This window comes from Hominiventricola filiformis (genome assembly GCF_020686965.1).
Lineage (GTDB): Bacteria > Bacillota > Clostridia > Lachnospirales > Lachnospiraceae > Hominiventricola > Hominiventricola filiformis.
The window spans coordinates 57672-115342 of record NZ_JAJEPS010000004.1 but is presented as its reverse complement, the minus strand read 5'-3'; the positions used below and the strand labels follow the sequence as shown (position 1 = coordinate 115342).

Genomic DNA, 57671 nt, shown 5'->3' with positions numbered 1-57671 from the left:
TGGATGATACAGGAAAAAGTCTTGCCCGATATCTGATCTTTTACAGTCAGATCAGGGTAAAACTGGAAAATCCGGATGAACAGTGCATTTTAAAAATGGTGAATTTTATGAATCGCACAAGTCGTGTGGGACATTATTTTTATGGTTCGGCAGAAGAAGGGCAGGAGCCGCTGGTGCAGTATCGGGCGACCGTGATAGGGGTATCCGGAGAACCTTTTGATGCTGGAGTCGTAGCAGATACCATTCTGGAGATGGGGATGGGATATGACCTGATGAAGGAAATGCTGTTGAAAGAGTGTACAAAATAACCGGACTGTAAGGAGAGCTATATGAATTACGCAGAGATTCTGAGCCGCAGATTAAAAAAAGCAGGAAGAGATTTTGCAAAGGGACAGGCAGTTGATAAAAAAGAGCAGCTGCAGGCCGTTTTACGTGAAATCATGCAGGAAGGGCAGGATACAGGAACGTTCTTTCCATGGACCGAGGCGGTCCGTCGATTGAATATGGAAGAAATGGAGCAGTTACTTCTATGTGCTTCCTGGGGACTTTGTGCGGTGGAGGGAAGCATCTCTGCGGAAACCTTCCGGAAACTTTATATGGAAATCTATGAGGAGGAGCCGGAAAATACGGCTTCTCTTCCGACATGGTATCGACCGGCGGATGGCCGGATCGTACTGGCGGAGGTTATGTTTTCCTTCCTTGAAGGAAAGAGTCCGGAGCTGCCGTCAGGCGTGAAGCTGGTGCTGCCACGGGAAGAGCATTCTTATGGAACAGAATCGATTCTGGAGGATGGGAAAAAGATCTTCCGTCTGGCAGAAAAAAGGGGAGGATCGTTGATCTTTTGTCTCACAGGAGAAAAAGGAAGCGGAAGGACTTTTCTGATGGAACAGTTGGCGGCGGAAGAAGGAATGACGCTTTTGCTGATGGATGGTGACCGGTTTCAGGGAGGAAGACGGGAATTAAATGACTGTATTCTCTGCACGGCACTGTATGACAGCTTTTTCTGTATCCGAATGGGAAAAGAAGAAAGAGAAGGACTGCTGCAGGATCTGGCAGACTGCTTTACCTTTTTCGGGATGATCCGGGATGCGGACCGGCCTTTGACGGAGAGGACAGAAGGAGCAGTACTGACCAGGAGTACCGAACGTCCGGACCGGCAGTTAAAAGAACAGATGGCGGAAGATATATTGGGAGAGATCTGGCATACCCTCCCGGAGACGATGAAGAAAGCCCAGATTGCAGGGAGACAGCTTCCGACAGGAACCTATCTTCAGTATCTGAAAAATATCCGGGCAGAAGCAGAATCCGGCATGACCATTGAAAATACGGTGCTTCTTCCGGCAGCAGGCACGAGACTTCAGCTGCTTCCGGCAACGAGAAGCTTTGCGGAACTGAAACTTCCGGCTGCGCAGTATCAGAAGCTTCAGCAGATCTGCAGGATGATTTCCGCAAAGGAGCAGGTGCTGGAGCAGTGGGGATTCGGACAGAAATTTTCCTATGGAAACGGAATCTCCATTCTGTTCTACGGAGCACCTGGAACGGGAAAGACCATGGCGGCGCAGGTCATGGCGAATGAACTGGGAATGCCCCTTTACCGGGTGGATCTCTCCCAGCTGATCAGTAAATATATCGGGGAAACCCAGAAAAACATCGGACGGATCTTCGAGGAAGCAGATAAATGCGACTGCATTCTTCTCTTTGACGAGGCGGATGCCATTTTCACGAAGAGAAGCGACGTGTCGGATGCCCAGGACCGGTATTCCAACGCGGAGACGGCGTATCTCTTACAGAGAATAGAGCAGTATAGCGGCGTATCGATTCTGGCGACCAATCTTTTACAGAATTTTGATGATGCGTTCCGCAGAAGAATTTCCTACATGGTGCATTTTCCGATGCCGGATGCGGCACTCAGAAAAGAACTGTGGGAGAGCATTTTCCCGAAAGATACACCGGTAGCCGGAGAGGTGGATGCGCTGATGCTGGCCCAGGCCTTTGAGCTGTCCGGTGCATCCATTAAAAATGCGGCACTGCATGGTGCATTGCTGGCAGCGTCGGAAGGGGTGCCGGTGGGGATGAAGCATCTCCTGGGTGGTATCGAAAATGAATATGGCAAACAGGGTAAAAATTTCAGCACATCCCAGCGGGAGCTGCTGGAAGCCTTTCTATAGAGCAGTACGGGACGGAGGCAAAACAAATGAAAAACAAAGAACCTAAGAAAAAATGGACGGGAAAGAAACAGATCTGGTATGGAGCAGCCGGATTATTCTGTCTTGTGGCAGCCGTGCTGATACTGATACTGGGAAATGGAATGGGGGCGCAGGCGGAGCCTCTGCATATGGGAGACAAAACCCTGGATTTCACCCTGGATAGTACGGATCATTATTATGAAATCAAGAATAGTGCCCAGTTGTCTGCACTTGGAAATGCAACAGCAGACCAGACAAAGGACAAGAATTTTAAGCTGGTCAAGGATTTGAAGATTTCTTCTATCACGGCAGCATCTACAGGTACTTTTGCGGGAACGTTTGATGGAAAGGGTTATGTGATTACCATTGAAAAACTGGGGATCAGTGATGCTACACCAGGTACATCATCACAGGGTGTTTTATTTGGAACGGTTACAGGCACCGTCAGGAATGTGATTGTGAATATCACAGATGATGAAGCGACGTATAAAAGAACATCGGATGCAGGCGTGACGTCTTCCGAACAGACACCAGTGGAGAGGGTGGTATCCGGTGGGAAAACATTGGATCAGCCTCCGAAACCTTACGTAAGTTCAGATCTGGTCAGTGAATTGGATACAAAGAATGAATATAGGACTGCATATAATCAGATCAAAAATTATAAGGATACGGTAGATGGGACTGGCAAGGAACTGGAATGGCAGGTGATAAGTGAAACCGTTACAACTAAGACGCCCAATTCAGCCGGAGAAGACAGTTTTGGTATTATCTGTGGTGAGCTTTCTGGAAGCGGAACGGTTGAGCAGGTTCTGGTGGATGGAAAAGACCTTACAGTAACGCAGGAAGGCACAGAACATAAAGATCAGGTTGTGACTACTACTACGACTACTACAGAGTCTGTTTTCTATAAGAAAGAAGAGAATTATAAATTTAACGGGCTTAATAATATAGAAGTTTCTCTTCCTACACCGGCATTTTATGAGAAAGATGTGTCGGAAACAGGAACGAATGCGGAAGTAGGACAGCGCTTCAGCATTACAGCATCAGCTCCTGTCTATGAGGTGGCAGCGTACAGTGAAAATGAATATAAATATTCGATTACGTATGACGTTACGGTAACTTCTCTTAATGATTTGCAGCACACAGTACAGGTAACACCAGCGTTAAGCAGTACGACAGGCGGTACATGGAATCAGAGTAATGCTACTCTGACAACGGATGTAACGACTAAAAAAGCAACGACGACGTTTATTTATAAAGGTCCCTGTACGGCGGATTCTACAACTGTCAAGGCGCATTTTAAGGCTTCTGAGATGGTGGGGGAACAGACGGTTACGGCAACGACGTCAGACCTTGCGACAACCGTAAACAAACAGGCAGAGGTGAGCAGCACGGACAGTATACCTGCAGTTGGGACGAATGAACTGCAGGTAACGGTTACGGGACGGGACGAAATTGGGACAGCAGAGAGTTCCCTTTCTTATACGGTAACAGTAAAAAATAACAGTGGGGCAACTCTTAAGGATGTGAAGCTGAATTATGAAGGAACCGAATGGACGGTAGCAGATAGTTCTGGCTCAACGAATCCGATTTCTGTGGGAACATTGAATGCGGATGTGAGTAAAGAGTATACCTTTACCAGAACTGACAGTTTTTCTGTCGGAACGAATCCTTCTCTGTCGGTGTCAGCAAGTGGGACAAAGGTAACTGGGAATGGTGAGCAGAAACTGGTTACGGGGAATGCGACAAAAACAACAGAAGTAAAGAAGTCTCCAGATGGAACCCCATCAACAGTGACATCTTATGGAAAGGTGAATGGAACAACAGGTAATGTTCTGCAAGTCACAATTGAAGGGCAGAAAGAAGCTGTAACGGGAACGAAGGCGGGCAGTCTTACCTATACTGCAACCATAACGAATCTTACAGAGCAGGCGATGTCGAACTTAGTACTGAATTGGTATGGTCCTCTTATGGAAAGAACAGGAACACTTCCACCAGGGGCAACGGAAACAAAGGGAATGATTACAGTAAAGAGCTTAGAAGCAGGTGCTTCCATAACGATTTCCTTTACGAATGCTTCAGCACTTACGAAAGGAAATGATCCGTTGCTATCCATTACTGCAACTGCAAACCTATTGAATTCAACTTCTGGTACCAGTGAAGATGGAACAACTCCTGGCGGAACAATTACTTCGACTCCTGTTAAAACAGATGCATGTACAAAAACGACAAATGTACTTGCATCTATTGCATCAACCCCGAGCACAGTGGAGGCTGGAAATACAGCAATTTTATCCGGAAATCTTTCATTAAAGGTTACAGCACCAAAGTACACAGCGAAAAATACGGCGGTTATTTATACGATTGAAGTAAGAAGCAAAAAAGCACAGACCGTGACTTTAAGTACTCCTGATATTTTTTTAAATGGAACCTGGTATGATGGAAATACTGCTCTTTCAGGTGCACCTACAATTACTTTTACAGAAAGCGGGACAAAGACATACACCTATCAGGTTACCCCAACTGCATCTGCAGGAGATCTGGTGAATGCATGGAATTTAACTGCCGCAACATCAGAGAATGCAGAGACCTTATCCCTATCGGTGCCTGAAGTATCTGTCTATAATAATGGGAAAAAAGGGACATCTCCGGTAACAAATAAGACTATTGCAGCAAATGAACTGCAATTTACAGTATCGGCACCGGCGGTGGCAGCAGCATCCAACGGAACAGCGGAGATTGTATATAGGCTTGCTAATGTTCCAAAGGGGACAGTGCTTACTGCGTTTCCATCTGGCGGAACCTGGAAGCAGGGAAGTCAGACATCGACAGATGCTGCTTTTACAGCATCAGGTTCAGAAGAGGTATCCTATACACTGTCAGTATCGGAGTTGCCATCCGGAACGAAGCATAGGACTGTGAAGACTTCTTTTACAGCCAGCCAGACAAAAATTGCAACAACGCTCTATGCTGCAACGAAGGAACTTTCGACGGATATTTATGCTGAAAATGCCATGTTGAAAGGGGAGTCCCAAACTACAAATGGAGAGTTAAAAGCTACCGTGACCACCCAGGCCTGGACGACAAGTGACAGTACGGAATATACCCTGACATTACAGAACACAATAACTGGCAAGCGGATTTACATAGAAGCTATATCGGACGATTGGACATTAAAGACCGGAACATGGGATAAGGGATCCTATACGAGTATAAAGGATAACGCCCCGTTAGGTACTTTGAAAGGAAAGATCCTTGCGGATAATGCTGCCGTAGTTCTGAAGAAGTCTATAGCAAAGAACTCTGTAAACGGGCAGAAAGTTACGCTGTCTGGTATCCAGACAATCCGGGAAGCGGATGCCTATCGTTATACAAAAAGAAAAACTAAAAATCCACCTTCCGAAGACAGCAAGAATAATCCGTCTATTTTAGTAGCGAACAGTTTATCTGTCGGTATGATAGCCGGAAAGAGCAATGGTGGAAAGATTCAGGAGATCTCCGGGCAGCTGAATCTGAAGGCAGTTGCAGCAACCGGACTGGCATCCAATGGAGCTTCCCTGCGTGCAGGTGGAATTGTGGGGCATGCAGAGAAAACGGAGCTTCACGATCTGTATGTCCGGGGCAGTGTGAGTGGTGGCAATTATCTGCTCGGCACAGGATCCGTGGAAAATCTTCAGCATGTGATTGTAACAGGTACTTCGGATGTGGCCAATCTTGGAGTATCTAATCCGGGCGATACGGTTCTGGCTGGCATGGCAGCAGAGCCTGCAGATGGATGGGAAAAATGGAAACGCTACAGTTATTATCAGTCCGAATCTGATCAGGCAGGAGGCTTTGACCTTGGATGGCTGGTAAAAAAGGATGCATTTTCCATTACGCCACCGGTCACGAACGCTCAGACAGTTGTACAGACGAAGATCAAAGATGCAGCATCTGGCCGTAATTATAGTTACTATATGGCATACAGTGCGAGAAGGGAACAGACAGATCAGGATCATCAGATCTACTATTGCACGGAGCCGAATCTCAATCTGGGGAGCAGTGGATATTATAAGATCATAAAACTCTATGCTACAGATGGATATTATCATTATCTGAAAGAAGAGGATACATCCTACAGTTATCCATTCATGACGGACAACCAGAAACCTCAGTTTTTTGAAGCAGGCGGCTGGAAAGTAGTGCGTAAGAATAAAACTTCTCTGGAAGATGAGATCCAGCTGACGATTTTTGACAATGTAAAGGATTTAACGCTTTATTATTATAATGAAAAACAGTCAGGATGGACCGAATCCAGTGCAGAAACTATTGAAGGAAAAACAGTAAAGACATTTCCATTTCAAACAGCAGAGGTATCGATCCGTACATTACCTCAATATGAACAGAAATTCTATGAGGAGGAGACAAAGAAATTTGCAGTAACAGATCATCTTCCGCTTCCTGCACCAGGGGTTCAGGTATCTGATTTTTATCAGGAAGGTGGTAAGGAAAATATTGTTGATTTTAAGAATGGCAATATTTATGGAAATCAGGCGAAAATGAGTCTGACGGAAGAAAATACAAAATGCAGCTATCAGTACTATATTGCGAAAGAGGAGATTAAGGAGAACTGGCGGGCAGGACAGTCCATGCAGAATGCGTTGGGATATGTGATGGATCTGGGTTCATTTTCTTCTGTGGAATGGACAGATATTACATCAGGTTTTCAGATGCCGGAGAATGCAGGAACATGGTATTTGTATCTGAAGGTGAGTGCAGATGGATATGCACCGATTGTTTACCAATACGGTTCTTTCCAGACAGCTCCGGCGGCAACAGCGGAGATTACAGTGTATCTTGATGATGGCACGAAACTGGAAGAAAATGACAGAGTGGCATCTGGTGACAGATTCCGGTTTGCGTTTACAATGACTGAATCAGAAGCACTGGGGATGACACATCTTCAATATCTGACTTCCGTTTCTTCATTGACCGGAGATAACCTGCATATGGCAGATGAATGGAAAGCGTATACGGATACACCTGTAACAATCAATCGACCTGCTGGTGCGGATGAATATTATATCTATGCCCGGATCAATAACGGAAATGGAAAATATCAGGAAATAAAAACGTATCATTATACTTTTGAAGATGCAGCTGGAACGGTTACCATTTCTCCGCGAACAGTAAGTGTGGAAAGTATCGAAGATACATCTGCGGCATCCACGATTTCTTCCAGTGCGCCGATCTATTTGAATGCCCAGGAAGAGGGAGCGAGAATCCTGTACCTGATCAGTGACCGTCTGGAGGATAAATTTTCCTTTACCCGTGTGACAGAGAATCTTTCCGGATTGACTGACGGAGAAAATGGTTACTTTAAAGTAGGAAGCCGTTGGTACCGGACAGATGAAAATGTTCAGGTATATACGGATTCTATCAGCTTATATAATGATAGATCCAGTACGAAGGCACAGTATATTCATACGGCTGTTCTTGGAAGTGGAGGAGAACCTGGAGAAACCATTACATATGCATATCAGGTATCACCCATGGGACAGACTCCTGCACCGGAAGCAACTATGGATACGCTTCATTTCCCGGGAGGAGAAGACAAAGACAGTACGAAAGTCCAGAAAGGGGCAAGTCTTTCTTTCCAGTCACTGACATCAGGTGCGGAGCTCTATTACATTATCGGTGACGGAAGCACGGAAGTGCTGGATCATGAAGAAGGAGAAACCCGCCGCTATGATGATAAAAATGGAATTGAAGTAACAGGAGATTATGGCAATCAGTTTGTGATCCGGATGAAAGCTGTGAAATGGAGTACGGACGGAACCGGACGAAAAGAGCTGAAAGACAGCGAAACGGTAAGGTTTATTTATACCATTGCGGATCAGGAGCAGACAGTGGCACCGACAGCTACACCATCTACCTCTGATCAAGAACCAACCGTGATTAGACCGGGAGATAAGATTCTTTTATCCACACCGACAAAGGCTGCTTCCATTTACTATACCGCTGATGGATCAGTACCGTCGGTGACAAAGTCAGAGGATGGTACATTTGCACCGGAGGGCAGTACGCTTCTCTATGATGCAGGACAGGGAATCATGGCACCGCCTTCCGGAAATGGCTACTTTACCGTGAGGGCAATTGCAGTACATCCGGAGCTGGCCAACAGTCCGGAAGCAAAATATACCTACAGTTTTCCTTCTGATGTGGGGATACCTTATGCCAATATTCCATCCGGTGATGTGGATATGGGAACAGCGGTCATCCTGAAGAACAAAACGGAAGGTGCGGAAATTTACTACACAGTATCCAGAGATGGAACCACACCTGAAGATCCGACGATCTCCAGTTCCGTCTTTGATGCGACCCAGCCGATTATCATTAATGGAGCGACGGTGATCAAGGCAATCGCGGTAAAGGATGGGGTGAAGAGCGGTATTCTGACACTGACTTATAATTCCAGAGAGCAGCTGTCCGCACCGACGGCATCCATCGACAGCGGTGCCATGGTATCAAGAGGAACCAGACTGAAACTGAAAGCAGCTGACAGGGCATCCATTTATTACACCATGGATGGAAGTGATCCTTCGGACCAGAGCAATGCATCTGTCATATCCGGAAGTGAACTGATTCTGGACGGTGCTGCAGGAAGTACGGTTACTGTAAAAGCCTGTGCGCGAAAAGATGGAAAATCGGTCAGCGAGGTAGTGACATTTACTTATCAGATCAGTCAGAGCGCAGGAGGCGTGACGGCAGATGTGCCGAATGGAACACTGGTGTCCATCGGTTCCAAGATCAATCTGATGACAGATGTAACAGATGCTGAGATCCGCTATACGACGGATGGCTCTTCTCCGGCAGACAACGGAATCAAAGGTACTGTTGTGACAGTGGATGGAACATCCGGAAGCAGCTTTATGATTAAGGCGGTGGCTGTTGTGGACGGAGATGCAGGAACCGTATGTACATTTACCTACAAGATTAAGGAGAAGCCGTCTGCACCGACAGCATCACCATCCGGCGGTACGCTGACAGTGGCGACAAGAGTGGAACTGAATTCTTCTGCGGAGAAAATCTATTATACGACGGATGGCGTGACGCCGACGGAGGGTTCCAGTCTTTATAAGGAGCCGATCCTGATCAATAAGACCACCAATCTGAAAGCGATTGCGGTATCTGCAGACGGCGAGGTCAGTGAGGTGGCATCCTTCCAGTACACGGCGGCGCTGAAGGCAGAGAAGCCGACGGCATCCCATGATACCGGCACCGTGCTGGAGCCGGGAACGGTTGTGGCGCTCCATACGGATACGTCCGGTGCGGAGATTTATTATTCCACCGATGGAACGGAACCCACCCGGGACAATCTGGATTCCATGACGTTATATACAGAAGATGGGATTACCGTGAACCGGACTGTCACGATTCTGGCGGCAGCATACCGGGAAGATATGCAGCTTTCTGCTGTAACCGAACTGTACTACCAGGTCGATACGATACCTGCAGTGGAACAGAAAAAAGCGGAAGAGGCGCTTCTGGAAGAGCAGCAGCTGAAGGATACCGACAGCAGCGGACTGACAAGAACAGAGGAACAGCAGCAGAGCACTTCCTATCAGAGCAGGGTGCTCAGGGAACGGGACTGCAATACGGTGGTTTCTTCTACCTGGGAATCCATCCCCAGTGATGCGGTTCTGGTAACGGAAAAACAGGAGTATGGACAGGAAGCCCTTGCCAATGTGCGGCAGCTGTTCGGAGATGATTATACGATTATCAGTTCCTATAATATGTATCTGATGCGGGGCAGTACCATTGCACAGCCCCAGGGCGAGGTGGAGATTGGAATGCCAATACCGGAAGCTTATGAAAATGCAGCAGTGACCATTGTTTATATTGATAAAAATAATAAGATCACGAAGAAAGAGACCCGCAGACAGGATGGCATGGCCTATGCGAAGACCGATCATTTCAGCCACTATGCACTGGTAGGTCTGGAAGAAGTGGCATCCGACGGCTGGACAGTTTCTTATCTGCTTATACTGGAAGCGGCAGCAGCGGTGACTGTGATCGCAGGACTTGGTTATTATATTTCAAGAAAATGGAAAAAAATGAAAAGGGACAGGTAAAGACTACCCGAACGAGTAATGAGCACTGCCCGAAAGTATGATACTCTTTTTTACAAGAAGGAGCATGTGTATGAAAAGACAGAACCATCACAGATACAATTTCATATGGCGAAGAATCCTTTTCAGCGCAGTGCTGACGGCAGTGCTGCTCGTGAATATCTGGGCGGTATTTCCACAGGAGACTTTGGCAGACAATCCATCCGGAAAAAAAGGAATGGTCTACTGGGATGAGGACGACTTTTGGAACGGTATCCATATTGCAGGATATCGGGTAGAGCAGAAGGTGGATGCAGAAAAAATCAGCATCGATGATCATTCATACACGCTGAAGAAAAAAGCGGATGAAAACGGTGTGCAGGCTTATACCGTAGATGGGCTGTATCATACAGACTCTACGGTAACCATGAAGGAATTAAATCCGCATGCGGATTATGAAAGAGGAACGATTACATATCCCTCTGATAGAACATACACCGAATATTCCCATTATATCAGCAGAAAATCAGCAGTTACCTATTATAAACTGATCACAGAAAAATCCGAGCCCTATGCATTTACAGATTTTGAATCAGAAGTCCGGAAGGCTTATAAAGCTGCTCATGCAAAGGAAACTGTTTCAGACAAGATGCTTGCTACATCGGAAGACGGATTCGGAAGTGCGTTTAATACATATATTGCTGAATATATGAATCAGCAGGGGGCGGAAGAATATTCTTCGGATGAGAAAATTCCATTACGGAAGGACGGCCATGACATTGTGAGAATTGATGTACTGACACTGACTCCGATTGACCATTATTTCAGACTTTACTCATCGAAGGAAGATAAATATCTGCGTCGTGACTATGATGAAGTTACTTACTGTTGTTACAGTTACAATTTTTCCGGTCCAGCCCTTCAGCTGAAAGCTCCATCATTGACTCTGGAGAGTGGAACCGAGCTGCAGACTACGGGTGCGACAGAGCTTTATAAAGATGATGTGCTTGTGAGTATGACGGCTCAGAATCCGAAACCGGATGATAAAGATGCAGTATCAGATTATGGATCTATAAAAAATAATATTAAGTATCAGTATTATCTCTCTGATAGTGAACTGCTTTCTTATGCGAATGTACAGTGGAAGGGATGGGAGCAGGATACTCCTGTTTCCCTGAATGGAAAAAAATATCTTTACGTAAAAGCAGTTGTGCCGGAAAAGCAGAATACAACAGTGTATCATTTTTCAAGCAGTGAGCCGGTATGCTATGAGTTGAATTATAAGACAGAAACAGCCGGAAAAGTGACAGCAGAAATCGAAAATGTCCCAGTCACAGAGGGGGCAACTTTGGCAGATACGTTGACGCTTTCGGGAGAAAAGGGTGAAACACTGCTCTATACGATGGATGAAACAGCACCGATCACGGGAAAGGCAATGCTTACGACCAGTAAGCGCACAGAACTTGAACAGGCTGCTGCAGATTCAACCGGAACAATTACAGAATATCAGCAAAAGAAGTATATCCGCATCAACAAACTCTGGTATGAGTGCAGTGACAGCGTGCAGGAATATAATTCTCTTTCACCGATTTCAGTTTCCTATAAAGAGGATGGAACTGTAACGATTTCTGTACAGGCGGTGGCAGAGGGAAAACTTCCGGGAGAGAACCAGCTCATTCGTTTTCAGAAACTGACTGCTCCGAAAGCATATCTTGAGAATGGAGAGAGCCTGTCAGCAGATAAGGTGATTTCCAGTGAAGATATGATTACGTTAAAAGATGGCAGTAAAAACGTAGAATGGCAGTATTACCTTTCGGGAAGTGCCATTACCAATTTTTCCGGTGTGAAGTGGGAAACCTGGAAAAAACCATTCTCACCGAGACAAAACTATTATCTGTATGTCAGGGCAAATTCAGGTAAAAGTGATTCCACAAAAGTGGCAAGTGCTGTCCGGGGTTACCATATCAGTTATATTGCAGAAAAACCGACTCCGGTGGCTGCATCGGTAGAGACCGATACGAATGTAAAAGGAGCAAAACTTTTCGATACGGTAAAACTGAAAGGAATTGGTGATCATGCGTTAGCATTTTACTCCTTTACAGAAGTGGCAGAGCCCTTCATTGCGGGGCAGAGTTCCGGGATGATAGCAAAGCTGAACAGTCTGGCAGGTGAAAAAATACCTGCAAGTGTGGAATATGAAGGAAAAAGATATGTGCGCGTAAATAAAGTATGGTATCAGTGCAATGATACGGTAAAACTTTATGAGGACGGTATAGAGATTTCCCATGACAAGCTTATAAAAACAGGGGAAACCGTATATGCCTGGAAGCTGGAAGAGGGGAAAATCGTAAATAAGGATGCGGTTTCTTTCTCATATAAGAAACTGAATCCGCCTTCTGTTACGCTGGAAAGCGGTAAAACAGTGGATCAGAAAGTAGAAAAGGCAGATCAGATTGTTGACCTGATACTTGCAGAACAGGTGGAGACAGGATCAGTTACACTTCAATATTATCTCAGTGATAAAAAGCTGGTGTCTGTAGATCGATGGATGACCTGGACAGGCAGTCCGGTATCTCTGGAGGGAAAGAAATATCTGTATGTTCGGGTAATTCCGAAGGATGAGGACGGGACGAAAGGATATACAGGAAGTATCCCGCAGGAATATGAACTGCAGTACATAGAAGATACTTCAGGGAGAGTAAAGGCAACTGCATATGCCGGAGATCAGGAAGTGGAAGGCGGAGTTGATTATGGTGATAAAATTGAGCTGATTAAACTAACAACAGAAGAAGAAGATGCACTGATTTTTTATACAGTTAATCAATCAGAACCGACATTCACAAAAGTATCTTATGAAGCCCGACAGACGTTGGAAGGAAAATATAAAGGGACGGAGTTAAAAAGTATTACCTATGATGGCAAGCGCTATGTGAAGCTGAACGGACTCTGGTATGAATGCGGGGAGGATACCCGACTTTACGAAGACAAGATTACGGTAGATGAGAGCATCTATACATCCAACTACCTGATTATCAATGCACAGGCATTGACGAATGGAAAAACGATCGGATCAGCTGACCGTTTTACCTATTCTTTCTCTTTGAGAAGTCAGGTGAAAATACCGACGGCGAATCCGAAGGATGGAGAGAGTATTTCCATGGGGGATTCCATCAGCCTGTACTGCAGCACAGAGGGGAGCCGGATTTTCTACACGGTCAATGGAAGTGCTCCGGTAGTGTCTCTGAATGGTACGGAAGTGGTGATGGGAAAAGATACCTATGAGTTCAAAGATGCACCCATAGAGATTACAGATGATATTGCGGACTATGGAAGTTCTCTTACGATCACGGCCATTGCATGCAGCCTGACCAGTCAGTATGGTGAGCTGGTGCGGACCATGAAAGACAGTGAACTGACCAGATTTGTATATAAGGTAACAGATCAGCCGGTAGTGGAATCGGTCACTTCTGTTCCATCTACGGATTCGGAAAACCGTACCATCGTAGAGATTGGTACAAAGATTCGGCTATATTCCGCAACGGAAGGTGTGACGATTTTCTATACGACGGATGGCTCTGAACCGGTATTTGATGAGACAGCACTGGAGCCAAAGAACAGTGCGACCAGAAAGTATAATGGCTCAGAAGGCATTACGGTACCGGCAATCGGTGACTCTTCCCTGTTTACGATCACAGCAGTGGCTTATAAAGAAGGACTGGCAAGCAGTGCGATTTCCAGGCTGGTGTTCGCATATCCGTCAGCAGTTTCTTCTCCTTACGCAACTCCGTCAGGAGGTGCGGTGACAGAGAATACGCAGGTGACTCTGAAGACTGCAACGAAAGATGCGGTGATCTACTATGAGATTGCTTACGGAGGAGATACACCGAAAGATCCGACAGAAGAAAGCAATGTATTTGACAGCGACAACCCGTTTACGATTACAAAGAAGACGACCATCAAAGCTTATGCGGTAAAAGATGGCATGGAGAGTCAGATTGTTACTTTAACCTATGAAGTATCAGAAAAACTTTCCACACCGACACCATCCATTGATACAGGATCGGTAGTAGCGTCTGGAACGGTGATCGGTCTGGAGGCGGAGAAGGATGCGACGATCTACTACACGGTAGACGGAAGCGATCCCAAGAAAACGGATAACCAGAAAGTACTGGTAGGTGACCGTGTGATCATCAGCGGTAAGGCCGGAGATGTAGTGAGTGTCCGTGCCTATGCGGCAAAGACCGGATACAGTGACAGTGAGGTTGGTTATTACAGTTACAGTATCAGTAGTTATGAGGGCGGTATCTTCGCAGATAAAGAGACTGGAAGCATTGTAAAGAACGGAGAGATCATTCACTTAAGTTCCGACGTGTCAGGGGCAGCGATCCATTACACGACAGATGGTTCAACTCCCAGCGAGAGCAGTTCCGCAGGAAGCGCAGTGACGATCACCGGAACACCGGGTGAAAATGTGATTGTCAAAGCCATTGCCATAGCAGACGGCACTGACAAAGCAGTATCAGCAGCTACCTTTACTTACACAATTATGGACAGGCTGGCAGCACCGTCCGCATCCGTACCGGATGGAGCAATTTTCACGGAAGAAGGTGCGGTGGAGCTTACCGCAGAGACCGGAAGAATCTTCTATACGACAGATGGAACGGATCCGACAACGGCAAGCAATCTTTATAAGAAAGCAATTTCCATCAAAGAATCCGTGATAATTAAAGCAGTAGCGGTTGCAGATGACTATGAACAGTCCGAAATCAGCACGTTTACCTATGGCTTTGCCGATCAGGTGGCAGCTCCGACTGCGAATTTCGCCAGCGGGGAACTGGAGATGGGAACGGAGATCACCTTCAGCACGGAGACAGATGGTGCTTCCATCTATTACCGGACAGACGGAATGGATCCCAATCCGGATGAAAAGACAGGTCTTACTCTTTATACAGGTCCGATCAGCGTGGAAAAGGCAGTGACGTTCAAGGTCATTGCAGTAAAAAATCAGATGGCGGACAGTAAGGTTCTGACTGCCGGCTATACGGTGAGGGAGCCGGTTGTAGTAGAAGAAATCGAGGAAGAAGAGACCCCGCAGGATAACAGCGGAACGGGAAGACTTCAGAGCAGACGGAATTTTTCCAATGCACAGGCAGGTCCCAGCTTTACAGATGTAGTATTGAAGAATGCTGTTTATGGAGTGGTGGTCTCAACAGATGAAGAGGTACTTCCGGAAAATGTACAGCTTCTGGTGGAACAGACGGGAACGACAGATGCTTCCGAGCGTATGGTAAAGCAGATCATCAATGAAAATTACGGACTGGTGGCAGCTTACAATGTAACGCTTCTTTCGGATGGACAGGAGATTCAGCCGGATGGAGAGATAGAGATCGGACTTCCCATTCCGGCAGCCTATGAGAACAGTATTGTTCAGGTAGTCTGTTTACAGGAAGATGGTTCTGTGGAAACGTTTGAGACCAGAAGATCCGGAGGAGAGGCCTACATTAAAACAAACCATTTAAGTGTATATGCCATTGCGGCACCTACAGAGTACAGCGAAGGAAAGAAAGCATTCCCGTGGCTTGCGGTTGCCTATAGTACAGCAGTCGTGCTGGCCGGGATCGGAATCCTGCTGCTGCGCAGATCCAGAAAGAAAAGAGAGGACGAAAGAGCAGAATGATGAACCGAAAGTATTATTCCTTTGAACGGAACAATTATTATTATGGAAAACTGCTGACATCAAAGGATTTTCAGAATGAGCAGGATTACATAAATAACAAAAGAAGACTGATCAACCGGGTTCTGCATGGAGTCGGCATCGTCTATGGACTGGATGTGGTGGCAGCTGATGACTCTTCCATCATTCTGCAGTCCGGTATGGCCCTTGATGCAGCGGGAAGGGAGATTGTGGTTCCAAGGACGCAGGTGCTGAAATTATCCACGATTGAAGGATACAGCAGTCTAAAGACCGATACGATCTGTCTGGGAATTGCCTATGAGGAAAAGGGAACCGAACCGGTCTATGCAGTGATGGATACAGAAGAAGACGGAAGAAAGTACAACAGTACGAAAGAGCAGTACCGTTTGTATCTGCTTGACAGAAAAGACTGTATCAGAGATACGAAGACGGAGGACCGTTATCTGACTTCAGCGGTGCTCTATCAGGATCAGGACATTCAGGTGATCCAGTATCTGCCTGCTTTTATCACTCCGCAGACCGTGTTGAAGGGCAGGACAGAGATCAGGAAAATCAGTCATACGCCTTCTGTATTTTCTTTTTCCTGCAAGGTAACGGCAGACCGGATGAAACCGGAACAGACAGTGATCCGGGCAGAAAATGTCAGCCTGGAATATGGAAAGAAAGTCATTCTGGAACAGTCCTTCCGGCCGGAAGATTACATTTTCAGTGGAGAGGAACTGCTGCTTGATTTTCAGGATATCCAGGTTGTGGGAACCGGATCGGAGGAATCGGCGGAAGCTCAAAGCATGAAAGTGACTCCGGTGCAGGATTCGGTTCTGGAACATGTAAGAAAGACCAGTTATCAGGGAACCCTGGATGTGGATCTGGATCGTACCTATGATGAAAAGCTGTTCATTGCGGAGATTCATCTGATTCGGTCTGATCATCATTCCATGATTGATGAGGTGGGAAGACCGCCCTTTGACCAGTATGTGAGCAGCGCTGAGCAGCTGATGATTCTTGAGCAGCTTCATGAATATCTGGTTCCGGAATCTTCCTGTCAGGGACAGCTTCCGGTATCGGAAGTCCGGATACAGGAACAGGGAAGCTATCATTCAGAGAAAGAACGGCGTGTCAATTCCAGCGGCGTCTTCGAGATGTCTCTTGGAAATGGCGGAGAGATGGGAAAAGTATATTTTTCCGATGAGATTATGCATGGACTGGGAAACGGTCCTGTATGTGTGGAGATCGGTGTGGAATATATCAGCCGGGACAATATCAGCAGCAGTGACCGGGAGTCTATTATTCTGGGAGACGGAAGTATCTTTGCTTCAGACAGTACGGTGACGGATGAAAAGGTATTTGAACTGGATCAGGCAATCAAGATTTTGCCGGAGAGAGGAACCTTTATCGTAGGTGTGCGGCCCAGAAGCAAAATGGGAAAGATCGGACTTCGGATCCGCTGGTATGCGTATAAGCCGGAGGACCTGGAGCAGAGAGTTTACAGTCAGAAAGACCAGAAGGGCTGCATTATGATACAGCCGGATACCATGGTTCTTTCACCGAAGAGCAGTGTTCACATCAATCCGGTATTTATCAATATGCCGGAGGAGACCTTAACTTATACGCTGCTTGATCCGGAAGGCGGCAAGATAGACAACAACGGTGTCTATACCGCTCCCGCCCAGGAAGGTGTCTATGAGATCAAAGTGGAAGCACTGGCACATCCGGAGATATTTACACATGCATTTATGATTGTGTCGCAGAAGAAGACGGAAGAATAACGAAAGAAGCAGGTGAGAACAGATGATTCCAGCATTGGGTATGGAGCTGGAGACGGTGAGAACCGTTCTTCAGAATCAGGTGAATGATATCTACGTATGTACGGACCTTTCCGGAGAGACGGGAGTGTTCTATACCGTGATTGCCATTCGCGATGCAGCTGTCAGAAAGACGGTGACGGAAAAACTGAATACAGGACGTCTGTTCTTCTCCAATCAGGATTTTTTAGGATCCTTTGTCTATGAGAGCAGGCTGAATCTGGTGTTCCGCTATTATCACGAAAATCTCCTGTCCCTTCTGGGCGGAGTGTATCTGGCAGAGTTTGTACAGTGTAAGAGGGCAGCATTAAACCTTATTGCAGCCTGTGCGGAATCCGGGGCAGACGCTGATCTGGGAATCCTGCTTCTTCATGACAGAAATATTAATATTACAAGGGACGGCGGAATTCAGTTTAATTATTTTATGGATTTCGCAGAACTGAAAGAAGGAACAGAAGAGGCGGAGTATTTTCTCGCAGCAGCGGAAAAGGCATTTGGCATTCTGGAACTGAACTATAAGGGACGTTATGAATCAAGGGATGGTTATCCCGGAGATTTACGGCTGTTTGATATGAAAATGCGGACGACCGGATTCACTTCCTTTGGTTCCATTATCGCCACAATCCGCAGCATGGCGGATAAGCCTGTGGAGATGAGAGGAATTCTCTGGTGGTTTCGGAGCCGCTTCCGCAGAGTCCGGAATTTCCTGTTCAGAAATGCCATGACAGCGTTTCTGACGATTCTGGTGCTGGTTACCCTCATTTATGCGGGAGGACAGATCAGAACCCGCTGGAAAGTCCGGAAGGCATATGAGAGTAATGTAAGTTATAACGGTATTGAATACATCGGCAATGTCTATTTGGGCGATGGGGAATAAAAGGAGTGTTGTACTTATGAAAAAAGTATTCAGGACTATATTGCTGATCGCACTGATAATTGCCGGAGTGGTGGCCGGGTATCGGGGAATTGGAAGAAGTACTGTATCCATGGATTCGATTCTGACCTTCTGTACGGCACAAAACGGAGGAACCATTGCTGCATGGAATGATGGGAACAGTACCGTCATCGCCAGACTGAAGCAAAATGGAACAATTAACGGGCATTTAAAATTCCGCACGGAACGCAAAGATGCCATGTATCAGATTCTGGGAGTGACCGCCGGGGAAAAATATGTCTATGTCCTGCGGGATAAAGTTGACCGGTATGACGGAACGGTTCTGGGACAGGAGCTGATGGTCATCGATTTCGACCGTCTGTACGGACGGCAGAGAAAGATTTTTTCACTGGATAATGAAGACGGAATCCGTTATGGATGGGTCAATGCATCCGGCAGTACCATCACCGTTATCGGAACCGATGAAAAAGAAACCAAAGCGATTAGAAAAAATTATGAATTTGGTTCCGTGCTGGAAGATACTCTGTCACTGAAAAACGAAAGAACCTATCCCATGAGAACGGGAGAAGGAATTTATAAAGCGATTGGAAACGGCACAAACCTGGTCTATATTTCCGATTCCGGTAAGATCTACTGTGCCAGCGAGGAACGGGTATATGAAGTGTATCCGGCCCGGACGGTGGACACGCTTATGTATCCTTCCTTCATCTCCTATGCGGAAAGCGGTTATGTCTATTTTGGAGAGTATGAGACAGGAAATATCATAAGGCTCAATCTGGAGGATGGATCGGAGGAAACCGTGTTAAGCGGCAGCAGTCCTTTTGGCGGCTCCAATCTGTACACACCGGGAGATGTGGTGCTCATGTCCATGTCGGGACTTAACACCTTTACTGCATTGGTGAACAGTGGGCAGGATGACGGATTTCATTTTCTGGTCTGCCAGGATGGAAACGGCCATGTGATCAGTGCTTTCCGGTATGGTATTCCGGCCATGATCCTGGAAATCCTCCGCCAGTGGGCAGTCTATGCGGCGGTAATTCTGGTGATCTTTGGGTTTGCGGTGGTTTTCACAAGCGCTATCCGGGGCGGACATACCATTATGGAACGGCTGTTAAGTGCGACGATCCCGCTTCTTTTCATCACCATGGCGCTATTTGGAGCAGTTTCCTTCCAGTATTACAAGGGCGCTATTGATGAGAACTTTGTAAAACAGACTGTTGACGAGGGCAACATGCTGGCGGCTCTGTTCGGACAGGAGTCCTTTAACGAGATTGAATATCCTTACGATTATTCAGGGGAAGCTTATTCCTATTTGAGCCAGCAGCTGGCAACCCGTGAACTCTATACCAGAGTGATTTACTATGAAAACGGAGAATTATATATTGGTGTTGACAAAAACAGCCCATGTTTTTATCCCTGTGAGATTCTGATGAATCTTCCGGCGGAACAGCTCTACCGGAGAGCAGCGTTGACCGGAGAATCGGTTACGGGAACCATTCATGATCAGCTGGGAGAGCGTATGGTATGTATTACCCCGGTGGGAGGACTTTCCGGTGAGACCGTCTACCTGCTGGAAACAGGTATCTATGTTGCCAACATTGCGGCTTATACCGCCACCTACATTAAAGATTTCACTATAGTGAGTGTGGCATTCCTGCTGATTGTCATGGTACTCATGATGCTGCTGTTCTATCAGATTCTGTTCCCGTTAGGAGAGATGAAGCGGGAAATGCAGCTTTTTGCAGACGGAGACCGGAGCATTCGGATTACCAGTACATCGGAGGATGAACTGACAGGAATTGCACAGGTATTTAATAAGATGGCAGATGATATTGACGTACAGATTCTCAATCTGGAGCGTATGAGTGAAACTTATTACCGGTTCGTACCGCCCAGTATCATCGGTCTTCTTGGAAAAGATAATTTGGGATCTCTAACCCTCGGAAGCAATGTCAAAGGCAATTTCGCCGTGCTGAATGTACGGCTTTACCTGGAAGACTCCCTTCCGTTGAATCAGACAGAGGCTCTTATGAACCGGTTCTTCAATACAGTCAACCGGTTTGCCCAGCAGAATAATATTATTTCCATTGTGGATGATGCCAACCTGCAGAGCATGATGCTGGTGTGCCAGAACGGAGCGGATTCCGCAGCAGTAACCGCGCTGACAATCCTGGCAAGGATGGACGCGGATAACCGCCTCTATGGACCGGAAGAACAGTTGAACGTTGTCTTTGTCATGGATCAGACGGAAGTATATTTTGGTATCTGTGGAGATGAGGAACGGTATATCCCGGCAGTGATTGCACCGGAATTTGAGCAGCTGTTAAGCAATGGAAAATTCTTACGGAGCATGGGAAGCCGTCTGCTCATTACGGAAGCAGCCTATGAGCGAATGGCAAACAAAGATTCCTATGCAGGCCGTTATATTGGACGTCTGGAAGACGGCAGTCTGGTAATAGGACTTTATGATATTTATGACGACAGAAGCGGAGAAGAGATCCGGCTGGTAAAACAGACGCAGCACGCCTTTGACAAGGCCATGGAACTCTACGAAAAAGGCTTCTATTACGAGGCAAAGAACCTGCTTGCCTGTGTCTTGAGGGAAAATCCAAAAGATATGGCAGCGAAGTATTACATTTTCCGATGCGAGGATTTGCAGAAGAAAAACTAAGTAACCGGATGGAGGAGAAGGCAGAATGGGAAATCTAATTATGCAGATATTCCGCGGCATGAAAGGATCTTATGCTTTTCAGCTTCTCGGAAAGGCGTTCTTGAGACTGCGTACGGCAGTTATGAATCCCTTCCAGAGAGTGGTTCGCCGGGTACAGCAGATTTTCAATGTCAATATTATTACCTCCAGACTGGTAGCACCGATCAATGCCAAGGTACGGAAGATCTTAAACGGGGAGGCAAAATCCCCGGAAGATTACTTTACCGTCGGGCGGTTCTGGATCTCCAAGATGCTGGTCTACTTTCTGATACTGGCAGGATGCGCGGCAGTCTTTATCTACTTCAACTGGATTGCAGCGCCGGTATCTGATACCACTGCTACTTCAAACCTTATCACTACCGTCTATTATGACTATGATGATATGGATTTAGGAGATTATACAGGAAAAGCAAACATTCGGGCAGCCAATGGGGAAGTGGTCTATACAGGAGACATCAAAGCTGGTGTGTGCAGTGGAAGTGGAACTTTATGGAACCAGGACGGACTGAAAATTTATGAAGGTTCTTTTGAAAACAATAAATTCAGTGGAACCGGAACTTTGTATAACGCAGACGGCAATCCGCAGTATACCGGAAAATTCGCAGACAATCAGTTTTCCGGTGACGGCATCCTGTATTATCCGGACAAAACCGTGCAGTATGAAGGCGCTTTTGAAAACGGAGCCTTTAACGGGGAAGGGGTACTCTACAATGAACAAGGCATCATGATCTATGAAGGAAACTTCCAGAGCGGTGCCTACCATGGACAGGGAACCAGCTATTACGATTCCGGCATTAAGAAATACGAGGGAGAGTTCTATATGGGCCGGGAGCAGGGAAAAGGCATTCGGTATGCTTCTTCCGGAAGAGAACTCTTCGAAGGACAGTTTGCCAGGGATCATATTCAGTATGAATCTCTTCTGGGCCTCTCGCTGGAAGATGCGGAAGTGATGTTGAAAGAGACACCCATTGTCTATTACAGCGAGGGAGAGACCAGTTTTCTCTATGAGAAAAATAAAGTGATTTTGAGAGCAGACTGCCTGGTGGAGTTAAAGCTCTCCGGTACAGATTCCGCAGAAGGAACCGGATGGTATCTTCCGGATGAAGACGGGGAGACGCTGGCGGAGACAGAAGAAAGTAAGCTGGATGAGACGGATACTGCTGCCGGGACCACTGAAGGAACCACTTCAGAAACAGGGAGCACCGCCACAGAAAAGAAAACGAAAGAACAGGAACTTATGGAGAGCCTTCCGGCAGGTAACCGCTATTACGCATACTATTATCTAAGCGATGAGGAATGGCAGCCGGAAAGCACTCTGGATAAAAGTAAAATTACAATTACCGCAGTGACTACTTATGACAACGATCTGGATTTAAAGTTTCTGGAAGGATATGAGATGACGCCGGAGAACGGCGCTACCAATCTGCAGGAATGTGTTGCCATTGAGAGGGTACGATTCACCGTTCCAACAGCATTCAGCAGTATCAGCTATGAACTGGTGACAAGAAACAGCAGCCACGTGGAAGTGGGCGGCATCAATCTGGCGGAAGCCATCTATGAAGAAGTATACGAAGCGGACAATATCCGATACCGGTTATGTTATCAGATGAGTGAACCGGATCAGCTGATGTTCCTTACCGTAGAAAATGAATAAGGGAGGAGGGGAAAGACATGGCAGATTTTTCAATCATTTCGGACGTAAGTAATGAGGTCCTGAAGCTTTTGCGGGAAAATATCTGTCCGGAGCTGATCCAGTCGCCGGAATCCATTGCCCTTGCGGCACCGACAGACAAGAATGCAGATTTTCAGCTGGGACTGTATCTCTATGATATTCAGGAATTGCGGGAGTATCAGAATCTGGATATGATCAGACTCCGCGGCAATCAGGCCCAGTATCCGCCGAAGCCTCTGAATCTGTTTTTCGCATTGTACATGAATACCAAATCCCAGATGATGTCCAATGTGGAAAATGAGCAGCGAATTCTTGGACGGGCCATGCAGGTTCTGATGGATCATGCGATTCTCTATGAGACCGCAGAAAATGATGAAACCAGCGCATCCATTACATTGCTGCCGATGAGTTATGAGGAAAAGACGAAGATATGGTCGGTGTTGTCCATTCCATATCAGCTGGGAATCTATTTCAGCGTGGCTCCGGTGCTTCTGTCATCCAGAAGAATCCGCAGCTTCAAGCGTGTGGTAGCAGCCGAATTCGATGTTTCCCAGAGACAGCGGTAACAGGAGGCCCATATGATTCAGATGAGAATGGCATTTGCCCTGCGGCTGGTGGATGATTTTACCGGACAGTGTATCCGGAAAAAAGGTTTTTTGTTTTCCGTGGAAGGCAGAGTAATCCATCCGGTAGAAAAAGACGAAGGATTGTATCTTTTTATGGAACCACAGGAATCGGTGACAAGAGTACGGATAGAAAGTACGGATTATCATTCCTGCAGTGTTCTGATAGAAAAAAAACAGCTGAATCCGGACGAACCTGTTGCAGATGTAAGACTTTATGGAAAGCCGGGCAGGGGACATCCATATCCCCATGAATATCTGACCGGAAAGATAGAAAGCAGTAGAACTGCATTTCCGGCAGAAGTGTATGCGGCGAGAACCAGACCGACGGGTCTTATATTCCGGGAATACAGGAAGGGGCCGGACGGGGAATGGATCTTTTTCCAGGGATTTACAAAGGAAAATCTTATTGGAAAGCCTTTTATGGCAGGAAGCGGAAGCGAGACAGCAAGATTTATTCCCATGGAAAAAAGAGGAATTAATGAATACCGGATCGAGCCGGTGGGAACATTTCCGGCGAAATTAAAAGAAGGAGCTCCGATAACTAGAATATACCGGTCCGTCACAGACGGGGCAGGAGCCTATGCGATTCCCGTAGATCCGGGGGAAGAGCAGTTAATTGAGGAAGTAATGGTACTTCATATATAAAAACCATCATAGGTGAAAGGAGGTCGAACGTGTCTTTGATCGTAACATCGGGAGCGCAGCTGATGTGCAGTTTCGGAATGGCGCCATCTGTACTGAATGTACTTCCGGCAAGTAAGGTCCAATGCAGTAACATGCCGCCTGCATGCATCACGGACAATCAACCGATGGTCAATATCATGCCTTTTGGAATGTGCACTTCCATGGCAAATCCGCAGGTGGCAGCGGCAACAGCGGCGGCGCTTGGAGTCTTAACCCCAATGCCCTGTGTGCCGGTGACAGCAGCCCCCTGGGCACCGGGGTCTCCGACCGTATTGGTGGGAGGAAAACCAGCAGTAAATAACACGTGCAAATGCATGTGTAACTGGGGCGGGGTAATACAAATTGTAAATCCCGGACCCGCCACGACAACTATGGTGCCATAGGTCGTGAAACATAGATTACATTGAAAGGAGGACAGGTACGAGGCAAAAGGGCCTCGGACCAGACAAAAGAATGGCAGAATATTTATCCCCAGGAGTATATGTAGAGGAATTTGAATCAGGAATGAGACCTATGGAGGGTGTCAGCACCAGCACGGCAGGTTTTGTCGGAATGGCTGAGAAAGGAAAAGTAATCGGAACTCCGGAATTTGTATCAAGCTTTGCTGATTTCAACCGGAAATTCGGAGGCTATCTGCCGGAGAGTACCTACGGAGAATACCGCTATCTGGCATATGCAGTAGAGCAGTTCTTTGCAAACGGCGGTTCCAGATGCTATGTTATGCGTACCGCAGCAGCAGATGCAGCTATCGCAGCCGTATCCGCAGGCGGTATCACCATCAAAGCAAAGAATCCTGGAAAATGGGGCAATGAGATTAAAGTAACTGCAGTGGCAGCTACCAAAGGCAAGACCGCTGTTCTTGAGGCAACCGGTGAGGACCCGGCAGCAAAGGTTTATACTGTAGCAAATGGTTCTATTTTCGCAGAGGGCGATACGGTTGTAATCCGCAATAATGGCAAGGCAGTTGGTTATAACAAGATTGCCATGGTACAGGGAAATACCATTACTCTGGCACTGCCGGTAAAAGAAGACCTGGTGGACAAGTCCCCGGTTCCGAGAAAGGTTCTTTCTACCTGTGAGATGAACATGGAAGTGTCTTACAGAGATCAGGTAGAGATCTATGAGGGCGTTTCTCTGAATGCAGATGCTGCTTCCTTCATCAGCAAAGTGCTTTCCAAATCCGATCTGGTAGATGTATCTGCAGAGGAGATCAAAGAGGCCATCAATCCGCTGTCTGTATTTGGCGCAGCAGCAGATGCTGACAAAGCAATCGTCTTCCTGGCAGGTGGAAGTGACGGCGGCAAGAAAGCAATCACGGATGATGTATTCCTCGGCGTGGACGGAGGTCCTGGAAAGAGAACCGGTCTTGCAGCCTTCAAAGAGCTTAATAATGTAAGTATTATGGCAATTCCTGGTGTGACCAGTCCGGCGGTTCAGCTGGCACTGACTGCACACTGCGCAAATACCGGTGCATCCTTCGCAGTACTGGATGTTCCGCAGAATCTGACCAAACCTCAGGATGTACTGGCTCATAAAGAGAAGATTGATTCTGATTATGCAGCAATGTATCATCCGTGGATTCAGATCTACGACGTGCTTAACAAGAGACCGGCTTACATTCCGCCTTCAGGAGCTGTATGCGGTATCTATGCAAGAAGTGATGTGGAGAGAGGCGTTCACAAAGCTCCGGCAAACGAAGTAGTTTATAACTGCATCGGACTTTCCTGCCTGTACAACAAGGCTGAGCAGGATATCCTGAATCCGGCAGGTGTGAACCTGATCAGAGCACTTCCGGGACAGGGCATCCGTGTATGGGGCGCAAGAACCTGCTCCAGCAACAGTCTCTGGAAATATGTCAACGTTCGCCGTCTCTTCATCTACCTGGAGGAGAGTATCAAATCCCAGACCAACTGGGCTGTATTTGAGCCGAACGATGAGATGCTGTGGGCAAGAGTGGGAAGAACCATCCGTGCATTCCTGCGTGATATGTGGAGAAGCGGTGCTTTGGTTGGAACTACCGAAGACCAGGCATTCTTCGTAAATATCGGAAGAGATACGATGTCCCAGAGTGATATTCTGAATGGTCGTCTGATCTGCGAGATCGGAGTAGCTCCGAGCCGCCCGGCTGAGTTCGTCATCTTCAGAATCACCCAGTTCATGGAAGAGTCATAAGGAAGGCATAAAAGAAAGATAAAGGAGGATTAAACACGTGGCATATCCGTTTAAAAAATATAATTATAAGGTCGAGATCGATGGAATTACCGAGGCAAGTTTTTCAGAAGTAAGCGGTTTCGACGCAAGTATTGATGTTATTGAATACCGTACCGGTGATGAAGGTGTGAACTGGTCCCGCAAAATGAACGGTCTGACCAAATTCGGTAATGTAACGCTGAAATGGGGCATGACCAGTTCCTTAAGCTTCTATGACTGGGTAACCTCTATCTCCCAGGGAACGTCTCTCGGAGAGGATCACAACAAGAATGTGACCATTACCCTGTTTGATGATGATGGATCCACCGCACTGGCAGTATGGAATCTGACCAATGCATGGCCAAGCAAATATACCGCTCCGGATTTCAATGCAAGCTCCAGTGAGATCGCATTTGAGAGTGTGGAACTGGTATATGAATCTATGACAAGAGAGAGCTAAATTCTTTCACTTGATGGGATGTCCGGGAGAAGGAGTCTTCTCCCGGGAACCTCCCTGACAGGATTCAGAATTTGATAAAAGGGGAGAAACACGATGGAACTGATTACAGAATTTGAATTTGAACTTCCGAGAGGATATGTGGATGAGAATGGGGAAGTCCATAAGAAAGGCGTCATGAGACTGGCAACGGCAGCCGATGAGATTCTGCCGCTTCGCGATCCGCGGGTGGTCAGCAATCCGGCATATCTGACGATCATTCTTCTTTCCAGAGTGGTCACTTCCTTAGGAACATTGACCAACATCCGGCCGACCACCATTGAAAAACTGTTTTCCGCAGACCTTGCATTTTTGCAGAATATGTATCAGACCATCAATTCCATGGATGATCTCATGGAAACCTGTGTCTGCCCGGCCTGTGGGGAAAAATACAAAAAGCCTATAAATTTTACGAGGGCGGAATAACCGTCTATCCGGAGGATGAGCTATATAAGGAAGTGTCTTTTGTGGCTTATTATTTCCACTGGAGTTTTGAGTCTGTGATGCAGATGGATCATAAGACGAGGCGGCGGTTCTGCGCAGAAATATCAGAGATTCATAAGAAAATCAGCGGGAAACCGAAGAATATATTTGAATTATAAGAGAAAGGGGAGAACAAAATGGCAGACAGATCAAAAGAATTGTACCGGAGAGGCTACAATTTTGTCGTTGAACTGGAAAAGAAACGGATCCCCTTTCAGAAGGTATCGGGACTTTCAGCGGAAGGAAATTTTGAAGCGTTGAGAGAAGGGGGAAGAAACACAGTTGTGTATTCCCTGAGTAACCAAAACACTGCGGAACGGACGATTACATTGGAGAGAGGACTTTTCTCGGATGAGAAGGAGTTCACGATCTATGAGCCGGGATACCGGTTTCGCGGAGAAGTGATGATTGGGGTGTTAGGATCAGATCAGTCACTGGTCAAATCCTATTATCTGAGAGGCTGCTATGTCAGGAGAATTTCTGTCAGTGAATTAAATGCAGAAAACAGCAGTCTGATGCTTGGAACGATAGAGATGGGGTATCTTACACTGGAAGAGGCATAGGAAATGAATAATCAGTTTCAGGATTTTTCCAACCGAATGATTGCAAAACATAAAGGCTTCGGACAGACCTTTGACAGTGCGCCCATGGTATTTCCGGAACAGGAGTCTGCAGGGGAGACCGGAGGCACCTCCATTGAAAATCATTATATTAAAAATCTCTATCAGATTCAGAATTTGACAGAGGAAAATCATTTATACCATCAGAATCTCCGGTTTGTTACCAATATCCTGGAAAAAAAACTGGAGCAGAGAGTAGTTCCGTCCGTAGAAAAACTGGTGGAGCGGACGATACAGGAAGAGCTGCCTGGCGTAGAGAAGCAGATCGTTCATGAAATGGCAGAACGGCTGCACACACTGGTAAAAGAAGGCGGTGTAAAAGAACTTACCATGCTGCGGGAGCAGCTGTACAAAGAGACGGAGAGACAAAAAGAGCAGTTGTACAGAGAGACGGAGAGACAGGAAAAACTGCTGCACAAAGAGACAGAAGTGCGGACAGAAAAGCTTGCAGGAAAACTGGAGAGAGAACTCCGGATTACTGAAAGGCTGAATAAAACAGAACATGAAATTCAGACGGGGGAGAGAAAACTCAGCGTCGAACAGAACAGACATACGGAGACTACGAATCTGACGGAGCAGGAAATTCTGCTTCGGAAAATTGAAAATATATATTACAGCAGTACACAAAACCATTTTTATGAGAATGCTGAGCAGGCCGGTGAACAGACAGAAAACAGTCCGGAAAGAACTAAGGTGTGGACGCGGGAACTGCAGACGCAGGCGTTACAGACACCGGCATTACAGACACCGACATTGGAAGCTCAGAAGGCTCCCCAGAGGTCGTTTGATTTCCTGCATCTGGAATATGGCGTACAGGATTCGGCGGAGGAGACTGCAAATACCCAGGCTCAGAGCAAGCCGGATACGCCGGAATTCCTGAAACAGCAGGAACGCGTGTTGGAACAGCAGAGGGAGATCATTGCGAGGCAGTTCAGAAGCCTGACACAGCAGGCGGAAGGAGCGGTTGTCGCCAGAAATAAAGAGCAACAGGAACGTCTGCTCCTGCAGCAGACAGTATCAGCGATACAAAATAAGCCACAATTACAGAGTACAACAGTATTACAGAATATAGAGCCGTCACAAGACGCAGCCCCGTTACAAAATGTAGAATCGTCACAGGATGCAGCAGTCTCTTTGCAGAATGTAGAGCCGGCACAATCGGAAGCAAGGGAGCCGGACATTTATGATAAAACGCTGACGGTTCCGGAACATCGGAGCAGATCCATATTCCGGGTGGAAGATTTGAAGCGGCACCAGCATCAGCCCGATCGTACATTTCAGGAAGCGGAACTTCTGTACAGTTTCGAGCAGACATCTGATGAGCACTGGAATGAGATCCGGCAGGAGATTGTGAAGGAACTTCGGGAGGATAAGAACCGGGAGTTCGAAAAGCCATCAGAAGAACCATCCGTTCATCAGCCAACAAGCACGTCAGTTCCGAGGGCAAGAGAGCTGGCAGATCAGATTTTCCGGCAGGCCAGGGAGAATATTCGGCTGCAGACTGGCGGAACGATTACGATCCATCCGGCAGCACTGGAATATCTGGAACAGGTGCTGGATACGCAGAGTGGACAGAGTAAACAGGCAGTGCAGCCAGTCGGGAAGCAATTACAATTAACGGACAGGAAGTCATCAGATGAGAATACCGTAATTCATAGGGTAGAACGGATACTGGATGCTTACCGTGTGCGTCAGGAACCGGTGAAAGCAGCAGCACGGTCAACGAAACCAAAGACGATGATGACACAGGCACCGGCAGGTGTCAGGTCCGGAGAACCGGGAACCATGATGGTACAGCAGCCCCCGGGACAGTCAGGAACCATGATGGTACAGCAGATACCGGGACAATCAGAAACCATGATGGTGCAGCAGATACCGGGACAGTCAGGAACCATGATGGTACAGCAGCCCCCGGGACAATCAGAAACCATGATGGTGCAGCAGATACCGGGACAGTCAGAAACTGTGATGATACAGCAGACAATGGCAGGACAGTCTGGTCAGCCGGGGGCCGTGAGGTCGCAGCCGCAGATGACCAGTCGTCCGGAAACAGAGATGCTCCGGATAAAAAGCCAGATGCCGCAGGCCATCAGACTGATACAGGTACCGGAAATATCTGTGGGAGAAGTAAAGGCTGCCATGGAGCAGGCACCGATGATTTATCCGGAAGAAGTCTCTCCACAGGAGCAGGCAGAACAGAACCAGAATCTGCAGAAACAGATCCATGAGATCACCCAGGATATTAAAGAAGTAAAGAAAACGACGGTTGTACGTCAGGAAACTCTGACGGAACAGCAAAAAGAAGTGGTTCGGGAAGTCATCCGACAGGCACCGGAGACGGTGAAGGAGAAAGATGTTTCTACTTTGATCCGCAGACAGGTACAGCGGGAGGTGGAGACTCAGGTGGATGCAAGCCTCGGGCAGATGACCAACCGGGTATATCGAAGAATCGAAGAAAAACTAAGAACAGAACGGGGAAGGAGGGGATTACTCTAAATGAGTTCCATTGATACCAGACAGAAATTAATCTACGGAGACGGAGCGCTTCAGAAAGCCTCTCTCACCTATAAAAATGCACAGACCGGCCGGGAAGTGACACTTCCAGTGCAGTTTAATCCTACGGAATATTCCATCAGCCGGGGTCTGAGATTTAAAAATAATGCCGGACATGGGGAAGAGTCCCATCCGGAAAACACACAGGCGGCAGACAGTGAACTGGCGAATTTGAGAGTCAGTCTGATTCTGGATACCTCTACCTATATGCCAGAGTATCAGGTGCCAAAGGGCCTGAGCAAATATCTGAATGATGACAAAGAACTGACGAAAATCTGCCAGGACATTTCTCTGATTATGAAAATGAACGCGGAAAATCACGAGCAGAGCCTGGTGACATTTTCCTGGGGCAGCATGGCATTTTATGGACACATTACTTCCTTAAGCATCAGCTATCAGATGTTTAACCTGAACGGTATGCCGGTTCGGGCAAAGTTAGACATGGAGATCGAGGGAGAGGATAAGAGCATCCTCAATGTAATCGGAGCGAATCCCCACGAATCTCCGGACCGTACCAAATATCGAAGACTGAATCAGCGGGAAGAACTTTGGATGCTGGCAGATGCCGAGTATCATGATGTTTCCTGCTGGAAAGAGATTGCCAGGGAGAATGGGATTTTAAATCCCAGGAAGATTGATTACACAAAGAGATTAAAAGTTCCGGCGTTATAGTACCGGACAGAAAAAGCGGAAGGAGGGAGCAGCATGGATCTGATGAAAGGGAGCACAAACTTTCGTGCACTGAGCAGGAAATATGATGAATTCCGTGCCCCTTCCGCTGAGATCACCGTCGGAGGAACGAAGCTGGCAGCAGGAGCCAATGCCAATATACGGGATGTGGAGCTGGAACTGACCAGTGGTTATGAAGCATCTGGATGTGTCTTTTATATCGACGGTGCGTATGACGAAGAAAAGACGGATTTTAAAAAATTTGTAAAAAAGATTCAGATTGGCGAGGATGTGGAAGTAGCCATGGGATATGTCCGGAAGGAATCTCTTTTTAAAGGCTACATCAGCCAGGTGGAATACCAGTATGGTATGGAAGAAGGGGCTTACCGTGTGCGGGTGGAATGCATGGATGCCAAAGGCCTTCTTATGAAAAACCGCAGAATGGAATTTTTTACGCAGAAAAGTGCAGATGCCGTGGTAAAGGCAATCTTAAGTGAGCAGCCAGTGAGCAGCTATCTGTCAGGAAAAGAGATTGATACCTGCCCGGAGGAGGAAGTTCCTTTAAGAAGCCATATGATGACGGATTATGAATTGATCACAGAACAGGCAAACAAACAGGGATATGAATTTTTTATTCTTCAGGGAAAAGCTTATTTCCGGAAACGGCAGAAAGTAACGTCCTCTATTATGAAATTGTCCCCTCTGCAGGGAATCCTGAAGGCGAGGTTGTCCTTTTCAGGACAGCAGCTGGTGAAGAAAATCGAGATCCGTTCCATTGATGAGAACAGTGGCAAACAGATAAAAGGAGAGGCATCCATTCAGGGCTCCTTTGGCAGTGGTTCAAAGAAGATGATGGGTAATTCCAGACAGGTATTTTATGAGCCGGGTGTCAAAGACGCTTCGGAAGCAGCAAAGAGGGCAAAGGCCCGGATGGAGGATATCTGCCAGCAGTTCGGAGAACTGGAATGTGAATGTGTCGGCATTCCGGAACTGGCACCGGGACGTTTTGTGGAAGTAGAAGAACTTTCTTCCCAGGCAGACCGGAAATATTATATTACCTATGTACGGCATGTGCTGGACGAGGACGGATACCGGACTTATCTGAAAGCGGGGGTGAATAGCCTGTGAATTCCATTACGGATCTGTTACACAGTGAGAATGAATATTACGACAATCAGAAGGTGCCCGGTTTTGTACAGGGCATCGTAGTCGAGAATAATAATGCTGATTTTAAAGGCATGGTAAAAGTAGAATTTACCGTCTGGGAGACCGGAAAAAATATGTGCGAGTGGGTGCGTCTTCTGTCTCCCTATGCGGGAAAAGATTATGGTACTTATCTGGTGCCGGAAATCGACGAGATGGTGTTGGTTGGATTTATCGGCGGAAGCCTGAAGCGGCCGTTTTTGCTAGGAAGTCTGTATCCCAGCGGAGCTTCTGTGGTGTCGGAGAATTTTGATCAGAAGAATCTGAAAAAATATCTGAAGACCAAGGGCGGAATGGATCTTCTGATTCAGGAGGAAGACGGAAAGCAGAGTATCACGCTGACGACTCCAAAAGGAAGCGTCATTGCAGTGGATGACAGTACGGAAAGCTGTAAGATCTCTGACAAAGACGGAAAGAACATGCTGAGCATGGATTATAAAAATGGAAAGATTACCATTCAGTCGGAGAAAAATATTTCTCTGAAGGCAGGAAGCGCGGAACTGACCATGGATGGAAATGCAGGAGCGATCAGCCTGAAAGCAAAAAAAGTGACAGTGACGGCGGATAATGAGATTGGGCTGAAAGCAAATTCTGCATTAAAGGCAGAAGGCGCGCAGATCGATGTGAAGGGTCAGGCCAAGATCAATCTCCAGGCTTCCGGTCCGGTAGCCGTTAAGGGAGCCGTGGTTCAGATTAACTAAAGGAGCGAGAAGAGATGGACAGTTCGAGAGCATTTTTAGGAAAAGGATTTGCATTTCCTCCGGAGGTGGATCCGGTGACCGGACATTTCCGCATGGCGGAGGGGGAAGAAGATATCCGCCAGGCCATCTATATTATTCTGATGACAAGGCTGAAGGAGCGGGCAATGCTGCCGGAATTCGGATGCAATCTGCAGGAATATATTTTTGATCTCCCGGATACCGCCTTTGAGTCAAGACTGATCCGGGAAGTGGAGGATGCCCTGACAAGACATGAGCCAAGAATCCGGCAGGTGGAAGTAACGGTGGATAAAAAAGATCTGCCGCGGGGAACTATTTACCTGAATATCAGCTACTATGTACGGGCGACCAATAATCCGAATAACCTGGTATTTCCTTATTATCTGGAAGAGGGAATCGGTGAACTTTAGGAAAGGGGCATAAGAGCATGAGTGACAATCAAACTTATGAAAAACTGCAGAAACTGATGCATTCTTATGTGCCGGAATTTGCATATGAGCATGGGGCATCTGACCCGGGCTGCGTGCTGACCGATCTGTGCGGGACCATGATGGAGGAGAGCAGGGAGCGCTATGGAAAAGTCATTCCCAGACACCGGATTCAGTATTTGAACTTGTTTGAACATTTGTTAAAAGAGCCGGTCAGTGCATCAAGAGCCTATGTGCAGTTCCGACCGGTCAGCGGATATGAAGGAAAAGTAGCGATTCCGGCAGGTACGCAGGTACTGTCTCCTTCTTCGGAAGCAGGAGATATCGTATTTCAGACAGAGCATGGAATGACTATTTCCGATACTGCCCCGGAGCTTATCGTAGTAACGGATCGGGAGCAGGATCGGATTATTAAGAGAAACTATTCAGAACAGAATCCAACCAGTTTTCGTGCTTTCGGAACGGAAGGGGTAAACTGTACGGTTCATCAGCTGTATCTGTGTTTTGAAAATCTCTTTGACTGGATGAGCGGCCTTGACCTTTTTCTTCAGGTTCAGGCGGGAGGAGAAGAAGATCAGGACAGGCTTCTGAAATTTCTGACGGGAGACCAGGTACGCTGGTCCATGTTGGAAACAGATGGAGAAGAGCGTACTTTCACTACAGTCGAAGAAACGGATGGAAGGATTCATCTGCTTTTGCCGGATTATCAGCCGCAGAAAGCAATGGTCGGCCAGAAAGAAGGGTATTACCTGGTACTCACCTGCCTTGAAGGGGTACAGGATCTTTATATTCGTTCTCTTTCCCTTACGTTTGCCGGGGAAAATAAAGTACCGGAAGAAGTATATCTGAATGGAAATGAGGAACCGGCAGGGAATTTTCTACCATTTGGAAAACCGTTGGGACTTTATAATGAGTGCTCTATAGATGACAGGGAAGTACTGAGCAGACGTGGGGCAAAAGTGAGCATGTCGTTTTTGCTCAATTATCGGATTCATGAAGAAAAGCTGGAACTTCCGGAGATGGAACTGGAATATAAGGCAATCATGAAAAAGCCGCGTGAGCAGCTGAATGTGCGTCCGGCTGAAGTGCTGGCAGACTATGTGTGCTGGGAATATTTAAGCGAGACCGGATGGAAACGGCTTTTGAAGGACGAACGGACCGGTACTATGTTTAATGGTTCCGTGGAAGGACCAATGACGATTGAATTCATCTGTCCGGAAGACATGGCAGAGTACGATCCGGAGCGGAGGAGCGGAAGAATCCGTCTTCGTCTTCTGCAGGCAGAAAATATTTACAGGATGCCGGCAATCTATAAATGCCCGGTGATGGCAGGGCTGAGTTTTTCCTATACCTATGAGCAGGAAATGCAGCTTCCTGTCTGGGCCATGACCCGGAACAATTTTGAAGAAAAAAATATTACGGAAGATCTAAGAAGCCAGGGTGTGGTTAATCTGTTCTATGAGACCGAGCATCGAAGAAGGACCATGTATCTGGGATTTTCCGGTTCGGTGGCAGGAACTCCCCTCAGTCTTTATTTCGATATTGAGAATTATGGTGATCGTCCGATTTCCTTTCAGGTGGAATATCTGTCATCCCGGGGATTTCAGCCGGTGAAGACAGCCGATTATACCGATGGATTTTCCGGTTCGGGCAATCTGCTTCTGATGATACCAGATGATATACAAAAAACAACAAAATTTGGATATGAAGGATATTTTCTCCGATTTATCAACTATAACCGGGAAAATCCGGAACATGCCCTTCCTGTGATTCATGGCATCTATCCGAATATGGCGCGGGTGGCGAATGTAAACACTGTGACAGAGGAGTTTTATCTGGAAGATGAGGAAGCAGCGGTGCATATTCAGCTGTCCCAGCAGAATCTTCTGAAAGCGGAAGTCTTTGTTCGTGAACAGACAGAAGAAGGAGAAGAATGGATTCCCTGGAGACAGAGTAGCCGCTCGGTGGAAAATGGAAGAAGCTGTCAGCTTGATATGGCATCAGGAGAACTTTTCTTCCGAAAACATCAGTTTTCCGGTTTTCGTCTTGCAGAGGAAGGACCGCATATTCGGGTGCTGCACAGCAACTATAGCGGCAGCGTGGCCAATGTTCCGGCGGGAGCAATCACCATACCGGGAACCGCCATCCGGTATCTGTCCGAGGTAACAAATCCATTTCCGGCCTATGGCGGTTACGATGGATATACGGAAGAGACAGCCATGCGTCTGGTATCCGGCATGCTTCGTACCAGAAACAGGGCAGTTACCAGAAAGGATTTCGCAGAGCTGATTGCGCAGGAATCTTATGGAATCCGGAAAGTAAAATGCGTCAATCAGATGAATCAGATCACAATTGCGGTCTTGGTGGAGGAATATGAAAAGGGCGCTCATGTATTTTCCGGAATCAAGAAAGCAATCCGGGACCGGCTTCTGCGGGACAGTGCACTGATGCCGTCCGGAAAGTCATTGACATTAATTCAGCCACATTTTATTCGGATGAATGTCAGGGTATGGCTTGAGAAGGATTCCATGGATCAGGCATACGACCTGCAGCAGCGCGCACTGGCGAAAATGACGGATTTTATTAATCCTTTAAAGGGTGGTGTGTCCGGACAGGGATGGGAGATCGGGGAACTTCCGAGGGCATCCCAGCTGACAGCGGTTCTGCGGACAGGACTTCCGGGCTGCAGCATCACCAGAATGGTGATCACGGCGCAGGTGAATGGCCAGGAGTATTCCGTAACAGATGAATTTTATGAGAACCTGAATGATCCGTTTGCCATGGCAGTAAACGGAGAACACATGGTATACATAGAGGTGAGCGGATGTTAAAGGTACCAAAGCTTGATGATTTGACATATGAGCAGATGATGCAGCGGGCTGTGAGCAGGATTCCCTCCATGACGGAGGAGTGGACAGATTTTAACCACCATGATCCTGGTATTACGGTGTTACAGATGTATGCCTGGCTCACAGACATGCTGGATTATTATATGAGTGCCACAGGAGATGTCCATGTGGAAAAATACCTGAAGCTTCTGGGAGTGGAGCCGAAGGAAGGATGCCCTGCAGGTGGTTATGTGGTTGTGGAAGGATTAGCGGAAGGAACAGTACTGCCGGTAGGTACCAGATTTCTGGCTGGAACGATTCCCTATGAAACGATCCGGGATTATGAAGTGCGAGAAAACCGGTTTATCGCATTTTTCAATGAGGCAGATGGAATGCTTACGGATATGACTGCTTTTGCAGGAAAAGACGGGGATTATGCAGAAGGATTTTCCGGGAAATTCAATAAGGAAGCAGCAGTCTGGTTCTGCTTTGAAAAACCGCTGCTTCAGGGGGATGGTCTTTATATCTGCGTGGAAGCGGATGAGCGGAGAAATCCTTTTGACGACTCCTTCCGGCTGTGCGACCTCATCTGGCAGATTTATACAGAGCAGGGCTGGGTGGAAGTAACCGTAAGGGATGAAACCTGCGGCTTTTTAAGAAGTGGATTTGTGCGTCCGGATATTCCGGCAAAGATGGAACAGTTCAGGGAACCGTTGTCAGGACGCTCTGGCTATATGCTCCGGGCAGTCTTAAAGGAGAACCATTATGACTGTTTTCCACGGATTGGTATGGTCTATGTGAACCCGCTGCAGGTAGTGCAGAAGGCGACCGTCTGCAAAGAGGGAGAGGTTCTGTCGGAACTGCGGATCGGTCAGACGGATGGCTGTGCGGGACAGACGTTGCTGTTTGACTATCCGGATGTATGGAATTTTTCCCTGCTGCTCATGGGAGAAGACGGGAACCCTGCCATCTGGAGACGGGTGAAATCGTTTGCAGGAACCGGGTATGCAGATCAGGTATTTGTCTACGAAGGAGATCGGCAGCAGATTCGTTTTGGTGACGGAATTCATGGAGTGGTACCGCCTCAGAAACAGTCGGTCTATGTGACCGGGCTTTCCTGTTCTCTCTACGGAGCGGGAAATGTGCAGGCGGGGGAACTGAAGGAATTTGCAGGGACACCGGATGGATCCTGCAGAGTTTCCAATCCCATGCCCCTGACTGGCGGAAGAGAGCGGGAACAGTTAAAAGATATGATTTCGCGAATGGAAGAAAGTGTATTTGCACAGAGAAGGATGGCTTCGGAGGAAGATTATGAGACCATCATCGGGTCAACGCCGGGACTTTTGATTGAGCGGGTACACGTAATTCCGGGTACTGTCTATGGAAAACTGCATCGTCAGAACCGAGGATACAATGAAGTGGTTGCGGTGGTGAAACCATGGACGGATGAGAAAAGACCGGATTTAAGTGAAACCTATCAGAGGGCAATCCGGCAGTATATTGAGCCATACCGTCTGCTGAATACAAAGGTAAGCATTGTTCAGCCAGAATATGTGGGAATCGAAATCTATGGCAGAGTTGCATTGCAGTCTCTGTCTGAAAAAGAGAAAAATGATGTCTGCGCCTGGCTGAAAAAGCAGATTGCAGAAGCAGGAGGAGAGAAGAAGTTTGGGGCTGTTATTTCCAGTGGAAAACTGTTTGCGGGTTTGGAGATGCTTCCCGGTGTCGTCCGGGTGCAGGAACTGAATCTGGAACGTGTGGGCAGCGCAGCCGAAAAAGATGACAGAGGAGATATTTATTTGCAGGAAGACGCTCTTGCTTATCTGGAAAAAATAGAACTGGAATTTGTCTGAGATGACAAATAGAAAGAAGGAGGATTGCCGGTTATGATGGAAAACAGAAAACAGGTGAATTTTTACCGGCTTGCATTAGCAGAAGGAAAACGGTTCCGCATGGAATTAAGTGATGATTACCGTCTGACCGGAACAGGCGGCGGGGTATTTACATGGCTTGCACCGGTCTATGATTCCATGGATCAAAACGAAACCTGGCATCGGCTTGTTTTAAGCGGAATCTTCCGGGAATGCAAGTATGAGATCATGGCGGCAGCTTCCAATGAAGATCTAAGGGAATTTCTGTATGCGGAAGAGCGGACAGCAGATCAGATAGAAGAGATGCTGCGAGAGCAGACCTTTATCAGAAAAGTAAACACGGACGATCTGCTTCTTCACAGCCTGACAGGACAGTACCTTTATATCCTGATCCGGGTATCCGGCGCACGTGTGGACAGTCATTTTCAGATTGACGGTCTTCATGTGGAATTCCCATGGGGCAGTTTTGTGGAATATCTGCCGGAAATTTATCAGATGTCCGGAAGGGATACATTTTTTGAGCGGTATATGACCGTGCTCCAGAGTATGTACGAAGATCAGGAACGGGAAGTAGATTATGTGCCGGATTATCTGGACTATGAGAGTACTCCAGAGGAACATTTGCCGGAACTGGCATCCTGGACAGGTGACTGGAGCAGGGAACAGCAGTATTCCTCCGGACAGATCCGCTGGCTTTTAAAGCATTTGCAGGAAATTCAGTGCGGCAGAGGCACCGGCCATGTGCTTGAGGAAATGATTGCTCTGTCAGTGGGAAGAAAAGCACGGATTCTGGAGTATTTTAAATGGCATGACTGGATGAAAAAAGGCACCGGACTGATGGAGGCTTATGAGAAACTCTACGGACGTGAGGAAGACACCTTTACGGTTATTCTGGACACATCCGATATGAAACATCCGCCCGCAAAAGAAAAGCTGCTGCAGCTGATGGAGGACTATATTCCCCTCGGGATGAACTGTAATCTGGTTCTTCTGGACTGGAGCAGTCATATGGATACCCACTGCTATCTTGACAAAAACAGCAGACTGTCCATACCGGAGCAGGCAGATACCAGCGGATTTGTGCTGGGCGGAAATTATGTACTGGGATAAAAGCGTTGTCTGTTTTTCTCTGTATGTATTATAATGAAAAAAAGATTACGATATACAGAGGAAGATAAAAATGATAGATCAGCAAAAACTGGAGACCCAGATCGCAGAATACCCAGTCTGTGAATATGCATTTATAAAACCGGAAGAGATCACATTTCTCGAACAGGTGCGCCATATCTGTGAGAGCGAATGTCCGCGGTATGGGACCTCCTGGTCCTGCCCGCCTGCAGTGGGTACTGTGGCAGAATGTAAGGAACGATGCCGCCAGTATACCGGAGGCTTTATTTTTACAACGGTGGCGGAAGTATCCGATATCGAAAATATGAAAGAAATGCTGGATACCAGAAAGGATCATGAGGAGATCACAAGACAGATCCGGGTGCTGGTGGAACAGCAATGTTCGAAAACGTTGACCCTCTCGACGGAGTCCTGCGCTATCTGTGAGCACTGCGCTTACCCGGATGCCCCATGCAGACATCCGGATAAAATGTTTCCGTGCATTGAAAGCTATGGCATTCTGGTGACAGATCTGGCAGAAAAATATCAGATTACCTTTATGAACGGGGGCAATGTGGTCACCTGGTTCAGTCTGATTTTGTACGAATAAGTATTTTTATTTCTGCATATATATAATCAAACAGCCGGAAGCGGTGACTTCATGGGATTAAGGAAAAAGATTACGGATCAGTTTGGGGTTCCGAAGGATTTGACCATGGGCGCGGCGGTACTGACTGTAACTGGCAGAAGTGAAGCTTATGTGGAGAATTACAGGGGCATTATTGAGTATACGGATCAGAAGATCCGGCTGCAGACAAAGACCTGTCAGATGACCTTCTGTGGTGAACAGCTTCACATTGATTATTATACGGAAGATGAGATGAAGATATCGGGGCAGATAGGGGAAATTCGATATTGCTGACGGCATTTGTGAAATTTCTGAAAGGATATGTGAAGATCCGGCTGACCGGTTATTCGCCGGAACGTTTTCTGAATCTCTGCGGAAGGTACCATATGATCATATGGGAGCTTCAGAACAAAGGAACTGAATATGAAATGTGTATCAGTATCAGCAGCTTTAAAAAGCTGCGTCCATTGCTGAGAAAGACAGGAACAAAGGCCGTGATTCTGGAAAGACACGGCCTTCCTTTTATCCTGTACAGATATCGGAAGCGGAAAATGTTTGCAGCAGGAGCAGCAGGGGCGGCAGTCCTGCTCTATGGAATGTCGCTGTTTATTTGGAACATCCATATAGAAGGAACCAGTTCTTTAAGTGATCCGATGATTCTTGAATTTCTGGAAGAACAGCAGGTAGTGCATGGCATGAGGAAGACAGCAGTGCATGGAGGTTGGATTGAGGAAGCGCTTAGAAAGCAGTTCCCGGAGATTACATGGACGTCGGTGGAAGTGAAAGGCACCCGGCTGATTATTCATATTAAAGAAAATGAAGATGCAGATTATGGAGCAATTCCGGAACCTGATCAGCCGGCAGAGCTGGTGGCTAAAACAGATGGTACTGTTGTCAGTATGATCGTGCGAAGCGGGACGCAGGAAGCACAGATCGGGCAGCTGGTAAAACAGGGAGACCTTCTAGTGTCATCGAAGATCGAAGTACTGGATGATGCCGGAGAACCGGCGCACACTTATTATGTTCATGCGGATGCAGATGTGATTATCAGAAGCAGCGGACACTATGAATCTTCCTTTCCTTTGCAATACCGGAAAAAAGAGTATACCGGAAGGAAGAAAACATGTTATTATGTGATTCTTGGAAATAAACGGATTACATTTGGGCACACAGGAGATATTTACGAAGAGCAGGATGTGCTGACAAAGGAAATGCCGCTGAAGCTTACGGAAAATTTTTATCTGCCGGTTTCTTTTGGAAAAAGCATGATAAAAGAATACATTTCCGAAGAAGTGATTTATACGGAGAGAGAGGCACAGGAGAAGGCACAACAGGAGCTTTCTCTGTTTTTTGAAAAATTAAGCAGAAAGGGTCTTCAAATTATTGAGAATAATGTTAAAATAGAATCAAATGGGGTTTTATGCAGGGCGTCCGGAACTTATGTGACGGAAGAAAATGCCGTGCAGGAACAGACTCCCCGGACAGAACTGCCCACTCAGGATGATCCGGAAGAAGAAAGGGAACGAACTAGCAGTGACATTACAGGATAATCTTTTTGACATTCCGTCCGAGCATGCACAGAATGTATACGGACAGTTTGATGCATATGTAAAGAAAATAGAACGCACCATCGGCGTGACGGTGGTATCAAGAGATGGCGGCGTAAAGCTGATTGGAAACGAGGCGCAGGTAAGTCAGGCTGCGAAGGTGCTGAATGAACTTCTGGAGCTCTCAAAACGGGGAAATCAGATCACAGAGCAGAATGTGGATTACGCATTATCTCTGGCGATGGAGGAAAAATCAGGTGCGCTTCTGGATATCGATGGTGATATGATCTGTCATACCATCAGCGGAAAGTCCATTAAGCCGAAGACGCTGGGACAGAAAAATTATGTGGATGCCATCCGAAAAGATATGATTACTTTTGGTATCGGACCTGCAGGAACCGGTAAGACGTATCTTGCTATGGCCATGGCAATCACCGCATTCAAAGCAAATGAAGTGGAGCGGATCATTCTGACCCGTCCGGCTATAGAGGCAGGGGAGAAACTTGGATTCCTGCCGGGAGATCTGCAGAGCAAGGTAGATCCGTATCTGAGGCCTCTGTATGATGCACTTTATCAGATTATGGGTGCGGAGAGTTTTCAGAAAAATATGGAAAAGGGACTCATCGAGGTAGCGCCGCTGGCATACATGAGAGGACGTACCCTTGACAATGCATTTATCATTCTTGATGAGGCACAGAACACGACCCAGGCACAGATGAAGATGTTCCTTACCCGTGTTGGATTTGGATCCAAAGTGGTCATCACTGGTGATGAGACGCAGAAAGACCTGGCACCGGACGTAAAATCCGGTTTGGAAGTGGCTGAAAAGGTGCTTGGTAAAGTGGAAGGTATCAGTTTCTGCAGATTGACCAGTCGTGATGTTGTCAGACATCCGCTGGTACAGAAGATTGTAACTGCCTATGAAGAATATGAGAAAAAGGCAGTTCGGAAAAAAGAGAGGAATCAAAATGACGTTAAATCTGGAAGACGAGTACGGACTGGAGTTAGGAATTGACTATGAGGGAACGGCGAGTCTGGTGATCAGCCAGGTACTGGAAGAAGAAGGATGCCCCTATGAAGCGGAAGTGAACCTTCTTCTTACGTCCAATGAAGAGATTCATAGAATGAACCGCGAATACCGGGATGTGGACCGACCGACGGATGTGCTTTCTTTTCCACAGGTAGAGTATGAGAGTCCGGTGGATTTTTCCTGGGCGGAAGCGCATGAGAGAGACTGCTTTGATCCGGATACAGGAGAACTGCTGCTTGGAGATATCGTTATCTCCCTTGATAAGGTCAAAGAGCAGGCGGAAAAATATGGACATGGCGTCAGGAGAGAATATGCATTTCTGATTGCTCACAGTATGCTTCATCTGCTGGGATATGACCATATGACGGAGGATGAGGCAAAGGATATGGAAACTCGCCAGTCAGCCGTGCTTGAGCATCTGAATATTACGAGGTAAAGGATAAAGGCAATACATGAGTACCGGAAATCATAAGAAAAAATCCAATTATATTGTGCAGGGAGGAATTCTGGCCGCAGCCTCCATTCTGGTAAGAATTATCGGAATGGTGTACCGGATTCCAGTCACAAGAATTCTTGGTCCGGTGGGAAACAGTTATTATTCAGCAGCCTATGAGGTATACTCCATGGTGCTGCTGATTTCTTCGTTCAGTCTCCCACTGGCAGTATCAAAACTGGTGTCTGCCCGTATGGCGGCAGGACAGCCAAAAGCGGCATATAAGATTTTTAAATGTACCCTGACATTTGCACTGGTGTCCGGAGGAATCGGAGCACTGCTTATTTTCTTCGGGGCGGGATTTTTCAGCGATGTGCTGGTGAATACGCCGGAGAGTAAACTGGCGCTGCAGGTGCTGGCACCGACGATTCTGGTGGTGGCAGTTATGGGCTGTATGAGAGGCTACTTCCAGGGACTTGGAACCATGGTACCTACAGCAGTCTCGCAGATCGTAGAGCAAATTATCAATGCGGCAGTCAGCATCGGTGCCGCCTATGTATTGTTTCATTACGGCCTGAAGATTGATGCAGTGCTTGGAACAAAAACGGCAGCATACGCATACGGAGCAGCCGGAAGTACCCTCGGTACCGGGCTTGGCGCATTGAGCGGCCTTTTGTTTCTGGCATTTCTGGTGGCAGCCTACCGTCATGTAATGAGGCGGAAGATGGCAGTTTCCAGAGAAGAGCGGCGGGAAGAGTCCACAGCAGAGATCTATTATATGCTGATTCTGACCATTATGCCGGTTATTTTAAGTACGGCTGTCTACAATCTGAGCGGAATTATCGATCAGGGTATTTTCAAACATCTGATGGCGTTGAAGAATTATGATAGTATGGGAATTGATGAACTGTGGGGTATCTACAGCGGTGAGTATAAGCTTCTGACCAATGTGCCTATTGCAGTGGCTTCTGCAATGGCATCTTCCACGATCCCGGTTCTGACCAGAGCAAGAATCGCGAAAGACAGAAAAGAGATGAGACGCAAGACAGAGAATGCCATCCGTTTTGTTATGGTGATCTGTATTCCGTGTGCAGTAGGCCTTTCTGTGCTGGCAACGCCAATTTTGACGCTTCTTTTCGGAGCAAAAGATCATCTGCAGCTGTCTGCACTTCTGCTTCAGACAGGCAGTCTCTCTGTTGTGCTGTATGGCATGTCTACGCTGACCAACGGTATTTTACAGGGAATGGACAAGATGCGTCTGCCGGTCATCCATGCGGCAATCTCACTGGCACTTCACGTAGTTCTGTTGGTAGTGCTTCTGATGGTAACGAATCTGAACATCCATACTGTGGTATGGGCAAATATTTTCTTTGCATTCCTGATGTGTATTCTGAATTCCAGGTCAATTGCAAAATATATGCGATACCGGCAGGAATTTAAACGGACGTTTATTGTTCCAATACTTGCATCCGGTCTTATGGGACTGGCTGCTTTCGGTGTATATGAGGGACTTTATCTCATGATGAAGAGTAATGCTGTCGCAACACTGGCTGCCTGCATCTGCGCGGTGATTGTGTATGCAGTGGCACTTCTGCTGCTGAAAGGTCTTCGGGAGGAGGAAATTCTTGGTTTCCCAAAGGGAAGAACACTTCTTTCTATTGTGAAGAAACTGCATTTGATGTAAATGAATGCATAAACCTCTTTTTTCCAGTTCATACTAGATGGAAAAAGGAGGTTTTTTTATGTCCAGAAGAACAATGCTCGTGACGCTGGCGGCAGTTGTGGCCATTCTGCTGGCAGTGATGCTCGTGTTTTTGGCGAACTCAGATTCCGGCATTTCTCCGGAAGACAGGAAGGGAACAGAGTTTGTAGAACAGACAGAAGGCGGGGCCGGAGAAGAACAGTTTCCGGCCGCTGATCCGGTGCCTGAAGAGGGAGCGGAAGGAACAGTTTCCAGGGAAAATGAAAACTATGAATTTGTGCTGCGAAACTATCATAATTATGTGACAGTCTATACGCTTCCGGAGGATACCCTTTATGAATACACGGATGTGATTCTTGATGTGCTCCCGGAGGAAACAAAAGAGGAAATCCGGCAGGGAAAGTACCTGCGGAATGAGGAAGAATTGTACAATTTTCTTGAAAATTATACAAGTTAGGATTGCCATCAGAGGGAAGATGTTGTAAATTAATGATAAGCATGCGCAGGCATGAGAATTACTTACATTAAAGAGAGAACAGACCATGGACAGTATGACATTAAGAGAACAGTTAAAAGATAAGAAACGAATTGTTGTGAAAGTAGGAAGTTCATCCCTGACTCATCCGGAGACCGGGCATGTGGATCTTATCAAGCTGGAAAAGCTGGTCCGCGAGCTGACGGATCTTCATAATCGGGGAAAAGAAGTGATTCTGGTAAGTTCCGGAGCGATTGCAGTTGGCCGCAAAACCATCGGCATGAAAGAACGACCCACAAAGCTTGCTACCAAGCAGGCATGTGCATCCATTGGACAGGCGCGGTTGATGATGATCTATCAGAAACTTTTCATGGAATATAATCAGATTGCATCTCAGGTTCTGATGACGAAGAACACGCTGATCAACGGAGAAAACCGGATCAACGCCCGCAATACATTTGAGACGCTGCTGAGTATGGGTGCAATTCCGATTGTCAATGAGAATGACACTATTTCCACCTATGAGATTCAGTTTGGTGATAATGACACGCTTTCCGCGATTGTCACAGCGCTGGTACAGGCGGATCTTCTGATCCTTCTGTCCGATATCGACGGACTGTTTACGGATGACCCCAACAAGAATCCGGATGCGGAGTTTATCGATTATGTAGAGCATGTGGATCATCATTTTGAGCAGATGGGAAAAGGTTCTGCCAGCGACGTGGGCACTGGCGGCATGTCCACAAAACTGAAGGCGGCAAAGCTTGCTACTTCTGCGGGTGCGGATATGGTCATTGCCAACGGGGCAGATATGGGAGTGATTCATCAGATTGTAGATGGTGAACAGATTGGTACCCTGTTCAAAGAAAATCGGACGGAAGATTTTTATCTTATCGACTATCTGGATGAGCCGTCGGTATAAGGAGGAACGAAAAACATATGATAGATGACAGCAAGATTCAGAGAATCAATGAACTGGCAAGAAAATCAAAAGCAGAAGGTCTTACAGAGACAGAGAAGAAAGAACAGCAGCTGCTCCGGCAGGAATTTCTTGCTGCGGTCAGAAAGAACCTGAAGAGCCAGCTGAATAATATTGATATTCTGGAACATGATGGCCGTATTGTAAATCTGGGTGAAAAATATGACAACGGATCAAAAAAAGGAAATTAGACAGGAAGTAAAACGCCGCCGTGCAGAGGCTTTGCCGGAAACGCTTCATGAAAACAGTCTGAAGATTAAGAAGACTTTCGTGGAACTGGAAGTCTATAAAAATACAGCACTCCTGCTGGCTTATGTGGATGCCAAACGGGAAGTGGAGACCCGTCTTCTGATGGAGCAGGCATGGAAAGATGCAAAGAAAGTGGCAGCTCCCCGCGTGGATGGAGACGGAATCATGCATTACTACTATATAGAAGGAATGGATGATCTGGAGTCGGGAAGCTTTGGTATTATGGAACCGAAGAAGAGCTGTCCTCTCTGCAAAGAGGAAGAAGGCCTCATGCTGATGCCAGGTGTGGCATTTGACGAACACTGCCATCGGGTTGGCTATGGCGGTGGTTACTATGACCGCTATCTGGAAAAGCATCCGGGACTGGTACATATTGCACTGGCATTTGAATTTCAGGTATTCCCAGAGGTGCCTTTTGAAGCACATGATATTCTGCCGCAGATGATTGTGACAGAAACACGGATGATAAGACCGGAGGGAAAATAGATGAAGACCCTGGAAGAGATTGGAAAAAGTGCAAAAGCCGCAGAACCGGTACTCCGGATTATGGGTACCAACCAGAAAAATGAAGCATTGCTTCATGTGGCAGAAAAACTATTGGAAGAGAAAGCTTTTGTTCTGGCAGAAAATGTAAAAGACGTGGAGAAAGCCACTGCAAATGGGATGGCCCAGGGGATGATTGACCGCCTGATGCTGGATGACAACCGGATCGAAGGTATGGCAGAAGGAATTCGTCAGGTGGCAGCGCTGCCGGACCCGGTAGGGGAAGTTACTTCCATGAAACAGCGTCCCAACGGCCTGATGATTGGCTGGAAGAAAGTACCATTGGGCGTCATCGGTATGATCTATGAATCCAGACCAAACGTAACGGCAGATGCCTTTGCTCTCTGCTTTAAGGCAGGAAATGTGGTGATTCTCCGCGGCGGAAGTGACGCATTTTTCTCTAACAGTGCGATCACGAAGGTGATCCGCGCAGCGCTGACGGATGTGAAAATCCCGGAAGATGCGGTACAGCTGATTGAAGATACCCGTCGTGAGACCGTACAGGAGTTCATGAAAATGAACCAGTATGTGGATGTGCTGATTCCCCGCGGCGGTGCAGGACTCATCCGTAACGTAGTGGAGAACAGCCGTATTCCGGTCATCGAGACCGGCACTGGCAACTGTCATATTTTCGTGGATGAGAGCGCGGATTTTGATATGGCCATTGATATTATTTTCAATGCCAAAACCCAGAGAATCGGCGTATGCAATGCCTGTGAATCTCTGGTGCTCCATGAGAAGATTGTGGATGCATTTTTGCCGCAACTGAAAAAACGGCTGGATGAAAAGCAGGTGGAGATGCGCGGAGATGAAAAAGCATGCAGCGCAGCAGAAGGTCTGGTTCCGGCGACAGAGGAAGACTGGGGACGGGAATATCTGGACTACATTCTTTCAGTAAAGACTGTAAAAAATATTGATGAGGCAATTGCCCATATTAACCGCTATAATACGGGTCATTCCGAGGCAATTGTGACGAAGGATTACGCCAATGCGCAGAAATTCCTAAATGAGATTGACGCAGCGGCAGTTTATGTGAATGCTTCCACCCGTTTTACGGATGGATTTGAGTTTGGATTCGGTGCAGAGATCGGTATCAGTACCCAGAAACTGCATGCCAGAGGCCCAATGGGACTGGATGCACTGACATCCGGAAAATATATTATATATGGAAATGGACAGATTCGATGAGAGTAATAGCAGGTACAGCGCGCAGTATGCCGTTAAAAACCATAAAGGGGATGGATACCAGACCGACTACAGATAAGACCAAGGAGACATTATTCAATGTACTGCAGACGGATATTCCGGACTGCCGCTTCCTGGATCTGTTCAGCGGAAGCGGAGCCATTGCGATTGAAGCCTTGAGCAGAGGTGCAGCTCATGCGGTACTGGTAGAGCAGAATGCCAAAGCAGCAGAGTGTATCAAAGAAAATCTGATTTTTACAAAGACCATGGAGCGGGCGGAAATCCAGAAATGTGATGTGCTGACGGCTCTTCACCGGATGGAAGGACAGAAGCCCTTCGATGTGATCTTCATGGATCCGCCTTATGATCAGGGGTTGGAAGAGCAGGTGCTGGAATATCTTGTTCACAGCACGCTGGCAGATGAATATACGGTAATCGTGGTCGAGGCATCTCTGGATACGGATTTTTCCTATCTGGAAGGTCTTGGATATCACATATATAAAGAAAAAAAATATAAGACAAATCAGCATGTGTTCATGCAGAAAAAGGATTAAACAATATGATACGAGCGATTTATCCGGGAAGTTTTGACCCGGTTACTTTAGGACATCTTGATATTATCAGAAGAGCATCAAAAACGGTCAATGAATTGATCGTGGGCGTGTTGAATAACGGAGGAAAAACACCGCTGTTCAGCATTGATGAGCGAGTGGAAATGCTTAGAGAAGTGACGGCAGATATTCCGAATGTGAAGATCATGTCCTTCTCCGGTTTGCTGGTGGATTTTGCAAGACATACGGATTCTACATTGGTAGTCCGCGGTCTGCGTGCAATTTCAGATTTTGATTATGAGCTTCAGATGGCACAGACAAATCGGAAGATGAATCCTCATGTAGATACTATGTTTCTGGCAACCAGTCTGGAATATGCATATTTAAGTTCCACAACGGTGAAGGAAGTAGCTTATTTCGACGGCGATATCCATGAATTTGTTCCGGAACCGGTAGTGGAAAAAGTACGTGAGAAAATGAAAGCTGCAAAGAACAAATAAAAAGACTACCGGCGCAATCCGCCGGTATTTCTGTTATAGAGGAGGGAAGCATGAAAATCACCATTGTCTGCGTGGGAAAGATCAAAGAAAAGTATTTCACAGGTGCGATTGAAGAATATGCGAAGCGGCTTGGCAGGTACTGCAGTCTGACTGTCACGGAAGTGGCGGATGAGAAGACGCCGGACGGAGCCGGTGAAGCGCTGGAACTTCAGATCAAGGAAAAGGAAGGGGAACGCATTCTCCAGAAGCTTCCGGATAATGCATATGTGGTGGCGCTGGCTATTGATGGTAAAATGTTGGATTCTGAAGAACTGGCGTCGCGGATGGAACAGTGGAATGTAAATGGAATCAGTCATGTGGCATTTGTGATCGGCGGGTCTCTCGGACTGGCCCCGATGGTTCTGAAACGGGCAGACTATAAGCTCAGCTTTTCAAAAATGACATTTCCCCATCAGTTGATGCGTGTGATTCTGCTGGAACAGATTTATCGGAGTTTCCGCATCCGAAATCACGAACCTTATCATAAATAGAGAGATTTCATTGCCTAAACAGAAATGGAATGCTACAATAGGAGAAATGAGGAGGTCTGGTAAAATGAGACTGATTCGGCTGACAAAACAGGATAAGGCAAGAATTCAGCAGATATTGAAAAGGTATCTTGACCGGGAGGAAGTGCAGTCCATGCACCGCTTTGTGCAGCATGGCAGAACATCGACATATGCACACTCGGTAAATGTAGTAAAGCTCAGTTACTGGCTGAATAAACAATTTCATCTGAATGCAGATGAACGCGCGCTTCTGACCGGAGCTCTGCTACATGATTTTTATCTTTATGACTGGCATGAGAAAAGCGACTGGCATAAATGGCACGGTTTTTCACATCCGTTCCGGGCAGCAGGAAATGCGCACCGGATTTTTCACATCGGAAAAAGAGAGCGGCAGATTATCGAGAGCCATATGTGGCCGCTGACATTAAGGCATGTGCCGGAAACAAGAGAAGCGGCGATTGTCTGCATTGCGGATAAATGCTGCTCTTTCTATGAGACCGTCAGAAGATAAGGAAAACAAAAGAAAGAGGAAAAATACATGTTATTAGCAAGAGATTTTCGTGAAATTGCAAGAGATGCACTGAGAGGCCGCTGGGGACTGGCAGTGATCACCGGTCTGGTGGCGTCTCTTCTTGGTGCTTCCATCAGCGTCAATAATGGCAATGGCGTTGGCACTGTCGGCGGAGGAAGCAATGCAGATGCGGTGACGGATGTCAGCTATGCGAACATACAGACAAGCGTGAATCAGATTATCCACAGTGACTGGTTTCAGTCAATTCTGCCGTTCCTGATGGGGCTTATTATTGTGATGGTTGCATGGACCCTTATCAGTCTGGTGCTGGGAGGAGCAGTGACACTTGGTTATGCGCAGTTTAATCTGAATCTGGTAGATGAGAATGACCCTCAGTTCGGAGATTTGTTTTCTCATATCCGCCGCCTCTGGGAAGGTTTCTGCATGCAGTTTTTTCAGGGAATGTTGATCTTCCTGTGGTCACTTTTATTTGTGATCCCGGGAATCATCGCCAGCTACCGTTATGCCATGACACCGTATATTCTGGCAGAAAATATGGATCTTTCGGTTATGGAGGCCATCAGTGAGTCCAAACGACTGATGAAAGGTAATAAACTGCGTCTGTTCTTTATGGAACTGAGTTTTCTTGGCTGGCAGATTCTGTGTGTTCTGACGCTTGGAATCGCTTCTCTCTGGGTAGGACCTTATATGGAGGCCGCAAAAGCAGCTTTTTACCGCGAGATTTCTGAGAACCGATACAGTCAGCCGAAAGTAGAACCGGAATCTTCGGAAGGAACAATATGGACGACCGATTAGAATTTTCGTTTGCAATGCAGGAAAAGGATTATGCACATTTTCTTGCAATGAAAGATCAATGGAAAGCATGGAAGTCGGGCAGGCGGTGTCTGCATCCGGACGAACGGTATCTCCGGCAGATTCTGGCGTCACCGGAATTGAAAAAACATCTGGGACAATGGAGTCTTATATTCGGAGAAGAGGAAATCTGTGTCCGTCAGGGAGAAACAGGATACCGGTTTTTCTGGAAAGGAATCGGAGGCATTGTGGAATTCCCGGATGCATTCTGGTTCTACGGAAAAGAAGAAAGCGGACTGTTTGTAATTCCTAAAGGAGTGTTTCCACTGGAAGACCGGGGGACATTCCTGCACTGGTGTCGATCGAAAGAAATATTCTGTACTCCGTATACGGAAGGAAAAGCTCGAAAACCGATGCCGTTTCTACTTCAGCTTTTCCTGCTTTTTCTGGTTTTTGTGGGACTTTTGGGACTTGGTGCTGGAGAGATGCTGCTGGCGAACAGGACAATAAAATATGCACAGGAATCCACTTCAAAAGTAGATACAGAAGATCTGCAGAAACAGTATCCGGATTATCTGACTATAGAGGATCAGATTGCCATACTCAGGGAGCTGGGATTTGAGATTCCGGACGGTGCGGCAGATTATTATCATTCCTGGATGGATGACAGCGAAAGTGCAAGAGGCTATGTGGAAGGGCATCCGTTTTATGTACTGCTGTCGGATATGGGGCAGGCAAAATATGATCTTGATACCCGGATGCTTATAGGAAATCCGGATCAGGTATTCTGGTTTCCAGATGTGAGCTGGGATATTTCTACAGAATATGTGAATATTATGAATGGAATCAATTCCATTATGAAGGAAAATACATTTATCAGTGTCTCGGAAGACTGTTCAGAAGCGAATTTCAGTCAGGGAACAGGCGTGATTCGGATTACTTTTTGGTGTGGCGGGCAGCCGTATTCTTATCGCGCTCCGGTGGATGCAGAAGGAAAGGTGGATCAGAGTCTGCTTCTTTTTCTGAGTCAGGTGCTGCAAGAGAACGGTTATACGGAAAAGCAGCTGTACCGGTGTCCGGATCAGGATGGAGGAGAACTTCTGTTTTGGAGAGATGCGGCATGGATACAGGAATTCCGGAAGAAGACAGGACTTGATCCGGAAGAAATAACATTAGAATAAGTAAGAAAGAGAGAATAACAGAGATGGCAGATGTAACAGAAAGATTTCTGCGTTATGTTGCAGTAGATACACAGTCAGAGGATGAGCAGGAGGCATTTCTAAGTACGGAAAAACAGAAAAATCTCGGAAGAATGCTGAAAGAAGAACTGGAAGCTCTGGGTGTTTCCGATGTCCGCATGGATGATTATGGTTATGTATATGGCTGTCTTCCGGCAAATACAGAAAAAAAGGTTCCGGCAATGGGATTTATCTCCCATATGGATACAGCACCGGCAGCATCAGGTGCCAATATTCACACGCAGATTGTAAAAAATTATGACGGCGGTGTGATCCGGCTGAATGAAGTGAGCGGTGAGACGCTTGACCCGAAGGAATATCCGGAACTTCTGAATTATACAGGCCAGGATCTGATCACAACGGACGGTACCACACTCCTTGGCGCAGATGATAAAGCTGGAGTGGCAGAGATCATGAGCATGGTTGCGTATCTGCAGTCACATCCTGAGATTTCCCATGGAAAGATCTGTGTGGCATTTACTCCGGACGAAGAAGTGGGACGCGGTGCGGACTTTTTCGATGTGAAAGGATTTGGTGCGGATGTGGCTTATACCGTAGACGGTGGAGCACTGGGGGAGCTGGAGTATGAGAACTTTAACGCGGCCGGTGCGAAGGTAACGATTCATGGGATCAGCATTCATCCGGGTTCTGCAAGAGGTGCCATGAAAAATGCCATCCTGATTGGTATGGAATTTCAGTCGCTGCTTCCGGTTTATGAAAATCCTGCATGCACGGATGGCTACGAAGGATTCTTCCATCTTGACAGTATTTCCGGTGATGTGGAAGAGACCGTGATGAAATATATTATCCGTGATCATGACAGGGAGAAATTTGAGGCAAAAAAAGAACTGATGAAGGAAGCGGCAGAGTTCCTGAATAAAAAGTATGGAAAAAGAACGGTAGAAGCAGATATTCAGGATTCCTACTACAATATGAAAGCGAAGATTGAGCCGCATATGGAGCTGATTGAAATTGCGTCTGAGGCAATGAAAAAACTGGCAATTGAGCCCAAGGTATGCCCGATCCGCGGAGGTACCGACGGGGCGAGACTTTCTTTTATGGGATTGCCGTGCCCGAATCTTTGCACAGGAGGCCATAATTTCCACGGACGTTATGAGTATGTTCCGGTGCAGTCTATGGAAAAAATTGTACTGCTGCTTTTGGAAATCGTGCAAAAATTTACAGAAATGTAAAATGATACCATGAAAAAATGACGAAAATTAGCAGAGCGTAACATTGAAATTTCTATAATTTGATGGTATAATATCAAATACGGTTCGTTTTATGAAGACAGCCCTTACCTGACAACAGATACGGGGCTGTTTTTTAGCGAATAACGGCCAAAAATATTTTTTGTGTAGGTGATAAAATGGGCAAATATTTTGCGAAAAGACTTGGAATGGCAATTGTTACCATTTTTCTGGTAACCTGTCTGACCTTCCTTCTAATGAACGCAGTCCCGGGTAGTCCCTGGTTAAGTGAGAAAAGTCCGACTGAAGCGACTTTGGCTGCACTGAATGCCAAATACGGACTGGATCAGCCGGTATACGTTCAGTTATTCAAATACCTTGGTAACCTTGCACATGGTGATTTCGGTGTTTCCCTGAAGATGCAGAAGAATCGTCCGGTTCTGAGCATTATTCTTGAGATGTTCCCGGTATCTGCAAAGATCGGTGCCATTGCGCTGGCATGGGCAGTGCTGGTAGGTGTGCCGCTGGGATGCCTGGCAGCATTTAAGAGAGGAAAAATGACCGACAGTATTCTCCGTGTTGTCTGTACCCTTGGAATCTCCATGCCGAGTTTCGTGGTTGCATCTGTACTTCTGGTAACCATGGCAGGAGGTATTTCCGGATTCAAGCTGTTCCCGACGATTTTTGATGCGTCGGCAGGATGGAGAACTTATGTGCTTCCGTGTTTTTCGTTGGGATTTTATCCGATGTGTTATACGGCGCGTCAGACCAGATCTGCCATGTTGGATTCTCTGAATCAGGAGTATATTAAGACGGCGAGAGCAAAGGGTCTGAAAAACAGCAAGATTATTTTCAAACACGCCCTCAGAAATGCCCTGATTCCGGTTATTACTTATCTGGGACCGCAGGTTGCATTTACTTTGTGCGGTGGTTTCGTGGTGGAGAGTGTATTCTCCATTCCGGGATTAGGACGTTATTTCGTACAGTCCATCCAGAACCGTGACTACCCGGTTATCATGGGTACCACGATTTTCCTTGCAACATTTATTATTCTGATGAATGTAGTAGTGGATATTCTTTATAAAGTGGCTGACCCGCGTATCAGCCTTGGCAAGGGAGGAGAGTAACTATGGCAGAAGACAATAAGATAAAGCGATGTCCCGTCAGCCTTCAGCCGGATATTGAATCCCTTCTTGCGGAGTTGACTCCGGAAGATTTCGAACCGGCAAGTCAGCAGGAAAGAGATGACTTCATTCAGGATCGTCAGAGTGTTTCCTACTGGAAGGATGCATGGAGACGTCTGAAGAAAAATACCGTAGCTATGATTGCGTTGGGAGTTATTATTTTCCTGTTCCTGTTTGCATTCGTGGGACCACTCCTGGTTCCCTATGGTTATGATCAGTTTAGTACAGGAGCAGAAAATCTGTACCCGTACCATTATGCCCTGGAAGATCAGACCCGTCTGGATGAAGAGATTGCAGCCAGATCCGAGTCTGAAGTTATGGACGTAGATACGCTGATTGAGAATGCGAAGGCAGAGGCAGAAGCCAAAGGAGAGACTCTTTCCAGTGTAGACATTGCCATGATCCGTGCAAAAGCAAAAGTAGCTTCCAAGGGACAGAGTGAGCACGAGGATACCGATCCGGCTACTGTCCGCAAGGAACTTGGCATTAAGAAAAAACTGTTTGGCTATTCCAACGAAGAACTGCAGAGAAAAGCAGCAGGGGAAAAAGTATTTCCCCATGTGTTCGGTACCGACATGTATGGCCGTGACATTCTGGTCCGTGTGATGTATGGAGCACGTGTATCCATGGCAGTTGGTATCTGTGCGGCGCTGCTGGTACTTCTTATCGGTGCCCTCTACGGTTCCATCTCCGGTTACTGTGGAGGTAAAGTGGATGCAGTCATGCAGCGTATTGTAGAGTTAATTTATTCCGTACCGGAAATGCTGGTTGTTCTGTTGATTGCGACAGCACTGAAACCAATCCTGACGAATTTTGTAAATACAGGAAGCGGTCCTATGAAAGAGTTTGTCAACACTATGGGACCGAACCTGATTTCCATGTTTATTGCATTTGGTATGCTGTACTGGGTAACCATGAGCCGTATTATCCGTGGCCAGGTACTGCAGCTGAAACAGCAGGAGTATGTAACCGCAGCCCGTGCACTGGGTGCTTCCGGCGGAAGAATTATCCGTCAGCATCTGCTGCAGAACTGTATCGGACAGATTGTTGTTACGACATGCCTGCAGATCCCGTCTGCAATCTTTCTGGAGTCCTTCCTGTCCTATCTGGGCGTTGGTGTATCCGCACCGCTGCCAAGTCTTGGTTCCATGGCAACGGATGCATTAAGTGGTATGTATACTTATACTTATCGTCTGATCATTCCGTCCGTGATCTTAAGTGTAATGATTCTGGCGTTCAACTTGTTTGGTGATGGACTTCGCGATGCACTGGATCCGAAGCTGAAGAAATAAGAAGGGAGGAGCGAATATGTCAGAGACGAATAAAACAGGAAAATTACTGGAAGTAAAAGACCTTCGCGTATCTTTTTTAACTCCTGCCGGAGAAGTAAAAGCAGTTGGAGGCATCTCTTATGACCTGAATTACGGTGAGGTCATGGGGGTTGTAGGTGAGTCCGGCTCTGGAAAGAGCCAGGAAGCCTATTCCATTATGGGATTATTACAGTCCCCGGGAAAAGTAACTGGAGGTTCCATTATTTTTGAAGGGGAAGATGTATTAAGTTATACGAAAGAGCAAATGACCGCATTTCGTGGAAATAAAGTGGCTATGATTTTCCAGAACCCCATGACCTGCTTAAACCCGGTATACACCATCGGAAACCAGCTGGTTGAGGCGCTGAGAGCTCATGATAAGAAGATTTCCAAGGCAGACGCAGAGAAGCGTGCCATGGAGATGATGGAGATGGTGGGCATCAATAACGTGGAAAAGCGTATGAAACAGTATCCTCATGAGTTCTCCGGTGGTATGCGCCAGCGTGTTATGATCGCCATGGGTCTGATCTGCCATCCGCAGCTTCTGATTGCCGATGAGCCGACTACCGCACTGGACGTTACGATCCAGGCACAGATTCTGGAACTGATGAAAGATCTGCAGAAAAAGACCCATATGGGTATTATTTTCATCACTCATAACCTGGGTGTCGTAGCAGATATTTGCGACAAAGTGTCTGTTATGTATGCAGGAAGAATTGTTGAGCAGGGTCCGGTAGACGATATTTTCTATGAACCGGCCCATCCGTATACCATGGGACTTCTTCGTTCCATGCCCCGTGTGGATGCAGAATCTTATGAGCGTCTGATTCCGATCGAGGGATCACCGGTCGATATGCTGAACCCGCCGGAAGGATGCCCCTTTGCTCCCCGCTGCGAACACTGCATGAAGATCTGCCTGAAGAAAATGCCTCCTTATGTGGAAGTAGGAGAGAACCATCGTTCTGCCTGCTGGCTGCGTGTTCAGGAGCAGATGAACAAGGAGGAGAAGTAAGATGGCAAATGAAGACAAGATTCTTCTTGAGATTAATAACTTAAGAAAATATTTCCCGGTAAAGGGAATGAAAGGACCCGGTGTACAGGCGGTACAGGATGTTTCTTTCTTCATCAAAAAGGGAGAGACCCTTGGTCTGGTAGGAGAGTCCGGATGTGGTAAAACGACCCTTGGCCGTACCATTATCCGCCTTCATGAGCCGACCGGCGGTAAGATCGTATATGATGGAGAGACCATCTATGACAATCCGCTGGGGCCGGATGGCAAACCTCTTGGAAAAGAAAAGGCAGTTAATATGCTGCCGTACCGCAGAAAGATGCAGATTATTTTCCAGGATCCTTCCGCATCCCTTGATCCGCGTATGACCGTAGGCGAGATCATCGGAGAGGCCATTGATATTCACAAGCTGGCACAGTCCAAAAAGGACCGTTCCGATATGATCAAAGAACTGCTTGGCAAAGTCGGACTGAATACCGAGCATGCCAACCGCTATCCTCATGAGTTTTCCGGAGGACA

General features: G+C 46.9%; 46 protein-coding genes (2 of these 46 cut by a window edge). All 46 read left to right on the top strand.

Going from position 1 to position 57671, the window contains the following annotated elements; genetic code table 11:
• On the top strand, positions 1–308 hold the 3' portion of the coding sequence (locus tag LKD36_RS05950) for a hypothetical protein (RefSeq protein ID WP_308459062.1). 211 nt of this gene lie to the left of the window's left edge; only the last 308 of its 519 coding nucleotides appear in the window; the start codon falls outside the window, past its left edge; it ends in the stop codon at positions 306–308.
• A gap of 21 nt (positions 309–329) precedes the next feature.
• Positions 330–2168 (top strand): ATP-binding protein, encoded by a 1839-nt coding sequence (locus LKD36_RS05945; protein ID WP_308459061.1) that lies wholly within the window; start codon positions 330–332, stop codon positions 2166–2168.
• A gap of 26 nt (positions 2169–2194) precedes the next feature.
• Complete coding sequence (locus LKD36_RS05940) at positions 2195–10300, top strand: FN3 associated domain-containing protein (protein ID WP_308459060.1); 8106 nt, start codon at positions 2195–2197, stop codon at positions 10298–10300.
• A gap of 70 nt (positions 10301–10370) precedes the next feature.
• The gene (locus tag LKD36_RS05935; protein ID WP_308459059.1) at positions 10371–15953 is read left to right on the top strand and encodes an FN3 associated domain-containing protein; all 5583 of its coding nucleotides are present in this window, start codon (positions 10371–10373) and stop codon (positions 15951–15953) included.
• The gene (locus tag LKD36_RS05930) at positions 15950–17737 is read left to right on the top strand and encodes a hypothetical protein (RefSeq protein WP_308459058.1); all 1788 of its coding nucleotides are present in this window, start codon (positions 15950–15952) and stop codon (positions 17735–17737) included. The genes LKD36_RS05935 and LKD36_RS05930 overlap by 4 nt, the downstream gene beginning before the upstream one ends.
• 22 nt (positions 17738–17759) lie before the next feature.
• Positions 17760–18650 carry a hypothetical protein gene (locus tag LKD36_RS05925; RefSeq protein WP_308459057.1) on the top strand — a complete coding sequence of 297 codons (891 nt, stop codon included), beginning with the start codon at positions 17760–17762 and terminating at the stop codon, positions 18648–18650.
• A 16-nt stretch (positions 18651–18666) separates the two neighbouring features.
• Positions 18667–21339 (top strand): HAMP domain-containing protein, encoded by a 2673-nt coding sequence (locus LKD36_RS05920; RefSeq protein WP_308459056.1) that lies wholly within the window; start codon positions 18667–18669, stop codon positions 21337–21339.
• A 25-nt stretch (positions 21340–21364) separates the two neighbouring features.
• The gene (locus LKD36_RS05915; protein ID WP_308459055.1) at positions 21365–23032 is read left to right on the top strand and encodes an MORN repeat-containing protein; all 1668 of its coding nucleotides are present in this window, start codon (positions 21365–21367) and stop codon (positions 23030–23032) included.
• Positions 23033–23049: 17 nt separating this feature from the next.
• Positions 23050–23616 carry a DUF4255 domain-containing protein gene (locus LKD36_RS05910; RefSeq protein WP_118769497.1) on the top strand — a complete coding sequence of 189 codons (567 nt, stop codon included), beginning with the start codon at positions 23050–23052 and terminating at the stop codon, positions 23614–23616.
• 12 nt (positions 23617–23628) lie between these two features.
• On the top strand, positions 23629–24321 hold the full coding sequence (locus tag LKD36_RS05905) for a hypothetical protein (protein WP_118769498.1): 693 nt from the start codon (positions 23629–23631) through the stop codon (positions 24319–24321).
• Between the two features lie 29 nt (positions 24322–24350).
• Positions 24351–24743: a DUF4280 domain-containing protein gene (locus LKD36_RS05900; protein ID WP_118769499.1), complete on the top strand. Its 393-nt coding sequence runs from the start codon at positions 24351–24353 to the stop codon at positions 24741–24743.
• A 70-nt stretch (positions 24744–24813) separates the two neighbouring features.
• Entirely contained in the window at positions 24814–26532 is a 1719-nt protein-coding gene (locus LKD36_RS05895; protein WP_308459054.1) for a phage tail sheath family protein, read from the top strand.
• Positions 26533–26569: 37 nt separating this feature from the next.
• Positions 26570–27010 (top strand): phage tail protein, encoded by a 441-nt coding sequence (locus LKD36_RS05890; RefSeq protein ID WP_118769501.1) that lies wholly within the window; start codon positions 26570–26572, stop codon positions 27008–27010.
• 93 nt (positions 27011–27103) lie between these two features.
• On the top strand, positions 27104–27472 hold the full coding sequence (locus LKD36_RS05885) for a phage tail assembly protein (protein ID WP_118769502.1): 369 nt from the start codon (positions 27104–27106) through the stop codon (positions 27470–27472).
• Positions 27473–27513: 41 nt separating this feature from the next.
• A complete protein-coding gene (locus LKD36_RS05880; RefSeq protein WP_308459053.1) occupies positions 27514–27648 on the top strand; it encodes a DUF6760 family protein in 135 nt (44 codons plus the stop codon).
• Positions 27649–27666: 18 nt separating this feature from the next.
• Positions 27667–28092 (top strand): phage tail protein, encoded by a 426-nt coding sequence (locus tag LKD36_RS05875; RefSeq protein ID WP_118769503.1) that lies wholly within the window; start codon positions 27667–27669, stop codon positions 28090–28092.
• Between the two features lie 3 nt (positions 28093–28095).
• Positions 28096–30645 carry a mediator complex subunit 15 domain-containing protein gene (locus LKD36_RS05870; protein WP_308459052.1) on the top strand — a complete coding sequence of 850 codons (2550 nt, stop codon included), beginning with the start codon at positions 28096–28098 and terminating at the stop codon, positions 30643–30645.
• Positions 30646–31374, top strand: a complete 729-nt coding sequence (locus tag LKD36_RS05865) for a CIS tube protein (protein ID WP_308459051.1) — start codon at positions 30646–30648, stop codon at positions 31372–31374.
• A 33-nt stretch (positions 31375–31407) separates the two neighbouring features.
• Positions 31408–32499: a phage late control D family protein gene (locus LKD36_RS05860; protein ID WP_118769506.1), complete on the top strand. Its 1092-nt coding sequence runs from the start codon at positions 31408–31410 to the stop codon at positions 32497–32499.
• Positions 32496–33275, top strand: a complete 780-nt coding sequence (locus LKD36_RS05855) for a phage baseplate assembly protein V (protein WP_308459050.1) — start codon at positions 32496–32498, stop codon at positions 33273–33275. Before LKD36_RS05860 ends, LKD36_RS05855 begins: the two co-directional genes overlap by 4 nt.
• Positions 33276–33289: 14 nt before the next feature.
• Positions 33290–33703, top strand: a complete 414-nt coding sequence (locus tag LKD36_RS05850; RefSeq protein ID WP_118769508.1) for a GPW/gp25 family protein — start codon at positions 33290–33292, stop codon at positions 33701–33703.
• Between the two features lie 17 nt (positions 33704–33720).
• Positions 33721–36552 carry a baseplate J/gp47 family protein gene (locus LKD36_RS05845; RefSeq protein WP_308459049.1) on the top strand — a complete coding sequence of 944 codons (2832 nt, stop codon included), beginning with the start codon at positions 33721–33723 and terminating at the stop codon, positions 36550–36552.
• Complete coding sequence (locus tag LKD36_RS05840) at positions 36546–38402, top strand: putative baseplate assembly protein (RefSeq protein WP_118769510.1); 1857 nt, start codon at positions 36546–36548, stop codon at positions 38400–38402. Before LKD36_RS05845 ends, LKD36_RS05840 begins: the two co-directional genes overlap by 7 nt.
• Positions 38403–38435: 33 nt before the next feature.
• A complete protein-coding gene (locus tag LKD36_RS05835) occupies positions 38436–39530 on the top strand; it encodes a phage tail protein (protein ID WP_118769511.1) in 1095 nt (364 codons plus the stop codon).
• Between the two features lie 70 nt (positions 39531–39600).
• Positions 39601–40137 carry a DUF2284 domain-containing protein gene (locus LKD36_RS05830; protein WP_118769512.1) on the top strand — a complete coding sequence of 179 codons (537 nt, stop codon included), beginning with the start codon at positions 39601–39603 and terminating at the stop codon, positions 40135–40137.
• A 51-nt stretch (positions 40138–40188) separates the two neighbouring features.
• Positions 40189–40449 (top strand): YabP/YqfC family sporulation protein, encoded by a 261-nt coding sequence (locus tag LKD36_RS05825; RefSeq protein ID WP_118769513.1) that lies wholly within the window; start codon positions 40189–40191, stop codon positions 40447–40449.
• Positions 40443–41705 carry a sporulation protein YqfD gene (gene yqfD / locus LKD36_RS05820; RefSeq protein ID WP_308459048.1) on the top strand — a complete coding sequence of 421 codons (1263 nt, stop codon included), beginning with the start codon at positions 40443–40445 and terminating at the stop codon, positions 41703–41705. The genes LKD36_RS05825 and yqfD overlap by 7 nt, the downstream gene beginning before the upstream one ends.
• Positions 41689–42717: a PhoH family protein gene (locus LKD36_RS05815; RefSeq protein ID WP_308459047.1), complete on the top strand. Its 1029-nt coding sequence runs from the start codon at positions 41689–41691 to the stop codon at positions 42715–42717. The genes yqfD and LKD36_RS05815 overlap by 17 nt, the downstream gene beginning before the upstream one ends.
• Positions 42671–43168: an rRNA maturation RNase YbeY gene (gene ybeY / locus LKD36_RS05810; protein WP_308459046.1), complete on the top strand. Its 498-nt coding sequence runs from the start codon at positions 42671–42673 to the stop codon at positions 43166–43168. Before LKD36_RS05815 ends, ybeY begins: the two co-directional genes overlap by 47 nt.
• Positions 43169–43184: 16 nt before the next feature.
• Positions 43185–44849, top strand: a complete 1665-nt coding sequence (locus LKD36_RS05805; RefSeq protein ID WP_118769517.1) for a putative polysaccharide biosynthesis protein — start codon at positions 43185–43187, stop codon at positions 44847–44849.
• Between the two features lie 58 nt (positions 44850–44907).
• A complete protein-coding gene (locus LKD36_RS05800; RefSeq protein ID WP_308459045.1) occupies positions 44908–45324 on the top strand; it encodes a hypothetical protein in 417 nt (138 codons plus the stop codon).
• A 94-nt stretch (positions 45325–45418) separates the two neighbouring features.
• Positions 45419–46264 carry a glutamate 5-kinase gene (gene proB, locus LKD36_RS05795; protein ID WP_118769648.1) on the top strand — a complete coding sequence of 282 codons (846 nt, stop codon included), beginning with the start codon at positions 45419–45421 and terminating at the stop codon, positions 46262–46264.
• Between the two features lie 20 nt (positions 46265–46284).
• On the top strand, positions 46285–46512 hold the full coding sequence (locus LKD36_RS05790) for a DUF896 domain-containing protein (protein ID WP_308459124.1): 228 nt from the start codon (positions 46285–46287) through the stop codon (positions 46510–46512).
• Positions 46484–47056, top strand: a complete 573-nt coding sequence (locus LKD36_RS05785) for a 5-formyltetrahydrofolate cyclo-ligase (RefSeq protein WP_118769520.1) — start codon at positions 46484–46486, stop codon at positions 47054–47056. The genes LKD36_RS05790 and LKD36_RS05785 overlap by 29 nt, the downstream gene beginning before the upstream one ends.
• Complete coding sequence (locus LKD36_RS05780) at positions 47057–48301, top strand: glutamate-5-semialdehyde dehydrogenase (RefSeq protein ID WP_308459044.1); 1245 nt, start codon at positions 47057–47059, stop codon at positions 48299–48301.
• Entirely contained in the window at positions 48298–48852 is a 555-nt protein-coding gene (gene rsmD, locus LKD36_RS05775; RefSeq protein ID WP_308459043.1) for a 16S rRNA (guanine(966)-N(2))-methyltransferase RsmD, read from the top strand. The genes LKD36_RS05780 and rsmD overlap by 4 nt, the downstream gene beginning before the upstream one ends.
• A 5-nt stretch (positions 48853–48857) precedes the next feature.
• On the top strand, positions 48858–49349 hold the full coding sequence (gene coaD / locus LKD36_RS05770) for a pantetheine-phosphate adenylyltransferase (protein ID WP_118769523.1): 492 nt from the start codon (positions 48858–48860) through the stop codon (positions 49347–49349).
• A 50-nt stretch (positions 49350–49399) separates the two neighbouring features.
• The gene (gene rlmH, locus LKD36_RS05765) at positions 49400–49879 is read left to right on the top strand and encodes a 23S rRNA (pseudouridine(1915)-N(3))-methyltransferase RlmH (RefSeq protein ID WP_308459042.1); all 480 of its coding nucleotides are present in this window, start codon (positions 49400–49402) and stop codon (positions 49877–49879) included.
• 64 nt (positions 49880–49943) lie between these two features.
• Positions 49944–50408, top strand: coding sequence for an HD domain-containing protein (locus LKD36_RS05760; RefSeq protein WP_308459041.1), 465 nt, complete (start codon positions 49944–49946; stop codon positions 50406–50408).
• A 27-nt stretch (positions 50409–50435) separates the two neighbouring features.
• Positions 50436–51224, top strand: coding sequence for a DUF975 family protein (locus LKD36_RS05755; RefSeq protein ID WP_308459040.1), 789 nt, complete (start codon positions 50436–50438; stop codon positions 51222–51224).
• Positions 51209–52402 carry a YcxB family protein gene (locus LKD36_RS05750; protein WP_308459039.1) on the top strand — a complete coding sequence of 398 codons (1194 nt, stop codon included), beginning with the start codon at positions 51209–51211 and terminating at the stop codon, positions 52400–52402. The genes LKD36_RS05755 and LKD36_RS05750 overlap by 16 nt, the downstream gene beginning before the upstream one ends.
• Positions 52403–52425: 23 nt before the next feature.
• Positions 52426–53652 (top strand): peptidase T, encoded by a 1227-nt coding sequence (gene pepT, locus LKD36_RS05745; protein ID WP_308459038.1) that lies wholly within the window; start codon positions 52426–52428, stop codon positions 53650–53652.
• 176 nt (positions 53653–53828) lie between these two features.
• Positions 53829–54776, top strand: coding sequence for an ABC transporter permease (locus LKD36_RS05740; protein ID WP_118769528.1), 948 nt, complete (start codon positions 53829–53831; stop codon positions 54774–54776).
• Between the two features lie 2 nt (positions 54777–54778).
• Positions 54779–56125 carry an ABC transporter permease gene (locus LKD36_RS05735; protein ID WP_308459037.1) on the top strand — a complete coding sequence of 449 codons (1347 nt, stop codon included), beginning with the start codon at positions 54779–54781 and terminating at the stop codon, positions 56123–56125.
• 16 nt (positions 56126–56141) lie between these two features.
• Positions 56142–57155 (top strand): ABC transporter ATP-binding protein, encoded by a 1014-nt coding sequence (locus LKD36_RS05730; protein ID WP_308459036.1) that lies wholly within the window; start codon positions 56142–56144, stop codon positions 57153–57155.
• A gap of 1 nt (position 57156) precedes the next feature.
• On the top strand, positions 57157–57671 hold the 5' portion of the coding sequence (locus LKD36_RS05725; RefSeq protein WP_308459035.1) for an ABC transporter ATP-binding protein. It continues 499 nt past the right edge of the window; the window shows 515 of its 1014 coding nt (coding positions 1–515); it begins with the start codon at positions 57157–57159; the stop codon falls past the right edge of the window.

Excerpts from the sequence above, each read along its gene's own strand:
- LKD36_RS05915 (WP_308459055.1), top strand. The coding sequence starts at position 21,365 with ATGGGAAATCTAATTATGCAGATATTCCGCGGCATGAAAGGATCTTAT.
- LKD36_RS05840 (WP_118769510.1), top strand. The coding sequence starts at position 36,546 with ATGTTAAAGGTACCAAAGCTTGATGATTTGACATATGAGCAGATGATG.
- LKD36_RS05845 (WP_308459049.1), top strand. The coding sequence starts at position 33,721 with ATGAGTGACAATCAAACTTATGAAAAACTGCAGAAACTGATGCATTCT.
- LKD36_RS05925 (WP_308459057.1), top strand. The coding sequence starts at position 17,760 with ATGATTCCAGCATTGGGTATGGAGCTGGAGACGGTGAGAACCGTTCTT.
- pepT (WP_308459038.1), top strand. The coding sequence starts at position 52,426 with ATGGCAGATGTAACAGAAAGATTTCTGCGTTATGTTGCAGTAGATACA.
- LKD36_RS05780 (WP_308459044.1), top strand. The coding sequence starts at position 47,057 with ATGAAGACCCTGGAAGAGATTGGAAAAAGTGCAAAAGCCGCAGAACCG.
- LKD36_RS05910 (WP_118769497.1), top strand. The coding sequence starts at position 23,050 with ATGGCAGATTTTTCAATCATTTCGGACGTAAGTAATGAGGTCCTGAAG.
- LKD36_RS05740 (WP_118769528.1), top strand. The coding sequence starts at position 53,829 with ATGGGCAAATATTTTGCGAAAAGACTTGGAATGGCAATTGTTACCATT.
- LKD36_RS05785 (WP_118769520.1), top strand. The coding sequence starts at position 46,484 with ATGACAACGGATCAAAAAAAGGAAATTAGACAGGAAGTAAAACGCCGC.
- coaD (WP_118769523.1), top strand. The coding sequence starts at position 48,858 with ATGATACGAGCGATTTATCCGGGAAGTTTTGACCCGGTTACTTTAGGA.
- LKD36_RS05735 (WP_308459037.1), top strand. The coding sequence starts at position 54,779 with ATGGCAGAAGACAATAAGATAAAGCGATGTCCCGTCAGCCTTCAGCCG.
- ybeY (WP_308459046.1), top strand. The coding sequence starts at position 42,671 with ATGACGTTAAATCTGGAAGACGAGTACGGACTGGAGTTAGGAATTGAC.
- LKD36_RS05865 (WP_308459051.1), top strand. The coding sequence starts at position 30,646 with ATGAGTTCCATTGATACCAGACAGAAATTAATCTACGGAGACGGAGCG.
- LKD36_RS05750 (WP_308459039.1), top strand. The coding sequence starts at position 51,209 with ATGGACGACCGATTAGAATTTTCGTTTGCAATGCAGGAAAAGGATTAT.
- LKD36_RS05860 (WP_118769506.1), top strand. The coding sequence starts at position 31,408 with ATGGATCTGATGAAAGGGAGCACAAACTTTCGTGCACTGAGCAGGAAA.
- LKD36_RS05830 (WP_118769512.1), top strand. The coding sequence starts at position 39,601 with ATGATAGATCAGCAAAAACTGGAGACCCAGATCGCAGAATACCCAGTC.
- LKD36_RS05850 (WP_118769508.1), top strand. The coding sequence starts at position 33,290 with ATGGACAGTTCGAGAGCATTTTTAGGAAAAGGATTTGCATTTCCTCCG.
- LKD36_RS05940 (WP_308459060.1), top strand. The coding sequence starts at position 2,195 with ATGAAAAACAAAGAACCTAAGAAAAAATGGACGGGAAAGAAACAGATC.
- LKD36_RS05875 (WP_118769503.1), top strand. The coding sequence starts at position 27,667 with ATGGCAGACAGATCAAAAGAATTGTACCGGAGAGGCTACAATTTTGTC.
- LKD36_RS05730 (WP_308459036.1), top strand. The coding sequence starts at position 56,142 with ATGTCAGAGACGAATAAAACAGGAAAATTACTGGAAGTAAAAGACCTT.
- LKD36_RS05825 (WP_118769513.1), top strand. The coding sequence starts at position 40,189 with ATGGGATTAAGGAAAAAGATTACGGATCAGTTTGGGGTTCCGAAGGAT.
- LKD36_RS05805 (WP_118769517.1), top strand. The coding sequence starts at position 43,185 with ATGAGTACCGGAAATCATAAGAAAAAATCCAATTATATTGTGCAGGGA.
- LKD36_RS05800 (WP_308459045.1), top strand. The coding sequence starts at position 44,908 with ATGTCCAGAAGAACAATGCTCGTGACGCTGGCGGCAGTTGTGGCCATT.
- LKD36_RS05945 (WP_308459061.1), top strand. The coding sequence starts at position 330 with ATGAATTACGCAGAGATTCTGAGCCGCAGATTAAAAAAAGCAGGAAGA.
- LKD36_RS05895 (WP_308459054.1), top strand. The coding sequence starts at position 24,814 with ATGGCAGAATATTTATCCCCAGGAGTATATGTAGAGGAATTTGAATCA.
- LKD36_RS05920 (WP_308459056.1), top strand. The coding sequence starts at position 18,667 with ATGAAAAAAGTATTCAGGACTATATTGCTGATCGCACTGATAATTGCC.
- rsmD (WP_308459043.1), top strand. The coding sequence starts at position 48,298 with ATGAGAGTAATAGCAGGTACAGCGCGCAGTATGCCGTTAAAAACCATA.
- LKD36_RS05760 (WP_308459041.1), top strand. The coding sequence starts at position 49,944 with ATGAGACTGATTCGGCTGACAAAACAGGATAAGGCAAGAATTCAGCAG.
- LKD36_RS05905 (WP_118769498.1), top strand. The coding sequence starts at position 23,629 with ATGATTCAGATGAGAATGGCATTTGCCCTGCGGCTGGTGGATGATTTT.
- LKD36_RS05870 (WP_308459052.1), top strand. The coding sequence starts at position 28,096 with ATGAATAATCAGTTTCAGGATTTTTCCAACCGAATGATTGCAAAACAT.
- rlmH (WP_308459042.1), top strand. The coding sequence starts at position 49,400 with ATGAAAATCACCATTGTCTGCGTGGGAAAGATCAAAGAAAAGTATTTC.
- LKD36_RS05930 (WP_308459058.1), top strand. The coding sequence starts at position 15,950 with ATGATGAACCGAAAGTATTATTCCTTTGAACGGAACAATTATTATTAT.
- LKD36_RS05755 (WP_308459040.1), top strand. The coding sequence starts at position 50,436 with ATGTTATTAGCAAGAGATTTTCGTGAAATTGCAAGAGATGCACTGAGA.
- proB (WP_118769648.1), top strand. The coding sequence starts at position 45,419 with ATGACATTAAGAGAACAGTTAAAAGATAAGAAACGAATTGTTGTGAAA.
- LKD36_RS05935 (WP_308459059.1), top strand. The coding sequence starts at position 10,371 with ATGAAAAGACAGAACCATCACAGATACAATTTCATATGGCGAAGAATC.
- LKD36_RS05835 (WP_118769511.1), top strand. The coding sequence starts at position 38,436 with ATGATGGAAAACAGAAAACAGGTGAATTTTTACCGGCTTGCATTAGCA.
- LKD36_RS05885 (WP_118769502.1), top strand. The coding sequence starts at position 27,104 with ATGGAACTGATTACAGAATTTGAATTTGAACTTCCGAGAGGATATGTG.